This is a genomic window from Streptomyces sp. NPDC055632, from assembly GCF_053618675.1.
Genome location: NZ_JBSHHY010000042.1, coordinates 1 through 49,929 on the forward strand (window position 1 = coordinate 1; position 49,929 = coordinate 49,929).

General features: G+C 73.4%; 43 protein-coding genes, 1 tRNA gene and 2 pseudogenes. 34 read left to right on the top strand and 12 right to left on the bottom strand.

Annotated elements, in window-relative coordinates:
* From ACWGSR_RS32955 to ACWGSR_RS32970, 4 genes and pseudogenes are all read left to right on the top strand, one after another.
* Positions 1–933 (top strand): annotated as a pseudogene (locus ACWGSR_RS32955) (dTMP kinase); the annotation flags it as partial.
* A gap of 172 nt (positions 934–1,105) precedes the next feature.
* The gene (locus ACWGSR_RS32960; protein WP_453572230.1) at positions 1,106–2,305 is read left to right on the top strand and encodes a DNA polymerase III subunit delta'; all 1,200 of its coding nucleotides are present in this window, start codon (positions 1,106–1,108) and stop codon (positions 2,303–2,305) included.
* Between the two features lie 149 nt (positions 2,306–2,454).
* Complete coding sequence (locus tag ACWGSR_RS32965) at positions 2,455–4,002, top strand: alpha/beta hydrolase (protein ID WP_376233590.1); 1,548 nt, start codon at positions 2,455–2,457, stop codon at positions 4,000–4,002.
* 85 nt (positions 4,003–4,087) lie between these two features.
* A tRNA-Thr gene (locus ACWGSR_RS32970) sits at positions 4,088–4,161 on the top strand.
* Positions 4,162–4,313: 152 nt separating this feature from the next.
* Here the strand turns inward: ACWGSR_RS32970 and ACWGSR_RS32975 are convergent.
* The 3 genes from ACWGSR_RS32975 to ACWGSR_RS32985 are packed head-to-tail and all read right to left on the bottom strand — an operon-like array spanning position 4,314 to position 8,220.
* Positions 4,314–6,512 carry a hypothetical protein gene (locus tag ACWGSR_RS32975; RefSeq protein ID WP_453572233.1) on the bottom strand — a complete coding sequence of 733 codons (2,199 nt, stop codon included), beginning with the start codon at positions 6,510–6,512 and terminating at the stop codon, positions 4,314–4,316.
* The gene (locus ACWGSR_RS32980; RefSeq protein ID WP_453572236.1) at positions 6,512–7,357 is read right to left on the bottom strand and encodes a hypothetical protein; all 846 of its coding nucleotides are present in this window, start codon (positions 7,355–7,357) and stop codon (positions 6,512–6,514) included. The genes ACWGSR_RS32975 and ACWGSR_RS32980 overlap by 1 nt, the downstream gene beginning before the upstream one ends.
* A gap of 20 nt (positions 7,358–7,377) precedes the next feature.
* On the bottom strand, positions 7,378–8,220 hold the full coding sequence (locus ACWGSR_RS32985; protein ID WP_453572239.1) for a vWA domain-containing protein: 843 nt from the start codon (positions 8,218–8,220) through the stop codon (positions 7,378–7,380).
* A gap of 306 nt (positions 8,221–8,526) precedes the next feature.
* On the opposite strand from ACWGSR_RS32985, the gene ACWGSR_RS32990 reads away from it, so the two are divergent.
* The 16 genes from ACWGSR_RS32990 (at position 8,527) to ACWGSR_RS33065 (ending at position 24,669) form a co-directional block, all read left to right on the top strand.
* Entirely contained in the window at positions 8,527–9,093 is a 567-nt protein-coding gene (locus ACWGSR_RS32990; protein WP_453572242.1) for a Uma2 family endonuclease, read from the top strand.
* Positions 9,094–9,575: 482 nt separating this feature from the next.
* Positions 9,576–12,335 carry a BTAD domain-containing putative transcriptional regulator gene (locus tag ACWGSR_RS32995; RefSeq protein ID WP_453572245.1) on the top strand — a complete coding sequence of 920 codons (2,760 nt, stop codon included), beginning with the start codon at positions 9,576–9,578 and terminating at the stop codon, positions 12,333–12,335.
* A gap of 399 nt (positions 12,336–12,734) precedes the next feature.
* Complete coding sequence (locus ACWGSR_RS33000) at positions 12,735–13,763, top strand: LuxR C-terminal-related transcriptional regulator (protein WP_376233596.1); 1,029 nt, start codon at positions 12,735–12,737, stop codon at positions 13,761–13,763.
* A complete protein-coding gene (locus tag ACWGSR_RS33005) occupies positions 13,760–14,410 on the top strand; it encodes a pyridoxamine 5'-phosphate oxidase family protein (RefSeq protein ID WP_453572249.1) in 651 nt (216 codons plus the stop codon). Before ACWGSR_RS33000 ends, ACWGSR_RS33005 begins: the two co-directional genes overlap by 4 nt.
* A 158-nt stretch (positions 14,411–14,568) precedes the next feature.
* The gene (locus tag ACWGSR_RS33010; protein WP_376233601.1) at positions 14,569–15,441 is read left to right on the top strand and encodes a diiron oxygenase; all 873 of its coding nucleotides are present in this window, start codon (positions 14,569–14,571) and stop codon (positions 15,439–15,441) included.
* Entirely contained in the window at positions 15,438–16,322 is an 885-nt protein-coding gene (locus ACWGSR_RS33015; protein ID WP_453572253.1) for a hypothetical protein, read from the top strand. The genes ACWGSR_RS33010 and ACWGSR_RS33015 overlap by 4 nt, the downstream gene beginning before the upstream one ends.
* Complete coding sequence (locus ACWGSR_RS33020; RefSeq protein WP_453572256.1) at positions 16,319–16,801, top strand: holo-ACP synthase; 483 nt, start codon at positions 16,319–16,321, stop codon at positions 16,799–16,801. The genes ACWGSR_RS33015 and ACWGSR_RS33020 overlap by 4 nt, the downstream gene beginning before the upstream one ends.
* 16 nt (positions 16,802–16,817) lie before the next feature.
* Entirely contained in the window at positions 16,818–17,051 is a 234-nt protein-coding gene (locus tag ACWGSR_RS33025) for a phosphopantetheine-binding protein (RefSeq protein WP_030219305.1), read from the top strand.
* A gap of 21 nt (positions 17,052–17,072) precedes the next feature.
* Positions 17,073–17,897 (top strand): class I SAM-dependent methyltransferase, encoded by an 825-nt coding sequence (locus tag ACWGSR_RS33030; protein ID WP_376233611.1) that lies wholly within the window; start codon positions 17,073–17,075, stop codon positions 17,895–17,897.
* Positions 17,897–18,922: a 3-oxoacyl-[acyl-carrier-protein] synthase III C-terminal domain-containing protein gene (locus ACWGSR_RS33035; RefSeq protein ID WP_453572260.1), complete on the top strand. Its 1,026-nt coding sequence runs from the start codon at positions 17,897–17,899 to the stop codon at positions 18,920–18,922. The genes ACWGSR_RS33030 and ACWGSR_RS33035 overlap by 1 nt, the downstream gene beginning before the upstream one ends.
* Positions 18,919–19,185, top strand: a complete 267-nt coding sequence (locus tag ACWGSR_RS33040; RefSeq protein ID WP_366373648.1) for an acyl carrier protein — start codon at positions 18,919–18,921, stop codon at positions 19,183–19,185. Before ACWGSR_RS33035 ends, ACWGSR_RS33040 begins: the two co-directional genes overlap by 4 nt.
* Positions 19,182–20,036: a hypothetical protein gene (locus ACWGSR_RS33045; RefSeq protein ID WP_453572263.1), complete on the top strand. Its 855-nt coding sequence runs from the start codon at positions 19,182–19,184 to the stop codon at positions 20,034–20,036. The genes ACWGSR_RS33040 and ACWGSR_RS33045 overlap by 4 nt, the downstream gene beginning before the upstream one ends.
* Positions 20,037–20,170: 134 nt before the next feature.
* Complete coding sequence (locus tag ACWGSR_RS33050; protein ID WP_453572266.1) at positions 20,171–21,541, top strand: condensation domain-containing protein; 1,371 nt, start codon at positions 20,171–20,173, stop codon at positions 21,539–21,541.
* A complete protein-coding gene (locus ACWGSR_RS33055; protein ID WP_453572269.1) occupies positions 21,541–22,605 on the top strand; it encodes a polysaccharide deacetylase family protein in 1,065 nt (354 codons plus the stop codon). Before ACWGSR_RS33050 ends, ACWGSR_RS33055 begins: the two co-directional genes overlap by 1 nt.
* A 62-nt stretch (positions 22,606–22,667) precedes the next feature.
* Entirely contained in the window at positions 22,668–23,978 is a 1,311-nt protein-coding gene (locus ACWGSR_RS33060; RefSeq protein ID WP_376233622.1) for an MFS transporter, read from the top strand.
* 22 nt (positions 23,979–24,000) lie between these two features.
* On the top strand, positions 24,001–24,669 hold the full coding sequence (locus ACWGSR_RS33065) for a 4'-phosphopantetheinyl transferase family protein (protein WP_453572272.1): 669 nt from the start codon (positions 24,001–24,003) through the stop codon (positions 24,667–24,669).
* A 54-nt stretch (positions 24,670–24,723) separates the two neighbouring features.
* Here the strand turns inward: ACWGSR_RS33065 and ACWGSR_RS33070 are convergent, their stop codons facing one another.
* Positions 24,724–25,107, bottom strand: a complete 384-nt coding sequence (locus ACWGSR_RS33070; protein WP_376233627.1) for a DUF6479 family protein — start codon at positions 25,105–25,107, stop codon at positions 24,724–24,726.
* Positions 25,108–25,259: 152 nt separating this feature from the next.
* Here ACWGSR_RS33070 and ACWGSR_RS33075 point away from each other — a divergent pair, with 152 nt between their 5' ends.
* Entirely contained in the window at positions 25,260–25,769 is a 510-nt protein-coding gene (locus ACWGSR_RS33075) for a SigE family RNA polymerase sigma factor (RefSeq protein ID WP_376233629.1), read from the top strand.
* 83 nt (positions 25,770–25,852) lie between these two features.
* The gene (locus tag ACWGSR_RS33080) at positions 25,853–27,130 is read left to right on the top strand and encodes a hypothetical protein (RefSeq protein ID WP_453572276.1); all 1,278 of its coding nucleotides are present in this window, start codon (positions 25,853–25,855) and stop codon (positions 27,128–27,130) included.
* 71 nt (positions 27,131–27,201) lie between these two features.
* Here ACWGSR_RS33080 and ACWGSR_RS33085 read toward each other — a convergent pair whose 3' ends face one another.
* Positions 27,202–28,896: a bifunctional 3'-5' exonuclease/DNA polymerase gene (locus tag ACWGSR_RS33085; RefSeq protein ID WP_453572279.1), complete on the bottom strand. Its 1,695-nt coding sequence runs from the start codon at positions 28,894–28,896 to the stop codon at positions 27,202–27,204.
* 88 nt (positions 28,897–28,984) lie between these two features.
* Between ACWGSR_RS33085 and ACWGSR_RS33090 the strand changes: the two genes are divergently transcribed.
* A complete protein-coding gene (locus ACWGSR_RS33090; protein ID WP_453572282.1) occupies positions 28,985–29,563 on the top strand; it encodes a GNAT family N-acetyltransferase in 579 nt (192 codons plus the stop codon).
* 234 nt (positions 29,564–29,797) lie between these two features.
* Here ACWGSR_RS33090 and ACWGSR_RS33095 read toward each other — a convergent pair whose 3' ends face one another.
* Positions 29,798–31,927 carry an FtsX-like permease family protein gene (locus ACWGSR_RS33095; RefSeq protein WP_453572285.1) on the bottom strand — a complete coding sequence of 710 codons (2,130 nt, stop codon included), beginning with the start codon at positions 31,925–31,927 and terminating at the stop codon, positions 29,798–29,800.
* Between the two features lie 506 nt (positions 31,928–32,433).
* A pseudogene (locus tag ACWGSR_RS33100) lies at positions 32,434–33,171 on the bottom strand (ABC transporter ATP-binding protein); the annotation flags it as partial.
* Between the two features lie 231 nt (positions 33,172–33,402).
* Here ACWGSR_RS33100 and ACWGSR_RS33105 point away from each other — a divergent pair.
* The 3 genes from ACWGSR_RS33105 (at position 33,403) to ACWGSR_RS33115 (ending at position 37,349) form a co-directional block, all read left to right on the top strand.
* Positions 33,403–34,527, top strand: a complete 1,125-nt coding sequence (locus ACWGSR_RS33105) for a DUF2786 domain-containing protein (RefSeq protein WP_453572288.1) — start codon at positions 33,403–33,405, stop codon at positions 34,525–34,527.
* 377 nt (positions 34,528–34,904) lie between these two features.
* A complete protein-coding gene (locus ACWGSR_RS33110) occupies positions 34,905–36,971 on the top strand; it encodes an FUSC family protein (RefSeq protein WP_453572291.1) in 2,067 nt (688 codons plus the stop codon).
* Positions 36,972–37,136: 165 nt separating this feature from the next.
* Positions 37,137–37,349, top strand: a complete 213-nt coding sequence (locus tag ACWGSR_RS33115) for a DUF397 domain-containing protein (RefSeq protein ID WP_030219358.1) — start codon at positions 37,137–37,139, stop codon at positions 37,347–37,349.
* Positions 37,350–37,413: 64 nt separating this feature from the next.
* On the opposite strand, the gene ACWGSR_RS33120 is transcribed toward ACWGSR_RS33115, so the two are convergent.
* On the bottom strand, positions 37,414–37,911 hold the full coding sequence (locus ACWGSR_RS33120; RefSeq protein WP_376233646.1) for an ATP-binding protein: 498 nt from the start codon (positions 37,909–37,911) through the stop codon (positions 37,414–37,416).
* 351 nt (positions 37,912–38,262) lie between these two features.
* On the opposite strand from ACWGSR_RS33120, the gene ACWGSR_RS33125 reads away from it, so the two are divergent.
* From ACWGSR_RS33125 to ACWGSR_RS33150, 6 genes are all read left to right on the top strand, one after another.
* A complete protein-coding gene (locus ACWGSR_RS33125; protein WP_376233648.1) occupies positions 38,263–39,135 on the top strand; it encodes a helix-turn-helix domain-containing protein in 873 nt (290 codons plus the stop codon).
* An 86-nt stretch (positions 39,136–39,221) separates the two neighbouring features.
* Positions 39,222–40,679: an aldehyde dehydrogenase family protein gene (locus ACWGSR_RS33130; protein ID WP_376233650.1), complete on the top strand. Its 1,458-nt coding sequence runs from the start codon at positions 39,222–39,224 to the stop codon at positions 40,677–40,679.
* A 155-nt stretch (positions 40,680–40,834) separates the two neighbouring features.
* On the top strand, positions 40,835–41,383 hold the full coding sequence (locus tag ACWGSR_RS33135; protein WP_376233652.1) for a DinB family protein: 549 nt from the start codon (positions 40,835–40,837) through the stop codon (positions 41,381–41,383).
* A gap of 44 nt (positions 41,384–41,427) precedes the next feature.
* A complete protein-coding gene (locus ACWGSR_RS33140) occupies positions 41,428–42,042 on the top strand; it encodes a PadR family transcriptional regulator (RefSeq protein WP_376233655.1) in 615 nt (204 codons plus the stop codon).
* Between the two features lie 202 nt (positions 42,043–42,244).
* Positions 42,245–43,207, top strand: a complete 963-nt coding sequence (locus ACWGSR_RS33145; protein WP_453572297.1) for an ATP-binding cassette domain-containing protein — start codon at positions 42,245–42,247, stop codon at positions 43,205–43,207.
* Positions 43,204–43,968 carry an ABC transporter permease gene (locus tag ACWGSR_RS33150; protein ID WP_453572300.1) on the top strand — a complete coding sequence of 255 codons (765 nt, stop codon included), beginning with the start codon at positions 43,204–43,206 and terminating at the stop codon, positions 43,966–43,968. Before ACWGSR_RS33145 ends, ACWGSR_RS33150 begins: the two co-directional genes overlap by 4 nt.
* A 28-nt stretch (positions 43,969–43,996) precedes the next feature.
* On the opposite strand, the gene ACWGSR_RS33155 is transcribed toward ACWGSR_RS33150, so the two are convergent.
* Both ACWGSR_RS33155 and ACWGSR_RS33160 read right to left on the bottom strand, forming a co-directional pair.
* Positions 43,997–45,286, bottom strand: a complete 1,290-nt coding sequence (locus ACWGSR_RS33155) for an ion channel protein (protein WP_453572303.1) — start codon at positions 45,284–45,286, stop codon at positions 43,997–43,999.
* A 368-nt stretch (positions 45,287–45,654) separates the two neighbouring features.
* The gene (locus ACWGSR_RS33160; protein WP_376233665.1) at positions 45,655–46,023 is read right to left on the bottom strand and encodes a YbjQ family protein; all 369 of its coding nucleotides are present in this window, start codon (positions 46,021–46,023) and stop codon (positions 45,655–45,657) included.
* 151 nt (positions 46,024–46,174) lie between these two features.
* Here ACWGSR_RS33160 and ACWGSR_RS33165 point away from each other — a divergent pair, with 151 nt between their 5' ends.
* Positions 46,175–46,876 carry a DedA family protein gene (locus tag ACWGSR_RS33165; protein WP_376233667.1) on the top strand — a complete coding sequence of 234 codons (702 nt, stop codon included), beginning with the start codon at positions 46,175–46,177 and terminating at the stop codon, positions 46,874–46,876.
* Positions 46,877–46,938: 62 nt separating this feature from the next.
* Here the strand turns inward: ACWGSR_RS33165 and ACWGSR_RS33170 are convergent, their stop codons facing one another.
* Positions 46,939–48,636 carry a threonine/serine exporter family protein gene (locus ACWGSR_RS33170; RefSeq protein ID WP_376233670.1) on the bottom strand — a complete coding sequence of 566 codons (1,698 nt, stop codon included), beginning with the start codon at positions 48,634–48,636 and terminating at the stop codon, positions 46,939–46,941.
* A 167-nt stretch (positions 48,637–48,803) separates the two neighbouring features.
* Positions 48,804–49,295: an inorganic diphosphatase gene (locus tag ACWGSR_RS33175; protein WP_015034462.1), complete on the bottom strand. Its 492-nt coding sequence runs from the start codon at positions 49,293–49,295 to the stop codon at positions 48,804–48,806.
* A 102-nt stretch (positions 49,296–49,397) separates the two neighbouring features.
* On the opposite strand from ACWGSR_RS33175, the gene ACWGSR_RS33180 reads away from it, so the two are divergent.
* Positions 49,398–49,929 (top strand): D-alanyl-D-alanine carboxypeptidase (locus ACWGSR_RS33180; protein ID WP_453572307.1); only part of this gene is annotated, 532 nt, incomplete at its 3' end.

The window sequence follows — 49,929 nt, forward strand, 5'->3', positions numbered from 1 at the left end:
GCCGAGCGCGCCGCCGCCGAACGCGCCGCGGCGGAGCAGGCGGCGGCCCAGCGGGCGGCCGAGGCGAAGGAGGCCCGGGAGCGGGCCGCCCGTGAGCAGGCGGTCCGCGAGAAGGCCGCGGCGGAGCGGGCGGCGGCCGAGGCCGAGGCGGCCGCCGAGCGGGAGGCCCGCGCGAAGGCCGCGGAGGCGTCGGAGCGGGCGGAGCGGAAGAAGGCCGAGGCCGCCGCCCGTGCCGCCGCCGAGCGCGCCGCCCGCGCCGCCGAGGTGTCGGCGAACGAGGTCACCGTGCCGACGCCGGTCGTGAAGCCGGACGGGCCGCGCCCCTCGGAGCAGGACGCCCCGAGCGTCTCGCCCGACGAGGTCACCGTGGCCACGCCGATCGTCCGCCTCGACGCGGAGTCCCGGCCGGAGGCGGAGACGGCCGTGCTGCCGCAGGTCCGCGAGGACCGGGACGTCGACGAGACGGCCGTACTGCCTTCCGTACGGGATCCTCGGGAGTCCCGCGATCCCCGTGAGAGCCGTGAGTCCCGTGCGCCCCGTGAGAGTCGTGCTTCCCGTGAGTCCCGGGCTCCTCGTGAGAGCCGTGCTTCCGGTGAGTCCCGGGACCCCCGGGCGTCCTCCGGCTCCGCCGCCGCCGACCGGCTGCCGAAGGACTTCTTCCGCGACGAGCGCGCGGCGGGTGCGGGTGCCGGTTCCGGTTCCGGTGGTGCTGGTGGTGCCGGTGGTGCTGGTGGTGCCGGTGGTGCGCGTCAGGACGAGCCGCACGGGGCGAACGACCGCACCAGGGAGCTGCCCCAGCTCGACGAGAACGGCCGGCCGCGCCGCCGCTCCGACTGGGCCGAGGAGACCCCGCTCGACGACCTGCCGACGCTGGCGGACGAGCTGTTCGGCCCGCACGAGGACGAGGACGAGGAGCCCCGGCGCCGCCGCTGACGCCTCCGGGTCCTCCTTCCGGCCGGGGCCTTCGGGTTCCCGGCCGGACGCCGTTCCGCGCCTCCGTGTCCCCGCCCGGTGGACGGGGGCTGTTCACAGGACCGCCCTGCGGTGGACGGGGGCTGTCAGAGGACTGCCCCACAATGGAGGGCGTACCTGAGGAGGGGCAGACATGGCCGTATGGGACGACCTGGTCGGACAGAGCCAGGTCGAGGAGCAGCTCACGGCCGCCGCGCGCGACGCCGACGCGTTCGTGACCGCCCACGAGACCGGCGGGCCCGTCCCCGGGGCCTCGAAGATGACCCACGCCTGGCTCTTCACCGGCCCGCCGGGGGCCGGCCGGGTCGACGCCGCGCGGGCCTTCGCGGCCGCCCTCCAGTGCGTGAGCCCCGACCGCGCCCTCGGCGGGACACCGGGCTGCGGCTTCTGCACCGGCTGCCACACGACGATGATCGGCACCCATGCCGACCTCACGACGGTCTCCGCCGTCGGTACGCAGATCCTCGTCGGCGACATGCGCGACACCGTCCGCAAGTCCTTCACCGCACCGGCCAACGGCCGCTGGCAGGTCATCCTGGTCACCGACGCCGAGCGGCTCAACGAGCGCTCGGGCAACGCGGTCCTGAAGGCCGTGGAGGAGCCCGCCCCCCGCACCGTCTGGCTGCTCTGCGCCCCCTCCCTGGACGACGTGCTGCCCACGATCCGCTCCCGCTGCCGCCACCTGAACCTGCGGACCCCTCCGGTCGAGGCCGTGGCCGACGTGCTCGTGCGGCGCGACGGCATCGAGCCCGGGATCGCCCTGGCCGCCGCCCGGGCCGGTCAGGGGCACGTCGACCGGGCCCGCCGGCTCGCCACCGACGAGCGGGCCCGCGCGCGCCGCGCCGTCGTCCTCAAGCTGCCGGCGCGGGTCGCGGACATCGGCGGCTGCTTCAAGGCCGCCCAGGAGCTGGTCGACGCGGCCGCCGAGGACGCGAAGCAGGTCGCGGAGGAGATCGACACCAAGGAGACCGAGGAGCTGAAGGCGGCGCTCGGGGCCGTGCAGGGCGGGCGGATGCCGCGCGGCACGGCCGGGATGATGAAGGAGCTGGAGGAGAAGCAGAAGCGGCGCGGCCGCCGGACCCAGCTCGACAGCCTGGGCCTCGCCCTCACCGACCTGACCGGCTTCTACCGGGACGTCCTCGCCCTCCAGCTCCGCTCCCGCGCGCCCCTGACGAACGAGGACGTGCGGGACGCCCTGGAGACCGTCGCCCGTGCCACCACCCCGGAGCTGACCCTCCGCCGCATCGAGGCCGTCCTCGCCTGCCGCGAGGCCCTCGACCGGAACGTGGCGCCGCTCCTTGCGGTGGAGGCGATGACGATGGCGCTGCGGTAGCGGGCCGGTCCGAGGACCTCGCGGCAGGACCGGTCACGACGTCGCCGGAAGCGTCCCGTACACGACCCGTCACGACGTCGCCGGAAGCGTCCCGTACACGACCCGTCACGATTGGACACGTTCCGTACCGGTCCGGATACGCTCCGGGGATGGACTCCAGGCGCCTGCTCCGTACGTCCGCCACGGCCCTCGCCGCGGCCGGCCTCATCCTCTCCGGCTGCTCGGGCGGGAGCGACGCCGCCGCGCCCCGTACGACGGCCCAGGGCCAGTCGGCGCCCTCCGCCGAGCCCGAGGCGCTGAAGAAGTTCTACGCGCAGAAGCCGAAGTGGCGGGACTGCGGGGTGGAGGGCTTCCAGTGCGCGACCCTGAAGGTCCCGCTCGACTACGCGAAGCCGGAGGCCGGGGAGATCGAGCTGGCGGTCTCCCGGGTGCGGGCCACGGGCCCGGGGAAGCGGATCGGTTCGCTCCTGGTCAACCCCGGCGGACCCGGCGGCTCCGCCGTCGGCTACCTCCAGGGGTACGCGGGCATCGGCTACCCGGCTCCCGTCCGCGCCCGCTACGACATGGTGGCCGTCGATCCACGCGGGGTCGCCCGCAGCGAGCCGGTCGAGTGCCTGACGGGCCCGGGGATGGACGCGTACACCCAGGTCGACCAGACGCCCGACGACGCGGCCGAGACCGACGCGCTCGGCGCCGCCTTCAAGGAGTTCGCGGACGGCTGCGCGCAGCGCTCGGGGAAGGTCCTGCCGCACGTCTCCACCGTCGAGACGGCCCGCGACATGGACGTGCTGCGGGCGGTCCTCGGCGACGAGAGGCTGAACTACGTGGGGGCGTCGTACGGCACGTTCCTCGGCGCCACCTACGCCGAGCTGTTCCCCGGCCGGGTAGGGCGGCTCGTCCTCGACGGGGCGATGGACCCCTCGCTCCCCGCGCTCGACCTCAACCGCGACCAGACCGCCGGGTTCGAGACGGCCTTCCGCGCCTTCGCCGCCGACTGCGTCGCCAAGGCGGACTGCCCGCTGGGCACCGGCTCCGTTCCGGCGGCCGGCGAGGCGCTGAAGAAGTTCTTCCGCGCGGTGGACGCCGAGCCGCTGCCGACGGGGGAGAGCCGGAAGCTCGGCGAGTCCCTCGCCACCACGGGCGTGATCGCGGCGATGTACGACGAGGGCGCCTGGCCCCAGCTCCGCGAGGCCCTCACCCAGGCGAAGGGCGGCCAGGGGGCGGGCCTGCTGGCACTCGCGGACAGCTACTACGAGCGCGAGCCGGACGGGGAGTACGCCAACCTGATGGCCGCCAACGCCGCCGTGAACTGCCTCGACCTGCCGGCCGCCTACCGCGGCCCCGCCGACGCGGCGAAGGCCGTCCCGTCCTTCGAGAAGGCCTCCCCGGTCTTCGGGGCGGGCCTCGCCTGGGCGGCCCTCAACTGCACCTACTGGCCGTCCCCGGCCGCCGGCCGCCCCCACCGCATCACGGCCGAGGGCGCCGCCCCGATCCTGGTCGTCGGCACCACCCGCGATCCGGCCACCCCGTACAAGTGGGCCGAGTCCCTCGCCGGCCAGCTCTCCTCCGGCACCCTCCTGACCTACGAGGGCGACGGCCACACCGCCTACGGCCGGGGCAGCGACTGCGTCGACACGGCGATCAACACCTACCTCCTCGAAGGCACCCCTCCGGCGGACGGAAAGCGCTGCTCATAGGCCCTCTCCGGGGGTGGTCGGAGCACCCCGGGAAACTGTGTAGACTTGGCGACGCCGCCGCACCCACCATGGGACCGCACGGCTTGCCGCCTTAGCTCAGTTGGCCAGAGCAACGCACTCGTAATGCGTAGGTCTCGGGTTCGAATCCCGAAGGCGGCTCAGAGGAAGGCCAGGTCAGACACTGTCTGACCTGGCCTTTTTGTTTTCCCGTGACATTCCGAAGTATGCGATGGGCGATCCGTGCGCGAGTATGCGTGAGCGAAGGGCTGCCAGTCGTTGGGTACGGGATCCAGCTTGCGGCGTGTGGCCGGTCAATGGCCCGCCGCGAGGAAGCGAAGGTAGCGGCGCAGGCCGAAGGCGCGGCGGTGTTCCGTGCGCGCGGTGACAAGCTGGGCGACCATCAGGCCGTGCGTCGTGGCGGCGTCGGCGAGTTGGGCCTGGCGCTGGAGCAGTACTGCACGCTGACGTTGCGTGGCCGTCTGATGCTGTTGCCTCTCTTCGTTGATTCGCTGCTGGCGGACGGTGATGCGTTGCTGGAGCTGCTCGCGCTCCCGGCGGGAGGCACTCTCGGCCTGAGCGATCTCCGCTTCGTGGCGCTTCTTCTCGGCAGCGAACTGCTGGCGGATCATGGTTCGGTCCTTGGCGCTCACCCTGGTGGGAGCCGACTGGCGGGCCCGTTGCTCCAGTGACGCCCGCCAGCTTTCCAGTGCGCGCGCCCGTACCTCACCGACGCCCGGAACTTTGACCTGCTGGCCGCTAGGCCGGATGAGGTACGCGTCGCGGTTGCTGTACCGGCCGGTCTGTACATACCGGACCCTCGTGAAGTCGGCGGCCGTATGGATGCCGGCGGCGGTCAGAGCCGTGACCGTCCCGCTGCTGATGTTCGAGAGCTTTTTGACCTCCTGGATGGAAGCCCGGCGAAGCCTGTCCTGGACGTGTGCCGTGATCGCTGAGGTCAGCGCCGCATCCAGTTGCTTCTGTTCCTTGGATGCCAGTCCGCTCAGCGTGGCCCTCAGGTTGTTGGTTCTCTGGTTGAGGGTGATGGTGATCCGAGACTGAGCGTCACGTAGCTCGGCTTGGAGATCTTTGATCTGCTGGTTGATCTGTACGTCCCGGCTCGCGCCGGCCAGGTCCAGGGCTTCGATCTCCTGGCGCATCTTCTGCCCCTCCGCCACAGGGGCCGTCAAGGATTCCACCTGTTGCTGCAGTGCCCGCAGCCGGGCCCTGGATGCCTGGGCCTCGGGGTGCGAGCTCCCGGCGACCTGGAGGACGCCACCAGATGCGAGCAGAGTTCCCAGTTGTGCGACGGCCGTGTAGCCGCTCGGCAGCACGCTCAGCGCGGTCAGTGCAGCCGGCGCGGCGGACCCGGCCAGGGCGAAGATCCCGAAGAGAACGTCTGCGGGGCGCCGGCGAGCAAAGCCTGTAGCGGTGGCTGAGCCCGAGCTCCCACGGCTTCCCACAGAGGCGTTCTGAGGCGGTGGCATGTGGCCCGCGAGCCAGGCGGGGGTTCCACCTGCCGTAGCTGTGGCGGGGGCCGGACGTTGGACCGGGACCGAAGCAGGGACCGCTGCCACGGCTGCGGACAGCGAGGGGACCGCGTGGGCGGCCGCAGCGAGCAGACCGTGCGTCTGTGCGGCCAGCGCCTGAAGGGCTGGGTCTGGATGGGTCAGCAGCAGACTCCAGGCCATGGAGGACTGTGGTTCCTGAAAATCGTCCTCTTTCAGAATCAGGAACTCTCCTTCGTCTTCGTGCAACTGGTCCCAGATGCTGGGGTCAGTGGCGATCGCGACCAGGGCGAGGTAGATGACCCAGGACGAAAAACGGTCCATCGCGGGGCCGAAGTCCGAGCTTGTGCGTTTTGGGGACTGGTAGTTTCGGTGACCGCTCTCCGTTGCTCCCTGGCCCTTGAACGCGGGTACATACATTCCGTCGTAGTCGACGAGGCGGAGTGTGCCGTCAGCCGCGACCAGAAGATTGCCGTGCTGGAGATCTCCGTGAGCGATACCGAGCTGCTCCAGGTCGGCGGTCAGTGCCGCGAACCGCTCGGCGATACCGAGGATGGCCGCCGTGTTTCGGATGTTTCGGTCGATCCATGTGATCAGGTTGGTGCCCTCTACCCAAGCCATCTTCAGGGTTGGATACCACTGACCGGCGACGAGGACGCCACGTGGCAGATACTCGAGGCTGACGGGCCACGGTTGGGACAGCTTGGCGTGCTTGAGACCGGAGAGCTGCTTGCTGATGGCCTGGTAGCGCGCTTCCAGAGTGCTGCTGTCGCGAGTGAAGCACTTCAGTGCATACCGCTGCCCGCCGGGTGCGGTGATGGAGAAGACGCTTGCGAAGTTTCCGGAGATCGCCTTCGGCCCTAGCACAGGGCTTTGCTGAACAGACCCGCTCTTGAGGTCCGGGTCCTCGAAACAGAGCGTGGGGTTCTGGAGGGCTTCCACGTAGTTCGCGCCGGTCGGGAATCTACGTCCGGCGACAGGTTTGCCAGCGCGGGAGACCGCCATTACCCCTCCGTCTTCACCCGCATGCGAATGAGGGCTACATCGTCGTTGCGCATCCGGGACTTGTCGCGCTCGCTCCGGACCCACTCGGTGAAGAGCTCGTGGTCCAGGTCGGCAAGGTTTCCAAGCTGTTTTCCTGCTCCGCCCGAATCGATTTCAGGGTGCGACAGCAGCCATGCGGCCAGCGCATCGGTTGCCAGCAGCAGCTCGTCACCCGCGTGCAGCTCACCGGTTGCGGTCGACACCCGGTCAGCGATCAGTCCAGCGTCCCGGTTACGGCTGCCGAGCAGCTGAGGGGTGATCCCGAAGCCATGGCTGTCCGTGATGGGAAAAGAGGCGAGCAGCCGGTCATCGCGGAGATGGAAGAGACAACTGTCGCCGAGAGCGAAAGCTCTCCAGACCCAGCAGCGCACAGCTCCGGAGGTTTCCGGGACGGCCGGTGCTGCCCGCATGTGGACGGCTATCAGCGTGGCGAAGGCCCCTTTGTCCAAGCCTGGCTGTTCGTACCAGGTGATCGGCCGGCCGCGTGCCGCCCGCTCCGCCTGATAATCCGAGATGTAGCCGTCCCACTGGTCGACGGTGCGGGCCAAGAGGTCCTCGACGAAGGCCCCGAGCAGGCAGTCCTCCTGGCCCCCTGGTTCTTCATCGGCAGCCGCCATCGACGTGACGGCGCCATGTGCCAGCTGCCTGGCCCATGCTCCGGCGAGCAGACTCTCTGATGCCCCGTCGGACATGGCGGCGAAGAGCGAACTCGCGTCGGGTGACAGTGAGACATCAATGGCGTCCTCGCACTCATCCGGGGAGCTGCCCGTCTTGGGAACGAGGAAGCGCTGGACGTCGATAGGCATTGAGGAAGCGCCCATGCTGTTCAGCGAAGTTCCGTGGCACGCGTACCGATGTCGAGGAACTCGACGATGGAGGTGATGTCGGCGTTGTAGACGAAGCCGCGTGTGGCTTCGCTGACCCGGTGGCCTTGCGAAGCGGCGTAAGAACGCATGTGAGTGGGCAGCACGCTCGACATGTGGAAGAGCAGCCGGGAGTAGGTGTCGGGGAGGTCGCCTTCGCTGTCCGGGAACGTGACAGGCGTGCTGCTCGCTCCTGACACGTGCAGGTTGAAGAGGAGCGCCGACCCGTCGGCGGTGGCGTGCGAGGCGAGTCCGATGGCCGCGCTGGTGGGATCGCCGTCAGTGGACTCACCGTCGGTCAAGTTGAGGACGATGGGAGGGAAACCGCCCGGGTGCTCATCGACCCACCGGGCGACAAGGGAGTCGGCGTAGCCGAGGGCGCGAGTCATCGGGGTGCCGCCGTTGGTGACCGGGTCCATCCACACGGGGAACTGCACGGTCGTCTCCACGAGGCCACCAGCACCGTCCGGCACCTTCTTCGTACGGCTCTCCAGTCGGGCGGGGTTATTCGCAATCTCGCTCAGTGGCGCGAGGTCACGCCCGGCGAGCGCGCCGGTGAAGGCGGAGCCGACCTGAGTGTGGCCGTAGCCGATCACCGCGACGTGGAAGTAGTCGCGGACACCCTCTTCCTTTGCGCACTTGACCGACAACTCGGTCAGCAATCGGTTGATGGCATCCGATACGACCTGGGCCCGCTGCTGGACCATCTCGCCGCTGCCGATGGGATCACTCATGGATGCGGACTGGTCCACGAGGAAGATGAAGCAGCCAGGATTGGTGCGGCTGATTTCGGCGGTGTACGGCATCTCGGCGACCCGGCTCCTCTTCGCGACGGGGGCCCGACAGCACGGCATGGGACGCGTGCGGAAACCTGACCCCCCAGGGAGATCGATCGTAGCGCCACCGTGCCGCTCAGTAATCGGAATCGGAGGAGATCGGCCGCCGTCTCCCTTTCTCCCCCGGCGGAGCGACGGCCACCTTCTGCGCTGTCTCCTGTTGGATGGCCGAAGCGCATACCGGCTGTCCTGGCGTCCAACGTGCCGGGGGAGCTGAGACAGTACGCTGAGCTCAGCGGGATCGGACCCGCCCGCATGGTGTCCGGGAGGTGCGTCATGACTGCCGAGATGGCAGCCCCTGCGTGGATGCACGAGCAGATCACGGCGGAGCAGTACGACTCCTGGACCGAGGAGCAGTGTGCGGGGATCGAGATCGTGGACGGGATGGTTGTCGTGAGCCCCAGTGCGTCCAAGCGCCACAACCGGCTCGCTCGGATCCTGGCGAATTCCTTGGAGGAGGCTGCGGGGCCTGACTGGAACGCCGACACCGACTTCGATGTCCGTCTCCAGGATGTCCCGCTCACGAATCGGCGCCCGGATGTCGTTGTGTACCGCGCGGACACGATCGACATCACGCCTACCCGTCCTGAGCACGTGCTGCTGGTCGTGGAGGTCGTCTCACCGGGCTCGGAAACCACCGACCGGATCGTGAAGACGGACCAGTACGCCAAGTCCGGTATCGCCTTCTACTGGAGGGTTGAGCAGGCGGCGACCGGTGTCCCTCTCGTGTACACCTACGTCCTCGACCCTGCTACCGGGGCCTATCGGGACGGAGACGTGTTCACCGGTGTCATCAAGGTCGCGGCACCCTTTGCGGTGGAGGTCGACCTCAGCGCGATCTGACCTCCTTCTGAGGGTGACCCGGTTTACGTGAGCGCTGTGTGAGCGGACTGGGTGGCACCAGGGTGGACCTAGCGTCGCAGTGATCAAGTTCGGGCGGCTCTGACCTGGTAAAACGGGATTCTTCGGCATCGTCCGGCACCAGCCGGGATGATCTTGCAGGCCCTCGCAATGCGTAGGTCTCGGGTTCGAATCCCGAAGGCGGCTCAGAAAGAAGCCGGGTCAGATGATTTCTGACCCGGCTTTTTCTGTTTCCGCCCCTTGCCGTCGTCGTCCGTCGGCGGTCGAGGGGTTCTCTCGGCGCCGCGCTCCACGCGCGCACGCGCACGCGCACGCGCGCGTGGAAGAGGTGTGCCCTTGCCCGGGGCATTGGTCTAGTCCAAACTGATCATTGACGAAGCCTCTGCAGAGTCGGCCGCGCGCGGCCCGCACGGCCGCCGCCGGTCATGATCGACGGTTCGCGGTCATCGGGTGAGGGGGATGCCATGTCAGGGAGGGCGCCGGCCACGGGGGTCCCCCAGGAGGGGCCGGGAGGTGAGCGGGGGCCGTTCGGATTACGGCTCCGGACGTTCCGCAGGCGGGCCGGGCTGAGTCAGGAGACGGCCGCCGCGCGGGCCGGGATCAGCACCAGGGCGTTGCGCGACATCGAGCGCGGGCGGGTCCAGCGGCCCCAGTCGCGGACCCTCCAGCGGCTCGCCGAGGCGCTGGGGCTCAGCAGCGGCGAGCTGGGGGAGCTCCTTGCCGCCGACCGCGCCGGGCCGTCGCCGCGCGGTGCCGGCCGGCCCCGGCTGCTCATCCTCGGCCCGCTCTCCCTCCAGCGCGGCCGCACCCCCGTCCCCGTCACCAGCCCGATGCTGCGCCGCCTGCTCGGACTGCTCGCGCTCAAGCACCCCGAGCCCTCCACCCAGCAGGAGATCACCGACGTCCTCTGGCCGTCCGGGCCGCCCAGCTCCCATCAGAGTCTCGTGCACACGTACGTCAGTCAGGTGCGGCGGCTCCTGGAGCAGGGCGGGGTACGGAACGGGCCGCCGCCCACCGTCGTCCGGACGCCCACCGGCTACCTCCTCGAAGCGCCCCGCAACCAGATCGACCTCGGCCACTTCGACGAACTCCTCGACCAGGCCGAGCGGCTGCACCGCGCCCCCGACCCGGTCTCCGCGTACGAGTCCCTGACGCGGGCCCTGCGGTGGTGGCGCGGACCGGTGCTCGCGGACGCCGACCCCGTGCTGCGCCAGCACCCCGCCGCCGTCGTGGTCAACGAGCGGCGGGTCAAGGCGGCGCTCCTGCACGCCGACACGGCACTGCTGCTGCGCCGGTCCGAGGAGGCCGTCCCGGTGCTGTGGGACATGGTCAACACCGAGCCGCTGCACGAGGGACTGCACGCCCGGCTCATCCTCGCCCTCGCCAGCTCCGGCGAACAGGCCGCCGCCCTCAACGTCTTCAACCGGCTGCGCGACCGCCTCGACGAGGAACTCGGCATCGCGCCCAGCGCCGAGGTCCGCGACGCCCATCTGCGGGTCCTGCGCCAGCAGTTTCCTCCCGCACGGCGCCCCGACCGCCCCGCACCGCCCGAACGCGCCGCCTCCGCCGGGCCGTTCCCCGCCCAGCTCCCCGCCATGGCCGGCTCCTACGTCGGGCGGCGGCGGCAGATGCGGGAGCTGGACGCCCTCGTCTCGCCCGACCCGGCGGCCCGCGCGCACGTCGTGGCGGTGGTCGGCGCGCCCGGGGTCGGCAAGACCGCCCTCGCCAAGCACTGGGCGCACGCCCGGCGCGCCCACTTCGAGGACGGGCAGCTCTTCGTCGACCTGCGCGGCCACTCCCCGCTCCCGACGCTGCGCCCCGCCGACGTCCTGGCGCAGTTCCTCCGCGCCCTGGGCGCCCCGCCCGACCACCTGCCCGCCGACGAGGACGAGGCCGCCGCGCTGTACCGCACGCTGCTCGCCGACCGGCAGACGCTGATCGTCCTCGACAACGCCCGCGACGCCGAACAGGTCAGACCGCTCATCCCCGGCGCCCGCGGCTGCGCCGTGGTGATCACCAGCCGCAGCCGGCTCGCCGGCCTCGTCGCCAGCGACGGCGCCCGCCAGCTCGTCCTGGACGTCCTCGACCCGGACGAGGGCCGCCGGCTGCTCGCCGCCACCATCGGCGAGAGCCGGGTCGCGGCCGAGGAGGAGGCGGCCCGCCGGCTCGTGCGGGTCTGCGGCGGCCTGCCGCTCGCCCTCCGGATCGCCGGGGCCAACCTGCTCGCCCGCGACGCCCGCATCGCCGACTACTCCGCCGAGTCACCCGGCGACGACATGCTCAGCCGGCTGCGCGTGGAGGGGGACCGGCGCTCGACGGTGCGGGCCGCCTTCGACCTCTCGTACCGCGCGCTCCCGGCCGCGGCCCGGCGGATGTTCCGGCTGCTCGGCCTGATGCCCGGCCCCGACCTCACCGTGGACGGCGCCGCGGCCCTCGCGGACTCGACCTCGGCCGAGGCGGCCGGGCTCCTCGCGGTCCTGACCGACGCCCATCTGGTACGGGAACGGGCGGCCGGCCGGTTCGGACTCCACGACCTGCTGCGCTCCTACGCCCGCGAGCTGGCCGGCCGCGACGAGGCGCACGCCGCCCGGCAGCGGCTCTTCGACTGGTACCTCTACCACGCCGACGCGGCGGCCCGGCTGCTCCACCCGGCGGAGACGGACCCGGCCGCCGGGACGCCCCCCGCCCCCTCGGCCGCACTGGTCTTCTCGGACCACGGCGAGGCCGCGGAGTGGCTGGACGGGGAGCGGGAGAACCTGGCCGGAGCCGTCCTCCAGGCGTCCGGGTCCGGCTTCACCGCCGTCGCCTGGCGCCTCGCCGAGAGCCTGCACCCCTACCTCTCGACGGGCATGTACACCGGCGACTGCCTCAAGGTCGCGACCGCCAGCCTGTTCGCCGCCGTCGCCGACGGCGAGCCGCGCGCCCAGGCCGCCGCCCAGCTCCGGCGCGCCGAGTGCCACCGGGCCCTGGCGAACGACGCGCAGGCCCTGGAGCTGTTCGGCAGCGCGCTGGAGCTCGCGCGGCAGGCCGACTGGACCGAGGGACAGGTCCTCGCGCTGCGCCGCATCGGCGCCGCGCACCAGCAGAACGGCGCCGAGCACCTCGCCTGCGAGCACCTCTCCCGCGCCCGTGAACTCACCCGGTGCGGGAGAGGGGCGGAGCCTGACGTCGATGCGGGGGCGGGGGCGGGGGCGGAGGCCGGGCCCGAGGCCGGGGCTTCCTGAGCTGCCGAGCGGCCCGTGCCGCCTTCCCTTTTGTTGCGGGAAGTTGAAGGAGCGGAAGGGCAAGTGCTCCGGCAGTCGGCCCAGTTCTGCCGGTTGCCACGGGCATAACTGCGGCGGACGCCGGAACCACAGGTCGGCGCCGGTGCGCCGGCGTGGGCGTCGTCCTCCGGCGGCTTCCGGTCCTCTGGTCCGGCTGTAGGAGCCCGCCCAGACCGGAGCCATACGGTGGCCGCACCGCAAAGCCGTTGCCCGAAAGCCGTTGCCCGAGAGCCACTGCCCGAAAGCCGTTGTCCGCAGCGTTCCTCAAGCGTTTCCGGAGCCGCCCCACAGGCGGCTCCCGCACGTCTGCCACGCCGTTCCCCCTGCCGACCACATCCGTGCGAACAGAACGAGGTGACGATGGAAACCGCGACACAGATCCCACGACAGGAAGCCCGGCGGGCCGCCGAAGTGGACGAGTTCGTGGTCACGTTCTACGAACGCATCCTCGGGCGGGCCGACTTCAGCCCGTCCGGGATCGCCGACGAGCTGGGCGTCCCGCTCCGGCGGGCCGAGCAGGCGGTCCGGGTGCTGCGCGAACTGCGCCTGGTCAAGACCGCCGAGGGTGGTTCGGGCCGGCTGGTCGCGGTCAGCCCGGAGGCCGCCCAGATGGAACTGCTCGTCCCCCTGGAGCGGGAGATCCTCGACGGGCGCCGCCGCCTCGCCGGGTTCAAGGGGCAGCTCAGCTCCTTCGTGGCGGCCTTCGAGAAGCAGTCCAGGGCCCGCGCCGACACGGTGGTGATCACCGGCGACCGCGAGGAGATCGAGCTGCGCCTCCTCGAAGCCGCCCAGGCCTGCACCACCGAGGTCCTGGTGATGCAGCCCTGCGTGGCCCGCGAGACCCCCGAGCTGCGCCTCGCCCGCCCCCTCGTCCTCGACGTGCTGCGGCGCGGCGCGCAGGGCCGGATCCTCTACCCCCACACCGCCCGCGGCGACTCCGACACCCGCGCCCACCTCGGCGAGGTCCTGCCCGCCGGCGGGCAGGTGCGCACCACCAAGGAGGTGCGCGACCGCTTCCTGGTCTTCGACCGGAAGACCGCCTTCATCCCGGCCGGCGAGGGCGACGCCATCGCCGTCGTCTACGACGGCGCGGTCGCCGCCTTCCTCGCCGGGCTGCACGCCCGGGTCTGGGAGTCCGCGTTCGACTTCGACTCCGGGGCGTCCGGATACGCCGGGACGATGGGGGACCTCAAGGCGACCCTGCTCGACCTGCTCGCCTCCGGCGCCAAGGACGAGGCCATCGCGCGCCGGGTCGGCATGTCCGAGCGGACCCTGCGCCGCCACGTGGCCGCGATCATGCAGGAGCTGTCGGCCGGCAGCCGCTTCCAGGCCGGTGTCCTCGCCGCCCGGGCCGGCCTGGTCGACCTGTCCCTGGGGAGCGCCGCGTGAGCCGCTACGACCACATCGCGTACACCCCGTCCGTACGCGAGGCCCAGGAGCAGATGGGCAGCGCCACGGCCGCCGGCCGGCGCCTGCGGGAGCCGGACGGGGGGCCCGAGCCGCTCACCGGCGACGCGGCCGACTTCATCCGGGGCCTCGACGGCTTCCTGTTCTCCAGCGTGAGCGAGAGCGGCTGGCCGTACATCCAGTTCCGGGGCGGCCCGCCGGGCTTCGTCCACGTCCTGGACGCGCACACCCTCGCCTACCTGGACGTCCGGGGCAACCGGCAGTACATCACCACCGGCAACCTGCGCGGCGACGACCGGGTCGCGCTCTTCTTCATCGACCACGCCCGCCGGACCCGCCTCAAGCTGTTCGGCCGTGCCACCGCCGTACCGGCCGGGGAGGACCCCGCGCTCGCCGAGCGCCTGGACTCGACGCGCACCGAGGGAACGGTCGAGCAGCTCGTCACCATCCGGGTCGAGGCCTTCGCCTGGAACTGCCCCAACCACATCACCCCGCGCTTCAGCCAGGAGGAGCTCGCCGACGCCCTGGCGCCGGTCCGCGGGCGCATCGCGCACCTGGAGGAGGAGAACGCCGCCCTGCGCGCGGAACTCGCCGCGCGGCGGGGAGACGACGGCCCCCCTTCTTCCTGAAATCTCGGCGACCATTGCGCGGCTCCGTCGCCCGGTCCGTCCGCCGGTCCGTCCACTGACCGAATTCGGCAGCCTGTTCCGGGCATTGATGGCCCCCCTCCCCGGGGGCCAGTCTGGAATCAGCGAAGAGCCCTCGAAGCGAACGGAGACATCGCGCGATGGTCAGCGACGTGATCGACCGGAACGACCGGTTCCGAGGAATTCTGGACCGGCTCGCCACCAAGTCGATCGACGACTACTACAACCCGTACCGGCTGTTCGAGTGGCCGGACCGGCTTCCCGAGGACATGTGGTGGATGAGCCCCGAGCTCACCACCACGTACGGGACGGAATGGGCCGGGAAACTCACTCCGCAGCAGCTCCACACGCTTTCCAAGCACGAGAGCATCAATTTCTACAGCCTCAACGTGCACGGAATCCGGGAACTGCTCATCGAGGTGGTCAACCGGATCCACACCGCCGGTTTCGAAACGCCGTCGGAGTTCTTCCACCACTTCATCGGTGAGGAGAACGAGCACATGTGGTTCTTTGCCGAATTCTGCCTCCGCTACGGCGGGAAGATCTACCGCCAGCCGGCCGGCGGCGCGGAGACGGCCGTGCCCTCGGACAAGATCCAGAGCCTGCTGGTCTTCGCCCGCATCCTGATCTTCGAGGAGCTGGTCGACCACTTCAACTCGGCGATGGCCGAGGACGAGCGGCTGCACGAGACGATCCGCGGCATCAACCGGATCCACCACCAGGACGAGTCCCGGCACATCGCCTTCGGCCGCGAACTGGTCAACCTCCTCCACCAGGACCTCAAGCAGACCGCCACCGAGGAGGAGCTGGACCAGGTCTCCACCTATCTGCGCCGCTACATGAAGCACAGCTTCGAGTCGCTCTACCACCCCCAGGTCTACCGCGACGCCGGTCTGGAGCGCCCGCACGAGCTGCGCCGGGCCCTCCTGGAGTCCCCGGCCCGCGCCGAGGCCGAGCTGCGGACCTTCCGCAAGACCGCCAAGTACCTCGAGAAGACGGGAATCGTCCGATGAACCGCCTGACCGGGAGCGACGGCGCGCCCGCCCTCGCCATCCTCGGGCCCGGGGCCACCCGGCTCGTCAGGGAGCTGGACGGGGTCTTCGCCGGCTGGGGGCTCGCGGACGGCGCCGAGGAGATCAGCGCCCCGCCGCTCTTCCCGGTGACCGACCTGGAGAAGTTCGACGTCTACACCAACTTCCCCCACCTCGCCTGGGTGGCGGGCTCGCTCGACCTGACCGAGGACCAGTTCAAGCCGGTGGAGGGCAAGTTCGGGCCCGGCGCGGTGACCGAGGCGCGGTACGGGCTCCCGCACGCCACCTGCTACGGCGCCTACCTCTTCCACGAGGGCGGCCAGGTCGCCGACGACGCCCTGGTCACCCTGGTCAACCGCTGCTTCCGCAACGAGGACCACTACGGCGGGCTGCGCCGCCTCGCCAGCTTCCAGATGCGCGAGATCGTCGCGCTCGGCGGCTTCGAGCACACCCAGCGCGTACTGACCCGCTTCACCGGGCGGATCCAGGCCTTCGCCGCCGCGCTCGGGATCGAGCTGGGCAGGGAGGCGGCGGGCGACCCGTTCTTCCGGAACGACAACGGCCGCGCGCTGATGCAGAAGCTCAGCCCGGTCAAGTACGAGTTCCAGTACGGCGACCTGGCGATCGCCTCGGTCAACACCCACCGCAACTTCTTCGGCGAGCGGTGCGGGATCCGCCTGGAGTCCGGCGAGCACGCCTACACCTCCTGCGTGGCCTTCGGTCTGGAGCGCTGGCTCGCCGTCCTGACCGAGCACTTCGAGGAGGACCTCGACGCCGCGCTCGGCGCGGTGCGGAAGGCCGCTGCGGCCACGAGTGCCGCCGCGGGCGCGGGCGCGGGCGCCGCCGCCGTCGAAGTGCCGTGACCCGGCCCCTGATCGGCGTCGACCTCGTCCCGCTCTCCCGGGTCCGCGACCTCCTGGGAACCGGAACCGGAACCGGATTCGGGTCCGGCTCAGACCTCGGCCCCGGTCCCCTCCTCGGGCGGTTCCTCTCCGCCGAGGAGCTGGCCGCCTCCCGGACACCCGACGGCGCGCCCGACCCGTCGGGGATCGCCGGGCGCCTCGCCGCCAAGGAGGCCGTCTTCAAGCTGCTCGGCTCCGTCGGGAGGCCCGTCCCCTGGCAGGGCATCGAGGTCCTGCGCGGCCCCGGCGGCCGGCCCGGGGTCCGGCTCTCCGGCCGGGCGGCCGAGCTGGCCCGTACCGCCGGGGTCGGCCCGATCGACGTGAGCATCAGCCACGACGCCGGCTTCGCGATCGCCGTCGCGGCCACCACCACCTCCGTACAGGACCGGCCCGTACAAGACCGACCCGTACAAGACCGACCCGTTCCGCTGGATCAGTGACTCTGAAGGGAATGCCATGAGTTCCGCAGGTATCGACAAGGTCCGGGACTGGATCCTCGGCCGTCACCCCGAGCGCACCGAGCTCGCCTCCGACGTCGACCTCATCGAGAGCCGCCTCGTCGACTCGCTCGCCTTCGTCGAGCTCGTCTACACGATCGAGGACGCCGCGGGCGTGGAGATCGACTTCGACAACATCGACATCGAGGACTTCCAGACCCTCGCCACCATCGAGAAGGCGTTCTTCGCCTGATCCCGAGGAGGGGTCTTCACCATGGACGCAGTCTCTTACACCGCCCAGTGGATGGCCGCCGCCCGCGCGGAGGAGTCCGAGCGCGAGGACGCGCTGTTCGTCGACCCGTTCGCCCGCGAACTGGCCGCGCCCCGGGGCTTCGAACTGATCGAGCGCTACGCCGGCGGCGGTCTGCTGCCCTTCATCTCCATCCGCACCCGGTTCCTGGACGACGCGATCAAGGACGTCTTGGCCGAGAGCGGGATCCAGCAGGTCGTGCTGATCGCGGCCGGCATGGACACCCGGGCCTTCCGGCTCGACTGGCCGGACGGCATCGAGCTGTACGAGGTCGACCACGCCCTCCTGATCGCCGAGAAGCGCCGCCGGCTCGCCGCCCTCGGGGCCGAGCCGCAGGTCGACCGGCGCGAGGTCTCCGCCGACCTCACCCAGGAGTGGCTGCCCGCCCTGGAGGCCGCCGGCTTCGACCGCGACCGCCCGACCCTGTGGGTCGCCGAGGCGCTGACCTTCTTCCTCACCGAGGACCAGGCCGCCGGGCTGCTCCGGCTGCTCGCCTCCGCCTCGGCCCCCGGCAGCCACCTGGCCTTCGACATCCTCGGCCGCGCCCTGCTGCGCAGCCCGTTCTCGAAGCGCTTCCTGGACACCCTCGCCTCCGACGGCACGCCGTGGATCTTCGGCACCGACGAGCCCGAGGAGTTCCTGACCGCGAACGGCTGGAAGACCACCGACCTGCGCGAGCCGGGCCAGCCCGGCGCCGGCGAGGGACGCTGGCCGTACGACGTCCAGCCGAGGGACCGCCGCGGCGCCAACCGGCTGTGGCTGATCCGCGCCGAGGTCGTGAAGTCCTGATGAGCCTGCCGACCACCGGTCCCCGGCCGACCGAAGAGCGGCCGACCGAAGACCGACCGACCACGGACCGCCCGATCACCCTGGAGCGGATCGAGTCGTACCTGCCCGAGCGCAGCGTGCGGATCGAGGAGCTGGGCGAACGCCTCGGACTGCACCGGGCGCAGCTCGGCGTCTTCCGCAAGTTCTACGGCCTGGACCGGCTCCGGTACGACCCCGAGCTCCCGCTGCTCGACCTGCTGACGCCCGCCGCGCGCGGCGCCCTGGCCGCCCTGCCGGAGGGCGGCCGGGTGGACTACCTGGCCTACGCCCACGTCACCCAGGCGGTCGCCCCCGCCGACGTGGACATCGCGCGGCGGGTCGGCGACGACCTCGGACTCGCCGACACCGAGGCCTTCGGCCTCAGCCACCAGGCCTGCGTCAGCAGCCTCGGCGCCATCGAGGTGCTCGGCGAACTGCTCCGTGCGGAGGGCGGCGAGGGCGCGTACGCCCTCATGGTCACCGGCGAGCAGGCGTACTCGCCGGTCGTCCAGCACGTCCCCAACACCTCGATCATGGCCGACGCCGCCGCCTCCTGTCTGATCACCCTGGACGGCGAGGGCGACGTGGTCCGGTCCTTCGCCACCCGGACCCTGGGCGAGTACGCCCAGTGGCTGGAGCTGACCCCCGAGCAGAACACCGAGTTCGGTGAGCAGTACGGCAGCCGGATCGCCGAGGTCATCCACCGGGCGGTGGAGGAGGCCGGGCTGACGCTCGACGACGTCGACCTGGTCATCCCGCACAACGTCAACAAGCTGGCCTGGCGGCAGACGATCAAGGAGCTGGGGGTGGAGCCGGAGAAGGTCTTCCTGGACAACGTCCCCCGCTACAGCCACACCTTCGCCTCGGACGTCTTCGTCAACTACACCACCCTGCGCGACGAGGGCCGCCTGGTGGACGGCGCCCACTACCTCCTCGTCTCCGTCGGCCTGGGCGCCACCTTCGGCGCGATGGTGATCACCCACCGGGCGGGAGGCGGTCCCCGGTGAGCCGTCAGGAACTGATCCTCACCATCGAGAAGGCGCTCGGCGAGGTCCTGGAGCGGCCCGTCACCGGGCTCACGGAGGAGACCGCGCTCTTCGACGAGCTCCAGCTCACCTCCCTCGCCGTCCTGGGACTCCTCATGACCGTCGAGGAGGCGACCGGCATCTCGGTCGACCCGGAGGCGCTCGACATCGACCACCTGCGGACCGTGGGCTCCTTCGCCGACTACGTCGAGGCCGCGCTCCGCGAAGAGGAGGGGACGCCATGAGCGGTCTCGCCGTCCGGGCCGCCGCCGCGGTCCGCTCGCCCGAGCGCCGGGAGCCGGACGACCGGCGGGCCGCGCTCGACTACTTCCGCGACCTGCTCGTCCCCTTCGGGGAGAAGCCGGACGAGGAGCTGTTCGACGGCGGCCGGCACGTCCGGCACCGGGACCTCGCGGACCTGCTCGTCGCCGACGAGGGCGTCGGCGGCAGCAGGCCCGAGCTCCTGATCGTCACCCACGCCCTCCCGGACGTGGTGCCGTTCACCGCCGTCGCGCCCTACCTCACCGACCGCCTCGGCGGCCGGGCGGCCAACTTCTCCGTCGCCCAGCAGGGACTGGCCGCGCCCTTCACCGCGCTGCGGATCGCCTCGGCGTACGCGAGGGCGGGGCGGGCGGCGGAGGTCGTGATCGCGGTCCTCGAACAGACCACCCTGCCGACCCCCTTCCCGCTGGTCCGGGACACCCCGCTGGTCGACTCGGCCGCCGCGCTCGTCCTCGGCACCGGGGCGGGCGGCGGGGACGGAGACGGGGGCGGGGGCGGGGACGAGCGCGGGGACGAGGGCGGTCCCCGGTTCGTCCGGGCGCACTCGGTCGGTTCGCCGGCGGACGCCCTCGGCCGGGAGCCCGTCGAGGACGGCACGCTCCTCGTGCTCGGCCCCTGGGTCACCGGGGACGTGCCCGAGCACGGCGGCCCGGTGCACCGGGTGGCCCCGGGCAGCTACTGCACCAGCCTCTGGCTGGACCTCGCCGACCACTGGCGGGAGTGGGGGCGGGACCACCGGCGGATCGTGCTGTGCGACACGGACCCGCGCTCGGGCCGTACCCACGTGGCGCTCTTCGCCGGCGACGGGGGCTGACCCCCTCGGTCCGGAAGGGCGGGGGGGGGGGGCCGCCCCCCCCCCCCCCCCCGCCCCGCCCCCCGCCCCGTCCGCGACCCCCACCGGCTCGTACCGACACCCGACGACGCACCCGAAGGGAAGGCTGGAACACCATGACCACGGCTGAGGAGCGGACCATCAGGCTGGACTCCGCACGGGCCGGAAGAGGACCGGCGACCTGGGGCCAGCGGGCCATCTGGGGCGTCGTCACCCGGCTCGGCGACGACGCCCCCCGGTACAACCTGCCGGTCCACATCCCCGTCTCCCCGCCCCGCCCCGTCGACCGCGTGCTCGCGGACCTGAAGGAGCTGCTGCTGCTCCACGACAGCCTGCACACCCGGTTCCTGCCGGACGGCGAGGACGGGCTCGAACAGGTCGTGGACGGCAGCGGCGCACTCCCGGTGGAGATCCGCACGGGCCCGGCCGAACGCTCCGACGAGGACGGCGCCGCCCTCCTCGGCGAGCTGGCCGGGCGCCCCTTCGACCACACCCGCGAGTGGCCCCTCAGGGTCGGCCTGATCGAGTCCGGCGGCCTGGTCCACCGGCTCGTCCTCGCCGGGGCGCACACCGGCATGGACTACTGGGGCCTCGGCCGGCTGCTCCGCGACCTGGAGTCCGTCCAGGCCGGCGGGACCGCCGAGTCGCTGCGCGCGGCGCGCCCCGCCCTCCAGCCCCTGGAGGCTGCCGGGGTCCAGGCCTCGCCGCTCGGCCGCCGCCGGGACGAGGCGGCCCGCCGCTACTGGATCGAGCAGCTCACCGAGGGCCCCCGGCGGATCTTCCGGGAACCGGCGGCGCCGGAGCTCGCGGACGTACCGGACCGCAGGTTCCCCAACGCGCTGCTGCGCTCGCCCGCCCTCGCGGTCGCCGTCGGGCGGGTCGCGGCGGAGCTGGAGGTCAGCGACGCCGCCGTGCTCCTCGGGGCGGCCGCCCATCAGCTCGCCCGGATGTCCGGGAGCGCCGACGTGCTCTTCCAGGTCGTCGTGGGCAACCGGTTCCAGCCCTCCGCCGCCGCCTCGGTCAGCACGGTGGCGCAGGAGGCGCTGTTCCGCCTCACGGACGCGGACCGGGACTTCGAGGACGCGGTGCGGCGGACGCGGTCCGTCGCCTTCGGCGCGTTCCGGCACGCCGCGTACGACAAGTGGGCGCTCGACCGCGAGGTGGCGCTCCTGGTGGAGAAGGGGGAGGCGGCCGACCACTCGTACTGGTGGAACGACACCCGCGACCCCGGCGTCGGGCCCTTCGACGAGGTCGAGCGGCCGAAGGCGCCGCTGAGCGAGCTGATCGGCCGGACCGAACTGCGCTGGCCGACGGAGTTCCCGGCCCGCAGGAACGTCTCGATGGCGGTGGACGTGCTGACCGCCCCGGGCGCCCTCGACCTCGCCATGACCGCCGACCCGGCGGTCGTCGACCGCGCGGGCATGGAGGAGTTCCTGCGCGGGGTCGAGCGGCTGATCGTCGCCGAGGCGATCGCGCTGGGGGACTGATGGCACCGCTGACGAAGAGGTACGCGGGAATCGCCTGGACCGACGCGGGCTACCGGGTCGAGGTCCTGGACGGCACCGGCCGCCCGGTGGGGGAGCCGCGCGACTGGGGCGCCGCCCGGGTCGCCGAACTCATCGCCTGGCTGCGGGACTTCGACGGCGGCGAGCCCCCGGCCGTGGTCCTCGACAGCACCAACGGCCTGCTCGACGGCCCCATGACGGCCGCCGGCCTGGAGGTCCACCGTGCGGACCCCTGGCTGCTTCCGCCCCGGCCGCGCTTCGGCTCCGTCACGGCCCGGCAGCTCGCGGAACGGGCCCTGGCCGCGCCGGGCGAGCTCGCCCGGGTGACCGCCGAGGGCGGCACCCTGACCGGCCGCGCCGAGGAGTACTTCGAGGGCGTACGGCGCGGGGAGCCGGACCAGAAGGCCCTGACGGCGTCCGGGCGCTGCTTCGAGCACGGCCGCCGGGACGTCCCGAAGGTGGCGCTCACCTTCGACGACGGCCCCGACCCGGTCTTCACCCGGCAGGTCCTGGAGATCCTGGACCGCTACGGGGCCCGGGCCACCTTCTTCTGCGTCGGCCACCACGTCGCCGCGCTGCCCGACGAGGTGCGCCGGATCGTCGCGGGCGGCCACGGCCTCGGCAACCACTCCTGGTCGCACCCCTTCCTGTTCGACCTGACGCCGGAGCAGCTGCGCGAGCAGATCGACCGGACGACGGAGGAGCTGGACCGGGTGGCCGGCGCGGCCCCGGCCTGGTTCCGGCCGCCGTACGGGGCGCTGAGCCCCGAGGTGCTCGCCGTCCTGGCCGAGCACCCGGCCACCCTGACGATGTGGGACGTGGACGCCCGCGACTGGTCGCGGCCGGGCCCCGGGCAGATCGCCAAGACCGTCCTGGAGGGCGTCGGCCCCGGCTCGGTGGTGCTGATGCACGAGGGCGCCGGGGACCGCAGCCAGACCGTGGCGGCCCTTCCCGCGATCGTCGAGGGCCTGCTCGAACGCGGCCTGGAACCGGTCGCGCTGGACGAACTCGCCCCGCCGCCCCGCACCGGCCCCGAAGACCGCTGAACCCCCGCCTCCCGAACCCCCGCCTCCCGAACCCCGATCAACGACCGAAGGACTGAAGGGTCATGGAAGAACGCTTGGCAGAGCCCACCCCGGCGGTGGCGCCCCCGCTGACGAAGGACGGGTCCGACGGAGGACCGCCGCCGGGGGCGCGGGCGACGGGACCGTCCCCGGACGAGCCGGCGATCTGGTCCCGCAACTTCCGGTACTACTTCGTCGCCCGCAGCGCCGGCCTGCTGAGCTGGGCCATGCTGCCGGTCGCGGTCGCGGCCGGTCTGCTCAGCGGCGGGTACGGCCTGGACACCGCCGGGTACTCGATGGCCTTCCTGGTCGCCCCGTTCGCCGGTCTGGTGCTGTTCGGCGGGGTGCTCGCCGACCGGTTCACCGCCCGCCGGATGATGATCATCGCGGACCTGGCCAACCTCACCGCCCACGTCCTGCTCGCCCTCCTCTTCATCCACGGCATCGACCACCTCTGGCAGCTGTACGCGCTGCTCGTCGTCGCCGGCACCGCCAACGCCCTGTTCCAGCCGGGCGCCTCCTCCACCGTGCCCCTGGTCTCCCGCGACGTGCAGGGCGCCAACGGCGTGCTGCGCACCTCCGAGGCGATCACCGGCCTCGGCGGCCCGGCCCTGGCCGGCACCCTGGTCGGCTTCGGGTCCACCGGCTGGGTCATGGTGATCTCCGCCGTCGCCTACGGCACCAGCGCGATCTGCCTCTTCGCCCTCCGGCTCGGCGTGGTGCCCGCCCCGCCGGCCGGCGAGGGCCTGTGGCGCAACCTGGCCGTCGGCTGGCACGAGTTCCGCTCCCGGAGCTGGCTCTGGGGCGTCATCCTGATCTGGATGTTCTACGCGGTGCTCTCCTGGGGGCCGCAGCTCTCGGTGGCCGCCGGCGTCATCGTGCCCGAGCACGGCGCGAGCGCCTTCGGTCTGATCAACGCCGCGCTCGGCGCCGGGACCGTGGCCGGCGGGCTCCTCGCGATCCGCTACAAGCCCCAGCGGCCGCTCGCCGCCGGGGCCGTGGCGATGATGGCGTACCCGCTCTACCCGCTCGGCATCGTGCTCGGCTGGCCGGTCTGGCTGCTCATCGTGGCCCAGGTCCTGGTCGGGGCCGGCATCGGCGTCTGGGGCGTCATGTGGGCCACCAGCGTGCAGACCCAGGTGCCGGGCGAGGTCCTGAACCGCGTCCACGCCTACGAGGTCGCGGGCTCCGTCGGCATGTACCCGATCGGCAGCGCGCTGGCCGGTCCCGCCGTCGACGCGTTCGGCACCGACGAGGTCCTCGTGGTGGGCGTCGTGGTCTCCTTCCTCACCGCCACCGCCCTCCTGGCGGCCCGCCCGATCCGCACCCTGCGCCGTGTCCCGGACCGCGTCTGACCGGTCCGGGACGCCCGCGTCCATGTCCATGTCCATGTCCGTGCCCGGCCGGATCCGCACGCCCGTCGACGGCGTGCACCACCTGGTCGCCCGGAACGAGGAGGTCCTCGGCGCGCTGCCCGTCGCCGCCGCGGACCGGGCGACCGCCGAGGGGCTGCCGCCGTGGCGCGCGGCGGAGCACCTCGCCTCGCGGACGCTGTTGCGGTTCCTGCTGCGAGAGATCGGCGAGGACGCCGGGGACGCCGGGGACGGGCCGGTCGGCGCGCTGCCGGGCGGTCGCCCGTACCTGCCGGGCCGGCCCGGCCTGGGGGTGAGCCTCTCGCACTCCTCGGGCTGGGTCGCGGCGGCCGTCGGCAGGGGCCGGGACGTCGGCGTCGACGTGCAGGTCCCGGCCGCCGTCGGCGACCGGCTGCTGCGGCTCTGCTGCGCGCCGGGGGACGCCGACGCCCTGGCGGCCCTGCCCGAAGAGGCGCGCAGATCCGGGTTCGCCCGGATCTTCGCCGTTCAGGAGGCCTGTGTGAAGGCCGTGGGGGAGGGCTTCTCCGGCCGCCCCTGGGCCGTCCCGGTCCCCCTCGGCGCGCGGACGGGCACCTGGAACGGCGTCCGCTGGTCCGCCTCGCACGACGGCCGGGACGGGGCGCCGGTCGCCTGCGCCTGGACCGCGGGGCCCGTGCGGAGGGGACGGGCGTGACCGGCGGCGGGGCCGTGCCCCGCCGCCGGATTCCGCTCCCGCGCGTTCGGTCGGTCAGTCGCCGTGGCCGGTGCCGCCGCTGCCGAAGCCGCCGCTGGAGATGCCGCCCCACTTGCGCTTCTCCTCGTCCGGCGGCTGGGGCGAGGTCTCGGTGCCGGAGTGGTTGAGCTGGTACGGCATGAGCCGGTGTTCGCCGTCGTTCTGCGGCATCTCGGACCCTTGGCGGTACTCGGACGACTCGCCGGGCAGGGCGCCGTCGTCGGGCCGGTGCGGGTGCTCCTCGGTCTTCGGCGGTGCCGACTCGCGGTTCCGGACGCGGATGCCGAAGACGAACGCGCCGATGAGGACGGCGACGACGACGAGACCGCCGAGAACCTGTGCCAGGCCTGACTGCCAAACCCCAGCCGCCAGGTTCTCTGCTGCGCTGAGAGTGTTCATATCTACGGATTACCCGATTCCGCTTCTTTGGATGCGCCGGGGAGAGATCTCTTCGGATTTATCTGAAACATCTGTCCGCCTCCACCGCGTCAATGAGGTGTACGGCGACCGCACGACGCGGCCGACACGACACGACCGGGACGAGGAGGGGCATGAGAAAGGCCCGCGCGAACGAGTTCCTGGAGTTCGCCTCCGCGCGCACGGGGCCCCTGTTCCGCTCGGCGTGCCTGCTGACCAGCGGAGACGTCCACCTCGCCGAGGACCTCACCCAGGAGACCCTGGGCCGGATGTACGCCCTGTGGGGCCGCATGGCCCGGATCGGGAACCCCGCCGCGTACGCCCAGACCGTGCTCGTCCGCACCTTCCTCAGCCACCGGCGGCGCCGCTCGGCCACCGAGCGCCCGCTCGGCGAGCTGCCGGACCGCGTCTCCGACACCGACGGGGACCCGGCGCTCCGGATCGCGCTCCTCGACGCCCTCGCCGGACTCGCGCCCAAGGACCGGGCGGTCGTGGTGCTGCGCTACTGGGAGGACCGCAGCGTCGAGGAGACCGCCGAGGCCATGAACGTCAGCTCCGCCGCCGTCCGCACCCGGTCCGTACGGGCCCTCGCCAAGCTGCGGGAACGGCTCGGCGGCAGCCTCGCGGAGCTCGCCGTCCGCTGATCGGACCCCACCCCCGTACCCCCTCGCCCCGCACCCCCTCGTCCCGCACCCTTTCCGCCACGAACCCGAGACGGTGATCCCGCATGCCCCGAAACGACGGCCCCGGCCACGAGAACCCCCCGCACGACGGCTTCGAGGAGGAGCTCGGCGCCGTCCTGCGCCGCACCGGCGAAGGCTTCGCGGGCGACCGGCGCGAGCTCGTCGAGGGCGGCGTCCGGCGCGGCCGGCGCCGGCTGGTGCGCCGCCGGGCCGCGGTCACCGGCGGCGTCCTCGCGCTCGCCGCCGTCGGCGTCGGCGGGGTGTACGGGGGCTCGCTGCTCGGCTCCGCCGGGCCGGCCGCGACGACCTCCGTGGCGGTGCCGCCGAAGCCGACCGGCACCGGCCCCGAGACGCGCCCGCCGGGCGAGGCGCGGATCCCGGTCGAGGACCTCGCGGCCGTCCTCAAGGCCCACACCCCGGCCGGGCGGTGGGAGATCGAGGACGAGGGTGGCGAGGGGCAGTTCGTCCTCGGCGTGTACGACGACGGCGCCGGCAAGGCCGCCGTCTCCGTCTCCCTCTCCCGCTCCTCCGGCCCCGGCGAGGCGGGCGAGGCCCTGGTCACCTGCCCGGACGAGGCCCACGTGCCCGACGCCGAGTGCACCACCGAGACGCTCCCCGGCGTCGGCCGGCTCCTGCTCTTCCAGGGGTACGAGTACCCCGACAAGCGCGAGAAGACCAAGAGCTGGCGGGCGACCCTGCTCACCGAGGACGGCTTCCTCGTCGACGCGAACGAGTACAACGCCCCCGCCCAGAAGGGCGCCCGCGTCAGCCGCGAGACCCCGCCCTTCACCCCCGCCCAGCTCAAGGCCCTCGTCACGGCCGGCGCCTGGAAGCCGCTGCTCGCCAGGCTGCCCGCGCTCCCCCAGCGGCCCACGCCTCCGAGCGCGCCGGACGAGCCCTCCGCCGACGCCCTCCGGGCCACCCTGCGCTCCCTCCTCCCCGAGGGCCTCAAGGTGAAGGACGAGGGCGGGCAGGACGGCTACGGGTACGTCGTCGTCGACGACGGCGGGGGCAGGAGCTTCGTCGAGATCAACGTCCAGACCGGCATGCGGGACGTCGCCGGCCGCCTGACCTCGACCGGGGCCACCACCCTGCCCGACGGGCGCCTGGTCGGGGTCACCCGGGAGGCCGCCGAGAAGGGCGGCACCGGCGTCGTCTCGTGGACCGTCGACACCGTCACGCCCGAGGGCTTCCGGGTCGTGGTCACCGCCCTCAACTCCGACGGGTACCGCGCCCCCGCCACGCGCCCCGAGCCCGCGCTGACCGTGGAGCGGCTCAAGACGATCGCGCTGAGCCCGAAGTGGCGGAAGCTGGTCGACTAGGGCCTGTCCGGCGGGAGGAGGAGGGGGAGGGGTACGGGGAGCGTCATCGCCCCCGTACCCCTCCCCCCGCCTCACTTCGCGTCCGAGTACCGCTCCACCGTCGCCGTCGTGAACGGGAACCGCACCGGCGTGTCCCCGAACGTGATCCTCCCGGCCTCGTCCCCGGCCGCCCGGATCGCCGCCGTGACCGCCTCCGCCTCCTCCGCCGGGCAGTGCACGATCACCTCGTCGTGCTGGAAGAAGACCAGCTCCGCCCGCATCCCGGCGAGGGAGCGCCGCAGGGCCGCCAGCATCAGGAGCGCCCAGTCGGCGGCGCTGCCCTGGACGACGAAGTTGCGGGTGAAGCGGCCCCGCGCCCGGGTGTTCCCCGAGGCGTACCCGGGGGTGAACTCGCCCTCTTCCACGACCGGTTCGGCGTCGCCCTCCTGGGGCAGGCCCGCCTCGTCGGCGTCCCCCGCCCCGGCCGCCGGCGGGCTGGTCCTGCCGAGCCAGGTCCGGACGAGCCGGCCCTCCTCGCCCGCCTTCGCCGCGTCGTCGACGTACGCCACGGCGAGCGGGAAGCGGCGGCGCAGCGCCGCCAGGTTCTTCAGGCCGTCGCCGCTGGTCTGCCCGTAGACCGCGCCCAGGAGCGCGAGCTTGGCGTGCTCGCGGTCGCCGGAGAAGGCGCGGGCCGAGAGCCGGGTGTACAGGTCGTCGGGGTGGCCGGCGACCTCCATCAGGCCCGGGTCGCGGGAGATCGCGGCGAGGACGCGCGGCTCCATCTGGTCGGCGTCGGCCACGACGAGCCGCCAGCCCGCGTCGGCGACCACGGCCCGCCGGATCACCTTCGGGATCTGGAGGGCCCCGCCGCCGTTGGTCGTCCAGCGCCCGCTGACCGTGCCCCCGGGCAGGTACTCCGGCCGGAACCGGCCGTCCCGCACCCAGTCGGCCAGCCAGGACCAGCCGTGCGCCGTCCAGATCCGGTACAGCTTCTTGTACGCGATCAGCGGCTCCACCGCCGGGTGGTCGACCTCGCTCAGCTCCCAGCGGCGCGTGGACCGCAGCCGGATCCCGGCCGCCGCGAAGGCCTTCACCACGTCGGCGGGCAGATCGGGCCGGACGCGCCGGCCGAGGGCCGCGGACACCTCGCCCGCGAGCTCGGCCAGACGGCGCGGCTCGCCCCCGCCCGCGTACCGCTCGCCGAGCAGTTCGTTCAGCAGCTCCCGGTGCACGTCGGCCCGCCACGGCAGCCCGGCCCGGTGCATCTCGGCGGCCACCAGCATCCCCGCCGACTCGGCGGCCGTCAGCAGCCGCATCCTGCCCGGGTGCTCGACCCGGTCGTGGCGGCGGAGCTGCTCGGCGTAGACCGCGAGGAGCCCCTCGAAAGGCACGGCGGCCACGCGGCGCGGCTCGAACAGCGAGTCCTGCGAACCGGGTTCGGCGGTGCGGGGCGGCGGGTCGGGCGGCACGGGCGCGTTCCGCAGGCGCGCCCAGGCGGCCGCCGCCGAGCGGGGCTCGCCGAGCCGCCCCTCGTACCCGAGGAGCAACTGCTCGGCGCCCTCCACGTCGTAGCACCGCTCGATCCGCACCCCGGCGGCGAGCAGCCGGGGATACACCTCGGCCGTCGACCGCCACACCCACCGGGCCACCTCCGGCCGGTCCCGCACGGCCGCCACCAGGTCCGGCTCGCGCCGCACCGGCCCGGCGGGCGCGCCGTCCGGACCGAGGGGCGCGAGCAGCGCCCCGTCCCCCTCCTCCTCGGCGGCCAGCGCCCACCTCTCGCTCATACCGGCGAGTCTGGCAGCCGCCACTGACAGGGCCGGGCCTTCTACGCTGTGGCGCGGACACCGGATCCGGACGTGGAGGGGGAGGACGATGTACGCGATGTCCCTGGGGGACGACGGGGCGGAGCTGTGCCCGCTCGAACCGTGGCAGGCGGACGAGTTCCTGGCGCACATGGACCGGGGGAGGGAGTTCATCGGCGCGCGCAACGGGCTCCCGGACGTCGTCACCGACCTGGAGTCCAGCCGGGCCTTCCTCCGGGCGTACGCGGAGAAGACGGCGGCCGACACCGGCCGCATCCACGGCGTCCGGCTCGACGGGACCCTGGTCGGCGCCGTGATCCTCCGGACGCTCGACACCGCGAACGGCACGGCCGAGGCGGGCTGCTGGCTGGAACCGGCCGCGACGGGCCGGGGCCTGGTGACCCGGGCGGCGCGGGCGCTCGTCGACTGGGCGATCGAGGTGCGCGGGATCCACCGGGTGGAGTGGGTCGTCTCCTCGGACAACGCGCCGAGCATCGCCGTGGCCCGCCGCCTGGGCATGACCAGGGACGCGGTCCTGCGCGAGAGCCACGCGTACCGGGGCCGCCGCCACGACGAGGAGGTCTGGTCGGTCCTGGCGGGGGAGTGGCGGGCGGCGAAGGCGGCGGAGCCGCCGGGGGCGGCCGGCTGAGGGCGGGGTAGGGACCGGGATCGGAACCGGGACCGGGGCGGTGACCCGGCTCCGACCCCGGTCACCGCCCCGTCGTCCCACCATGGCCGGTCGACGGGCCGCGCGCCACGCGGGGAGCCCGTCGGGCGTTCCTCGGGCCCCGCGTCAGGTGCGCGTCGGGTGCTCCTCAGGCCCTGCGGGAAGCACGCGTCGGGTGCTCCTCAAGCCCTGCGGGAAGCACGCGTCGGGTGCTCCTCAAGCCCCGTGGGAAGCGCGCGTCAGGCGCCACGCCGGGAGGGCCGAGGCGATGACCGCGACCGCCGCGCACACGCCCGCCGCCGTGCCGACCGCCGCCCAGGGCGGGGCGAGGGCGACCGGGGCCGAGAGGGCGGCCAGGGCCGCGCCCAGGGCGCCGAGGACGACGGCCGTCACCACGAGGCCGAGGAGCGCGCCGATCGCGACGGCGAGCGCCGCCTCGCCCGTCACCACCCGCAGGACCTGGGTCCGGGTGGCCCCGGCGAGCCGCAGCGAGGCCAGTTCCGCGCCGCGCACCGAGGTGGCCATGAGCAGGGTGTCGGCGAGGCCGATCACCGTGTAGACGAGGGCGATGCCGAGGACGAGGACCAGGCCGAGCCGGGTCTGCGGGCTGCTCGCCGGGCGCTCGGCCGCCGCCCACGCGCCGGCGGTCGCGACGGTCCCGCCGCTCGCCTCCAGGGCCCGGGCCGTCGCCGCGCCGCCGCCGCGCGCCTCGATCCGGTCGAGGACGGCGCCCGGCGCGTTCGCCCGGGTGACGTACGGGCCGTTGTCGCCGGTCCCGAGCGCGAGGACGGCCGCGACCCGGAGCCGTACCGGACCGCTCCCGTCCGCCCGCCACACCTCCACCGCCTCGCCGACCCGGCGCCGCTCGAAGTCCTCGTTGACGACGATCGACCGGTCGTCCAGGTCCCGCACGTCCCCGGCGACCACCGGGAGCCGGGCCAGGTCCGCGAAGGCCGCCGGGTCGGCGACCGCCCGCGCGCCGTACTTCACGACGGCCTCCGCCCCGTCCCGTACGAAGACGGAGGTCGCCCCGGTGGCCGAGACGACGGCCCCGGCCGGGACCGACGTCACCGGGCGCAGGTCCTCCCCGCTCGCCACGTACGCGGCGGCCGTGTGCTCCCGGATCTCCGCGCCCTTCGCGCGCGTGACGCCCGCCGCCGAGCCGAAGAGGGACCCGGCGAGCGCCACGGTCACCAGGACGGGCGCGGCGACGGCGGCGGTGCGGCGGACGGAGGCCGCGGAGTTCTCCCGCACGAGCGTCCCCACCGCTCCCCGGAGCCGTGGCAGCCGGGCCGCCGGCCGGACGAGGAGCGGCGCGAGCAGGGCGGTGCCGCCGATCAGGAGCATCGGGAGGGTCGTGTACGTCTTCCGCTTCAGGAGCTCGGACGGCTCGGTCGCGCAGGTCCAGACGAGCAGCCCCAGACCGGTCAGGAGCAGCGCCGCCCCGGCCAGGGCCCGGCCGGGCGGCAGGACGTCGGCGTCGACGTCCGCCTCGCGCAGGGCGGCCGTCGGACCGGTCCGCCCGGCCCGGCGGGAGGCGGCGAAGGCCCCGGCCAGGGCGACGGCCAGGCCCGTCCAGAAGGCGGCGTGGTACGGCCAGGAGGCCCCGCCGATCGTGAACCACGCGGGCGCGAGGTCCCCGTCCACGAGCGTCCGGGCGAGCAGGGGCGCGCCCAGGGCGCCGAGGGCGCATCCGGCGGCGGAGGCGAGCACGCCGAGCACGGCGGCCTCGGCGAGGAGGAGGCGCTGGACCTGCCCGGGGGTGGCCCCGGCGGTCCTGAGGAGTCCGAACTCGCGGCGCCGCAGCGCGACGGCGAACGCGAACGTCGACGCGACGACGAAGACGGAGACGAAGGCGGTGACGCCGCCGGAGGTGCCGAGGAGGGCGTTCAGGGCGGTGAGCGCGCGGGCGTCCCGCTCAGGGTCGGGGTCGGCGCGCACCCGTTCGGCCCCGGTGAGGACCCGGGCCCGGGTGCCGACGAGGTCCCGGACCCGGTCGGCGGGGGCGTCGACGCCGACGGCGTCGGGACCGCCCGCCGTGGTGACGGCCCAGCGGGCGCGCAGCGCGCGGAGGAGCTCCGCCTCCACGGGCCGTGGACGGTCGAGCCGCTGCTCCACGGACGCGGTGGCGGGCCCGCGCCGCACGTCGAGGACCAGCCGGTCGTGGCCCATGACGACCACGGGCGAGGAGGCGAACCGCTCGGGAGGACGCTCGGGCGCGTGAAGGGTGGCGGAGAGCCCGAGCCCGGTGACGGCGAGCAGCCCGACCCCGAGGGCGAGGGCGACGAACCCGCCGAGGAGGGAGGCCCAGCGGTCCCGGAGCCCGGAGAGGACGAGCGTCAGCACGGGGTGCCTCCGGCGGGGGCGGTGGCGTACGGGTGGTGCGGGGATCGCGGGTCCTGCGGGGACTGCGGGTCCTGCGGGGACTGCGGGTCCTGCCGGGCTTGCGGGTCCTGCCGGGCTTGCGGGTTCTGCCAGGGACACGGATCTTGTGGGTCCTGCGGGCTTCCGGGGCTTTGCCGGTTCCGCGGGTCCCGCGAGGGCTTTCGGGCCTCCCGGGTCATCCGGGTCTCCTGGACCTCCCGGGTCTTCGGGGATTCCAAGGCCTTCCGGGATACCGGAGCCCGCCGGGTTTCCCGGACCTCTCGGGCCTGCCGGGTTTCCCGGGGCCGCCAGGTTTCTCGGGTCCACCGGGACTTCCGGGTCCCCCGGGCCTGTCGGCCTTCCGGGCCCTGCCGGGGTTCCTGGACCTCCCCGGCACCCCGGGCTTCCCCGGCACCCCGGGCCTCCCCGGTTTCCCCGGCCCCCGGGACCTGCTCGCCCCCCTGGCCTTGCCCCGCCGCCCCCCACCCCTCCAGCGCCGCCATCCTCCCGGCGACCGTCTCCACCTCCGGAGCGGTCAGTTCGCCCGCCACGCGGCCGTCGACCAGGAAGACCACGCGGTCCGCGCGGGCCGCTGCCACCGGGTCGTGGGTGACCATGACGATCGTCCGGCCGTCCCGGTCGACCAGCTCCCGCAGCAGGCCGAGGACCTCGCGGCTCGTGGTCGAGTCGAGCGCGCCGGTCGGCTCGTCGCCGAAGAGGACGGCCGGCCGGGTGATCAGCGCGCGGGCGAGCGCGACCCGCTGCTGCTGTCCGCCGGACAGCTCGCCGGGCCGGTGCCGTTCGCGCCCGGCGAGCCCGACCCGGGCCAGGGCCTCCCGGACCTCCGCGCGGGACGGGCGGCGACCGGCGAGCCGGAGCGGCAGGGCCGTGTTCTGCGCGGCGGTCAGGGAGGGCAGCAGGTTGAAGGACTGGAAGACGAAACCGATCCGGTCCCGCCGCAGCAGGGTGAGCCGCCGTTCGCTCAGCCCCTCCAGGGCGGTCCCGTCGATCTCCACGGTCCCGGAGGTCGGCCGGTCGAGCCCGGCTGCGCACCGCAGGAGCGTGGACTTGCCGGAGCCCGAGGGGCCCATGACGGCGGTGAAGGTCCCGGCCCGGAAGTCGAGGTCGACGCCGTCGAGGGCGCGGACGTCCCGGTGGTGGCGGGTGAGCCCCCGGAGCCGTACGGCGACGGCGGCGGCTGCGTTGCGGGTGTCGGTTGCGGTCATGGACCCAGCGAACCGTCTCCGCCGCCGCCGATCACGACCACTGGCGGGCGTCCCGGGGGTAGGGCCAGGCCCACCTCCGGGCCGGGCCCACCTCCGGGCCGGGCCCACCTCCGGGCCAGGCCCACCTCCGGGCCGGGTCGACACCGGGGGAACGGGGCCGGGGCCCGGGCTGAGACCATCGGAGGGAGACGGGGACGGGCGTGCGGACGAGGAACGGGACGCGAGGACGGCGTGGGCACCACCATCGACAAGGCCTTCGAGGCGCTGTACGCGAGCGACGACGGGTCGCTCGACACGGCGGCCTCGCTGCTCGCCGCCGACCGGGGCGCGGACACGGAACTGGCACGGCGGGGCGAGGAGTTCGTCCGGACGCTGTGGGGACGCGGCTGGCAGCCCGCCGACCTGGTCCGCACGGCCCGCCGGGACCTCGGGGACGAGCACGTACGGCTGCTCGCCGGGCTGATCAGGACGGAGACGGTGGGGTACGGGCGGCTGCCGCACCGCTGGGAGGCGCAGCTCGACGAGCTTCCCGACGGGCCCGGCCGCCCCGCGGACCGCTTCTCGTACGCGACGTGCGTCCTGGAGCTGTACCGGCTGCTCGTCCGGCTGCCGCGCCTGGACGCGGTCGGCCCGGCGCCGGGGGAGGCGCTGCCGCCGCCGGCGGCCGGGGAGCCCCGGATGCTGGGCCGGATCAGGGCGCTGCTCGCGAAGGCGGAGGCGACCGGCTACCCGGAGGAGGCGGAGGCGCTGACGGCCAAGGCGCAGGAGCTGATGGCCCGGCACAGCCTGGACGGGGCGACGCTCGCGGCGGGGGCGCCGTCCCCGGAGGCGCCCGGCGCGATCCGGATCGGGGTGGACGCGCCGTACGAGCAGGCGAAGGCGATCCTGCTCGACGCGGTGGCGACGGCGAACCACTGCCGGGCGGTGTGGAACGAGGCGTACGGCTTCTCGACCGTGGTCGGCTTCGAGTCGGACCTGGACCCGGTGGAGCTCCTCTACACCTCGCTGCTCGTGCAGGGGACGGCGGCGATGACGCGGGCGGAGGCGGAACAGCGGGCGGGCGGCCGCAAGCGCACGAAGTCCTTCCGGCAGTCCTTCCTCCTCGCGTACGCGAACCGGCTGGGCGCCCGGCTCTCGGCCACCTCCCGCCGGGTGGCCGCCGAGGCCCCGACCCTGCTCCCGGTCCTCGCCTCCCGCGAGGCGGCGGTCACCACCCGCACGGACGAACTCTTCCCCGAGACCCGCACCACCCGCGTCCGCGCGGCCTGGGACGAGGCGGGCTGGAACCACGGCGCGACGGCCGCGGACCGTGCGGCCCTCCACCCGGACCGGCGCCGGGTGGAGGGCGGCGCATAGCCCCGGGCCCCGGCGGCCCCCGGCCCGCGGCGGCTCCCCGCCCCTCCCGGCCCTCCTCCGGCGGGACGGCCCCCGGCCCTCCTCCGACGGACGGCCCCCGGCCCTCCGGCCTACGGCGGGAGCCCCCGCAAGGCGTTCACCCGCCCCGATGCGCCCGGGGCGCACCTCCCGGGGACACCGGCAGGGCCGGCGCCCGGCCTCCACCTCCCGGCGCCCCGGAGCCCTCCGCCCCGGCGGGCCCGGGAGCGCGGCCCGGCAGCACCCCCCGTCTGCCCCGGCAGCACCCCCCGTCCGCCCCCCCCGGCAGGGTTCCGGGAAGGGGCGGGGTGGGGGCCGAACAGCCGTTTCGTGACGAATCATGGGGATACGCTTCCCGCATGAGCTGGCTCCGGGCCTTGAAGGGGACCGCCCGCTCCGGGCTCACCGTCGAGCGGCAGCGGCTCGAGCCCTGGGGAGCGGCGCGGGGCGCGCTGGGGCTCGCGCTCGTCGTCGGGGTCTCGCTCGCCCTCTTCGGGCCCGCCGTCGCCGTCTCCTCCGCCTTCGGCGCCTTCCAGGCGGCCATCGCCACCTTCCAGCGCTCCTGGCGCCCCCGCCCCACCCTCGCCCTCGCCTCCGGCGCCAGCCTCGCCGTGTCGACCTTCATCGGCTACCTCACCGGCGCCCACGACGGGCTCTTCCTCGCCCTGCTGCTCCTGTGGACGTTCCTGTCGGGCCTCGCCTGGGCCGCCGGCCCCACCGCCGGCCTCATCGCCTCCTCGAACGTGGCGATGATGCTGGTCACGGTCACCCTTCCCACCTCCGTCGCCACCGCCGCCGGCCACGCCGCCACGATCTTCGCGGGCGGGGTCGTCCAGGCCGCCCTGGTCGCCCTCCTCCCGGTCCGCCGCTGGGGCGCCCAGCGCGACGCCCTCGCGGACGCCCTCACCGCCGAGGCGGACTACGCCCGCCGCCTGCGCCACGACCCGATCGCCCCCTTCGACCCCGTCCCGCTCATGACCGCCCGCAACGCCGCCGCCGTCACGCCCCGCCAGGCCCGCCGCCGCCCGGCCGAGCTGCACGGCTCCCGGGGCCTCGCGGAGCGCATCCGCCCCGTCCTGGCCTCGCTCGCGGACCCGGCCGTCGGCGTCCCCGGGGAGGGGCCGCAGCGGGACCGGGTGCGCGAGCTGCTCGACGCGGCCGCCGCCGTCCTCGACGCCGCCGCGCTCGCCATCCGCCGCGGCGACCCGGTCGTCCTGCCCGCCCCGGCCCTCGCCGCCCTCCGCACCCTCGACACCGGCTCCGTCCTCACCGGCCCGCCGCGCCGCGCCGCCGTCCGCCTCGCCGCCCTCCTCGGCGACGTCCTGGAGACCGCCGACCCGCACGCGGAGACCTCGGTCCGCACGGGCGTGGCCCGCTCCCGGCCCACCCTCGTCCGGCTCGCCCCCCTCGTCCTCGCCCAGGTCCGCGCCGAGCTGCGCCACGAGTCCCCGGTCCTGCGCCACGCGATCCGCGTCTCGGTGGTCACCGCCGCCGGCTACCTCCTCGGCGCGGTCCTCCCCTTCGGCCACGGCTACTGGGCCCCGATGGCCTCGGTCATGGTGATGCGCCCGGACTTCTCGCAGACGTACGCCCGCTCGGTGGCCCGCTTCGGCGGCACCCTGGTCGGCGTGGGCCTGGCGACGGCGGTCGTGCGCTCGGCGCACCCGGACGCGCACCTCTCCGCCGTGCTCGCGGTGCTGTGCGCCTTCGGGATGTACCTGCTGATGCGCACGGGGTACGCGGCGAGCCAGGTCTGCGTCTCCGCGTACGTGGTCTTCCTGCTCGGCATGGCCGGCGAGGGCGTCGACCAGACCGTACGGGAGAGGGTGCTGCTCACCCTGCTCGGCGGGCTCCTCGCGATGCTGGCGTACGCCGTCTACCCGGCCTGGGAGACGCCCCGGCTGCGCGGCCTGCTCGCGGACTGGCTGGAGGCGGTCGGACGGTACGCGTCCGTCGTCGCCGCCGGGTACGCCGATCCGGCGGGCCCGGCCGACCCCGACGTCCGCGAGGCGCTCCTGCGGACCCGCGCCGCCCGGGTCGCCTGGCAGGAGGCGCTGGCCCGCGCGGCGCACGAGCCGGTGCGCCACCGGGGCCTGTCGCACGCGGCGGTGGAGCAGGCCGAGCACGCGCTCGGGGAGTTCGGCCGGGTGGCGATGCTCATGGAGGCGCACCTGCCCGAGCGCGGCGCCGAACCCCTCCCGTACGCCGCCGTCCTCGCCGAGGCCCTGCGCCGGTCGACCGGGCGGGGCGCGAAGGCGCTGCGGGAGCGCGGGGAGCCGGACTGGGCCGAACTGCGGGAGACCGTCGGCGCCTGGACCGGCGAACCGCCGGACCACTTCCTGCTCCACAAGGGCGCCGTGCTGCTCCTGGAGAGCCTGGACGAGCTCGCGACGGCCCTCTCCGAGACCGCCCCTAGCCGGGGATAACCGCTGGTGGCACGCTCTGTCGCGTAGTCGGTACGCCACCGCCTGTGCACGTGCATCTGCTCATGCAGCCGTCATGTGAACACAGCTATGATCCGAGCAAGTTGACACCTGCACCAAGCAACTCGGGAGCTACCAGTGCATCCTGCGCATCACGCGTACAACGGCATGGCGGCCACGGAGCTGCGCGGTGTCGTGTGGCAGAAGAGCAGGCACAGCAACTCCCAGGGTTCCTGCGTGGAGTTCGCAAAACTTCCGGGGGGAAACGTTGCCGTCCGCAATTCCCGCCATCCCGACGGGCCCGCGCTCGTCTACACGCCCGCCGAGATAGAGGCGCTGCTGCTCGGCGTGAAGGACGGGGAGTTCGACCACCTGGTGTGAGCGCGCGCGGACGCGAGCGAGGGCCCCGGCGGCGACCGCCGGGGCCCTCGCGCGTGCGTTCCGTCTACTCCGGGCCGATCCGGAACAGCGCCCACACGACCTTGCCCTGGAGCGTCCCCGCCAGCGGGTGCCAGCCCCAGCTGTCGCTGAACGAGTCCACCAGGAACAGGCCGCGCCCCGACTCGGCGGAGAAGTCCTCCTCGCCGCCGCGCGCCTCCGGGCTCTCCACGCTGGGATCGCGCACGGCGCACACCAGGCGCGAGGCCCAGCGCATCAGGTGCAGCCGGACCGGCGGCTGCCGGCCGTCGTCGGGACACGCGTCCGCGGGCACCGCGTGGCGCAGCGCGTTGGTGACGAGTTCCGACACGACGAGGGCCACGTCGTCGAAGCGCTCCGACAGCTCCCAGCGGTCGAGCGTCGCGCTGGTGAACTTCCGGGCCCCGCGCACGGCTTCGAACCGCGCGGGAAGGGCGCAGGAGGCGGAGGTGGAGACGGCGCCGGGATCGATCGGCGGAAGGCCCTGCCGTAACGGCTCGAGCACGGTCGATCCATTCGTCCCCATGCGAGGCACTCCCGGGAATCGCGACTGTGGTGCGACAACACGACAACACGAACGAGTACGCGGCTGCGCGGCCCCCATGGTTCCGAATGCGACCCCCGGATGCAAGGGCAGATGCACGTGCACGCGCCGGACCTGTCCTTTCCTGTGCCTAATCTGTGCATAAGTCGTCCACGCGAGGACCGTTACCGGAAGGGAACTTCCCCGGATCTGCACGCGCCGTGCCCGTGGATGCCCGGAACCAGTCGCCTTTCCGTAATCGAATGTGTACGCGCTGAAGCGTTTGGTGGCAGAATCCGGGGCTCGACGGGGGATTCGACGGGGGGTCGACACCGTAAAGGGGAGGCTGGGGCCGTGACCGCAGGCGAATCGGGCGGAGCGAGCGGAAGCGTGGTGCGGCGCATCCTGCTGGGCTCCCAGCTGAGGCGGTTGCGCGAGTCGCGCGGAATCACCCGTGAGGCGGCCGGGTACTCGATCCGCGCGTCCGAATCCAAGATCAGCCGCATGGAGTTGGGACGGGTGAGCTTCAAGGCCAGGGACGTCGAGGATCTGCTCACGCTCTACGGGGTCGGCGACGAGGCCGAGCGCGGCGCCCTCCTCGGGCTCGCCCGCGAGGCCAACGTCGCGGGCTGGTGGCACAGCTTCGGCGACGTCCTGCCGGGCTGGTTCCAGACGTACATCGGGCTCGAAGGCGCCGCGTCCCACATCCGCGTCTACGAAGTGCAGTTCGTCCACGGCCTGTTGCAGACCGAGGAGTACGCCCAGGCGGTCGTCACCCGGGGCATGCCCGACGCCCCGCGCGCCGAGATCGACCGCCGGGTCGCCCTGCGGCTCGAACGGCAGAAGGTCCTGGTCTCCGAGCGCGCCCCGCAGCTCCACGCCGTCCTGGACGAGGCCGCCCTGCGCCGCCCGTACGGCGACCGGGACGTCATGCGCGGCCAGTTGAAGCACCTCATCGAGGTCTCCGAGCACCCCGGCGTCACGCTCCAGGTCATGCCCTTCAGCTTCGGCGGCCACGCCGGCGAGAGCGGCGCCTTCACCATGCTCAGCTTCCCCGAGTCCGACCTCTCCGACGTCGTCTACCTGGAGCAGCTGACCAGCGCGCTCTACCTCGACAAGCGCGAGGAGGTCGCCCAGTACCGCCGGGTGATGGAGAGGCTCCAGCAGGACGGACCGGATCCGGCCGAAAGCCGGGACATCCTCCGGGGCCTCCTCCAACTCTCCTGACACATCAGTACGATGACGCCACATCAGGCGTACGGATTTCGTACATCAGTCGCATCGCGCGGGTAGCGGGTAGAGGGGTCTCCACCATGTCGCACTTCACCGACCTGGCCCACCAGTACATCGACGGCGAGTGGAAGCCGGGCAGTGGCTCGTGGGACATCATCGACTTCAACCCGTACACCGGGGAGAAGCTCGCCTCGATCACCGTCGCCACCGTCGGCGAGGTCGACCGTGCCTACCGGGCCGCCGAGCGCGCCCAGACCGCGTGGGCCGAGACCAACCCGTACGCCCGCCGGCTCGTCTTCGAGCGCGCGCTGCGGATCGTCGAGGACCGCGAGGAGGAGATCGCCGAGACGATCGTCGCCGAGCTGGGCGGCACCCGCCTCAAGGCGGCCTTCGAGCTGCACCTCGCCAAGGAGTTCCTGCGCGAGGCGGTCCAGCTCGCGCTGCGCCCCGAGGGCCGCATCCTGCCCTCCCCGGTCGACGGCAAGGAGAACCGCGTCTACCGCGTCCCGGTCGGCGTCGTCGGCGTCATATCCCCCTTCAACTTCCCCTTCCTCCTCTCCCTGAAGTCGGTCGCGCCCGCCCTCGCGCTCGGCAACGCGGTCGTCCTCAAGCCGCACCAGAACACCCCGATCTGCGGCGGCACCCTCGTCGCCAAGGTCCTGGAGGAGGCCGGGCTCCCGGCCGGTCTGCTGAACGTCGTCGTCACCGACATCGCCGAGATCGGCGACGCGCTCCTGACCCACCCGGTCCCGAAGGTCATCTCCTTCACGGGCTCCGACAAGGTCGGCCGGCACGTCGCCACGGTCTGCGCCCAGAACTTCAAGCACGCCGTCCTCGAACTCGGCGGCAACAGCGCCCTGATCGTCCTCGACGACGCCGACGTCGACTACGCGGTCGACGCGGCCGTCTTCAGCCGCTTCGTGCACCAGGGCCAGGTCTGCATGGCCGCCAACCGCATCCTGGTGGACCGCACCCTGGAGGCGGAGTTCACCGAGAAGTTCGTGGCCAAGGTGAAGACCCTGCGCGTCGGCGACCCGGCCGACCCGGCCACCCACATCGGCCCGCTCATCAACTCCCAGCAGGCCGAGTCCGTCTCCTCCCTGGTCGACCAGACGGTCGCCGCCGGCGCCACCGCCCTGCTGCACGGCACGGTCGACGGCAACCTCGTCTCCCCGTCCGTCCTCACCGGCCTCGCCGCCGACTCCCCGGTCCTGAGCCAGGAGATCTTCGGCCCGGTCGCCCTGATCGTGCCCTTCGACGGCGAGGAGGAGGCCGTGCGGATCGCCAACGACACCCCGTACGGGCTCAGCGGCGCCGTCCACACCGGCGACGTCGAGCGGGGCGTGCGGCTCGCCAAGCGCGTCCACACCGGCATGATCCACATCAACGACGGCACCGTGCACGACGAGCCGATCGTCCCCTTCGGCGGCGAGAAGCAGTCGGGCGTCGGGCGGCTCAACGGCGACTCGATGGTGGACTCCTTCACCACCCAGAAGTGGATCTCGATCCAGCACGGCCGCAGCCGCTTCCCCTTCTGATCCGGTCCTGATCCGGTCCTGATCCGGCCGATCCGGACCGGATCCGATCCGGTCCGGATCCGGGGACGGTTGAGGACAGTAACTGTCCGCAAGCCTCCGTAGCGTGGTCTGTGTCGGAACAACCCGGCACGGACCACATCCGGAAGGCGGACGTCATGGTTGCTCTTGTTCCCGCAGGGACCCCCGGCGACGAGCGCGGCACGCTCCTCGACTTCGTGGAGGCCCAGCGCGCCGCGCTGCGCCGCGCCGTCCTCGGCCTGACCGAGGAGCAGGCGGCGAGCACCCCCAGCGCCAGCGGGCTGAGCCTGTCCGGGCTGCTCAAGCACGTCGCCGAGGTCGAGCTCGGCTGGCTCCGGTTCGCGCAGCAGCGGCCCAACGAGCGGGAGCGGACCCAGGAGACCTGGAGCGAGGGCTTCCGGCTCGTGGGCGGCGAGACGGTCCCGGAGGTCGTGGCGTTCTGGGCGGACGTCACCAAGCAGACCGAGGACTTCGTCCGCTCGGTGCCCAGCCTGGACGAGACCTTCCCGCTGCCGGAGGCGCCCTGGTTCCCGAAGGACGGGCGGGTCACGGTCCGCTGGATGGTGCTCCACCTCGTCCAGGAGATGGGACGGCACGCCGGCCACGCCGACATCATCCGCGAGAGCATCGACGGCAAGGGCTCCTACGAGCTGATCGCGGCCGAGGCGGAGGCGGCGGGGCGGTGATCGCCGCGCGTACCCTGGTCGGGATCGACCAGGAGGTACGTGGGATGTCGGCCATCCGTCTTCTCGTCCTGGGCGCGGTGCGGCAGCACGGCCGCGCCCACGGCTACCAGGTGCGCAACGACCTGGAGTACTGGGGCGCGCACGAGTGGTCGCACGCCAAACCCGGCTCGATCTACCACGCGCTGAAGCAGATGGCGAAGCAGGGACTGCTGCGCGCGCACGAGGTCGCGCCCAGCGCGGTCGGCGGCCCGCCCCGCGTCGAGTACGAGCTGACGGACGCCGGCACCGAGGAGTACTTCGCGCTGCTCCGCGAGGCGCTGACCACCTTCGACCAGAAGGTGGACGTGCTGTCGGCGGGCATCGGCTTCATGGTGGACCTGCCCCGCACGGAGGTCGTGGAGCTGCTGCGCCGGCGGGTGCGGGCGCTCGACGAGTGGCGGGCGGCGGTCACCGACTACTACACGCCGGAGGGCGGCCCGGGGCAGCTCGGGCACATCGGCGAGATCATGCACATGTGGGTCGGCTCGGCCGACGCGGGCAAGGAGTGGACGCTCGGCCTGATCGGGCGGATCGAGGGCGGGGCGTACGTGTTCGCGGGCGAGGGCGACCCGTTCGTGGGGGTGCTCGCGGAGGGCGGGAAGGACCCGTACGCGGGCTGACAGGGGTCCGGCGACCACCGAGGCCACCGCACCCACCGAGGTCCGGCGGCCCCCGGCCCCGGGGAACACCGCTCGGGTGGAGCGCCCCGGAAGAACTGACTAATCAAGTTTGACCAATCGCCCGCGAGGGCATACCGTGCTCCGTCGGTGGCGACTGGTCAAGTTTGACTATGCCTTTTTCGGAAGGCTCGGGAGGAAAAGGATGACCACGGAAGCGATCCGCGTGGAGGGCGCGCGGAAGCGGTACGGCGACAAGGACGCCCTGGACGGGCTCGACCTCACCGTCGGGCGCGGCACCGTCCACGGGCTCCTCGGGCCCAACGGCGCGGGCAAGACCACGACGGTGCGGATCCTGGCGACCCTGCTCCGGCACGACGCGGGCCTGGTCCGCGTCGCCGGGCACGACGTGCGCACCGAAGCCCGGGAGGTGCGCCGGCGGATCGGGCTCCTCGGCCAGCACGCGGCCCTGGACGAGGAGCTGGGCGGCCGGCAGAACCTGGAGATGTTCGGCAGGCTCCACCACCTGGGCGCCCGGCGTGCCGGGGCCCGCGCCGACGAGCTCCTGGAGCGCTTCGGCCTCGCCGACACCGGGCGCAAGCCCGTCCGCCAGTACAGCGGCGGCATGCGGCGCCGGCTCGACCTGGCGGCGTCGCTGATCACCGATCCGGAGGTGCTGTTCCTCGACGAGCCGACCACCGGACTCGACCCGCGCGGACGCGCCGAGGTCTGGGACTCGGTGCGCTCCCTGGTCGGCGGCGGCACGACGGTCCTGCTCACCACGCAGTACCTGGAGGAGGCCGACCAGCTCGCCGACCGGATCTCGGTCGTGGACCGGGGGCGGGTCGTCGCCGACGGCACCGCCGACGAACTGAAGGCCCGCGTCGGCGCGGACCGGATCGACGTGGTCGTACGGGACGCCCGCAGGCTCGACGAGGCGGCGGACCTCCTCCCGGCGGCCCGCGCCGAGGTGGCCGTGGACGCCGACCGGCGGCTGCTCAGCGCCCCCGTGGCCGACCGGATGGCCTCGCTCACCGAGACCGTGCGGGCCCTCGGGGCGGCCGGGATCGAGGCGGAGGACATCGCCCTGCGGCGCCCGACCCTCGACGAGGTCTTCCTGCACCTGACGGCGGACGGTCCGGCTCGCGCGAAGGAGGTGGCGGCATGAGCGCCGCGTACGTGGTGGGCGACTGCTGGACGATGACCCGCCGCGAGCTGGCCCACTGGGCCCGGCAGCCGGTGCAGGTCCTGGTCGGGCTCGTCTTCCCGGTGATGATGCTCCTGATGTTCGGCTACCTGGTCGGCGGCGGGCGGGCCGTGGACGGCGACTACGTCGACTACCTGGTGCCCGGCATGCTCGCCCTGACCATGGTCTTCGGCCTCGAAGGCACCATGACGGCGGTCACGCAGGACCTGAACAAGGGTGTGATCGACCGCTTCCGGGCGATGCCGATGACCGACGGCGCGGTCCTGGTCGGACGGGCGTCGGCGGACATGCTCCAGTCGGCGGTGGGACTGCTCCTGATGACGGGCGTGGGATACGCGATCGGCTGGCGGGCGAACGGCGGATTCGGGGCCTTCCTGGGGGCGATGGGGCTGCTGCTCCTGCTGCGCTTCGCGATGCTGTGGATCGGGATCTTCCTGGCCCTGGTCGCGGGCCGGGCGGAGCTGGTGCAGGCGGTCCAGATCCTCGTCTGGCCCTTCGGCTTCCTCTCCAACGCCTTCGCCTCGCCCGACTCGATGCCGGGCTGGCTCGGCGCGGTCGTGGAGTGGAACCCCATGTCGGCGACCGCGACGGCGGTCCGCGAGCTCTTCGGCAACCCGGGCGGCGAGCCGGGGCACCTGACGGCGGCGGTGATCTGGCCGCTGGTGCTCCTCGCGGTCTTCTTCCCGCTCGCGGTGAGGAAGTTCGGCCGGCTCGGGAAGTAGCGGGAGCGGCCGACCGGCGCGGGCGGTGCTACTTCAGCGACCGCCCGCCCTCGTCGAGTTCGAGCTGCGGGCGGCCGGTGACGATCAGCCAGGCGGGCAGCGAGGCCAGGCAGAGCAGGGCCAGCATGGCGGGGGAGGAGGCGAGGACGGCGCCGACGAAGAGGCTGATCCAGCCCTGCCGGGTGGTGGCGAGCAGGACCCCGAGGACGGCGGAGGAGACGGCGACGGCCGGGTGGACCTCGGGGACGAGGGCCTGGGCGAGCAGACCGAAGGCGGCGCCGATGAAGACGGCCGGGAAGATCCGGCCGCCCCGGAAGCCGCAGGAGGCGGCGGCGAGCAGGGCGACGAGCTTGACCACGGCCAGCTTCGCCAGCTCGCCCGAGGACCAGCCGCCGATGTTCGCCGTGAGCTCCTTGATCTCCTCCATGCCCTTGAAGAGGGTCAGGTGCCCGCCGAGGGCCCCCAGGAGGCCGAGGACGAGCCCGCCGAGCGGCAGCATCAGCAGGGGGTGCCGCAGCCGCCGGAAGGCGGCGTGGACGTACGGGAAGAGGGAGCAGGCGGCGAGGCCGAAGAGGGCCGCGACGGAGGCGATCACCAGAGCCGCGAGGAGGTCCCCCCAGCCGGGGTCGGTCAGCGGCGGCAGCCCCAGGGCGAAGGTGGGCTCGGCGAGGAGCTGGGTGGTCATGGCGCCGGCGCCGGCCGCGAGCAGCGGGGCGAACAGGCGGTCCCAGAGGGAGCCGGGACCCGGGTGCCCGGCCAGGGCCTCGGAGATGACGAGCGCGGCCGCGACCGGGGTGCCGAAGAGGGCGCCGATCGTGGCGGCCGAGGCGAGCGTCACCCAGGCGATGCCCGGCACGGCGGGCGCGGCCCTGCGGCCCAGCCAGTACGCGAGCGCGATGTTGGAGGCGATGATCGGGTTCTCGGGACCGAGGCTGACCCCGCCGGCGAGCGCGAGGGTGCCGGCGAGCAGCAGCCCCGGCACCGTCCCGGCGGGGAGCGGCGCCCCGCCGAGCCCGGTGGTCGCCGGATCGGGCCCGGCGTGCCCGGGCACCTTCCACACGACCAGGCCCACGGCGACGCCGGTCGCCGTCAGCATGGTGATCATCCAGAGGGAGGAGTACCCGCCGATCCCGAGGGCGTCGGGCAGGTCCTCCCAGAGCACGTGCTTGAGTTCCTCCGAGAGGGCGCTGATCCCCAGGAACAGCAGCCCGGACCCGGCCCCGACCACGAGCGCGGGCAGGATCTGCGGCAGCAGGACCCGCAGCGGGGCCTCGTCGGCGGAGGGGGACGGCGCGGCCGGGGCGTGATCGGTGGGCACGGGCCCACCCTAGGGGAGCAAAAGCCGCGAACCACCTAGGTCAGGCCGAACCGCCCGGAGCCCGCGCGAACGCCACGGCCGGGCCTTCACCGGCGCTCCGAGGCCCCTCGTGCGCACGCCACGGCCGGACTCCGCCGGTGCTCCGAGACCTCGTGCGCACGTCACGGCCGGACCCTGCCGGTGCTCCGAGGCCCCCCATATACACGCCACGGCCGAACCCCGCCTGTGCTCCGAGACCCCCGTACGAGCACCACCGCCGGGCCGTAGGCGCAGACCTCCGGCACGGCGACCGCCCGCACCGCTCACGCCGGAGGCCCGGGCCCGCACGCGGGAACCCGCGTCCGGGCCCCGGAATCCGCCCCCACCCGTCACACCAGGGGCGCGATCACCACCGCCGTGCCGTACGCGCAGACCTCCGTGCCGACGTCCGCCGCCTCCGTGACGTCGAAGCGGAACGCGAGCACCGCGTTCGCGCCGCGCGCCCGCGCCTGCTCCACCAGGCGTTCCATCGCCTGGTTGCGGGTCTCCACCAGGGTCTTCGTCAGGCCCTTCAGCTCCCCGCCGATCATCGACTTCAGCCCCGCGCCGATCTGGCTGCCCAGATGCCGGGAGCGCACGGTGAGCCCGAAGACCTCACCGATCACCTGCCGGACCTCGTGGCCCGGCACGTCGTTCGTCGTCACGACCAGCACTTCGGGATGCGGCCCCTGGCCGCCCCCGTAATCCTCGATGCCCATCGGCATACACCTCCTGATTCCTCACTTTCTGCCCCGTGAGGCCCTTCCGCATCCCGTGGAGACCCGGGTGGAACCGGGGGCGCCCGCTCCACGTTGATAGCTTGGGGCAGCCCGTCCCCAAGCCCCCACCGACCGCAGGAGCCCGGAACCCGTGAACACGCTTGCCCTCGGACCGAGCTGGCTTGACCCGGACTATCTGATCCAGACCTTCGGTCTGATCGGCGTCCTGGTGATCGTCTTCGCCGAGTCCGGCCTCCTCATCGGGTTCTTCCTGCCCGGTGACTCGCTTCTCTTCACCACCGGTCTGCTCGTCACCACCGGGAAGCTCGACACCCCGCTCTGGCTGGTCTGCACCCTGATCGTGGCCGCCGCGATCATCGGCGACCAGGTCGGCTACCTCTTCGGCCGCAAGGTCGGACCCGCCCTCTTCAAGCGCCCCGACTCCAAGCTGTTCAAGCAGGAGAACGTCGAGAAGGCGCACGAGTTCTTCGAGAAGCACGGCCCGAAGTCCCTGATCCTGGCCCGCTTCGTCCCGATCGTCCGGACGTTCACGCCGATCATCGCGGGCGTCAGCCGGATGAACTACCGCTCGTTCATCACGTTCAACATCATCGGCGGCGTGCTGTGGGGCGCCGGCGTGACCCTCCTCGGCGCCTCCCTCGGCAAGATCGACTTCGTGCACGAGCACATCGAGATGATCCTCATCGCGATCGTCCTGATCTCCGTGGTCCCGATCGTCATCGAGTACCTCCGGGCCCGCTCGCAGTCCAAGAAGGCCCGCGCCGCCGAGGGCGACCACGGCAGCGCCGACCCCCAGCAGCAGGGCTCCCGCGGCCGCCACGCCAAGCGGTAAGGGCCCCGGAGGAAAGCTCCGGAGGAGCAACTCCGGAGAAGCACTCCGGAGAAGCGACGACGCTAGAAGCCCCTGGTGCGCTTCGCGGCCCGCCGGGCCGCCGCCGCACCGGGGGCCCGCATGAACAGGCGGGCCAGCTCGCTCCCCAGGTTCACGCCGATCGCGATCGCCAGGGCCAGCGCCGCCGCCTTCGCGAGCGACGCGAACCCCTGGTCCAGATTGTGCTGGGCGATCGCGAGCACCCCGAAGTACGTCGCCGAACCGGGCAGCAGCGGCCCGATCGCCGCCGTCACGTACGGCAGCGACGACGTGTGGTGGTACCGGGCGACCAACTGCCCGAAGAGCCCCACGAGCCCCGCCGCCGCGGCCGTCGCCATCACCGCCGACCCCTCCGCGGTCACCGCGATCGACGCGTACACCACCCACGCCACCCCGCCGTTCAGCGTCGCGAACAGCACCGTCGCCCGCGACTGCTGCAACAGGATCGCGAAGGTCGCGGACAGCACCATCGACGCCAGGGTCTGCACCACCGGCCGCTCCACCGCCCGCAGCACCCCCTCCGGGTTCAGCTGCGCGTCGAACTGCACCGCCAGGTACAGCACCGACAGCACGCCCACCACGATCGCCACGAAGAAGTACGCGACCTCCAGGAGCCGCGCCGAGGCCGTGATGTAGAAACCGGTCAGACCGTCCTGCACGGCCGCCACGAGCGCCCGCCCCGGGATCAGCGCGAACAGGCCACCGGTGATCACCGCCGACGGGCGCAGGTCCGCGTGCAGCAGCGTCAGGAGCACCCCCATCGCCGCCGGGGGCATCGCCGCCACCAGGAACTGGTAGAACTCCGGCAGCCCCCGCCCCGCGCACAGCCACGCGAGCCGGTCCCCGAGCACCGCGCCCAGCGCCGCCACGAAGAACACCGTCGGACCGCCGCCGAGCAGCACCGACGCCGCCCCCGCGAGCACCCCTGCCGCCGTCGTCAGCGCCCAGCCCGGATACGGGTGCCGGTTCCGCCGGATCTCCGCGAGCCGCCGGTACGCCTCCTCCGGCGTCACCTCGTGCGCCTGCTCGTCGTGCGTCGGCGCGCTGATGTCCGCGATCAGCTGGTACACCGCCGCGAGCCGCGTGTAGTCCGTGCCCCGGCGGCGCACCGTCCGGTTCGCCGTCACCGGGTCGTCCACGAGCGACGGCTGGTACGTGACCGAGAGCAGCGTGAACGTCACCGTCGGCTCGCACCGGTCGAGCCCGTACGAACGGCAGATCGCGAACATCGCCGCCTCGACGTCCTCCGCGCCCTCCCCGCCCGCGAGCAGCAGCTCGCCGATGCGCAGGGTCAGGTCGAGGACGCGCGGCACCGACGGCCCCTGCTCGTCCTCCTTGCGCGGCGCCTCCGGCACCGGCCGCTCGCCCACCGGAAGCCGCAGCATGGTCCGCATCCGGTCCTGCCACGGCGCGTCCCGCGCCAGGCGCACCAGCGGCACCCCGTACGCCGGGGTGAAGGCGGGCGGCGAGTTCTTCGCCGAGTACGTGGCCGGGGGAGCGAACGCCGAACCCTCCGGCTCCGGCTCGGGCTCCGTCCGCAGCCCCGACGGCAGGGCGAACTCGGAGGTCGGGTGCTCCTCCTCCGGTGGCGCGGGCGGCTCCACCCCGGCCGGCGGGACGAACGCGCTCCGTGCCTCGTCCGACTGCGGTTTCCGGTCCTCCGGAGCCTCCTCGGCCCCTTCGTACCGTACGTCCATCGAGCCGCCCGGCTCCGCCACCACTCTGCCGCCTCGCTCTCCCTGGGGGAATCGTCGCTTCCAGTATGGGCGTGCGCACTCCGCGCGTGCGACGGGCGTGTGAAGGGGCCGCGACGGACACGCGAAGGGCGGCGCACCCCGAGGGGTGCGCCGCCCTTCACGCGATCAGGACCGGCGGAGCCGGAACCGGCTCAGTGGCCGCCCTGCTCCTTGGCGCGCGCGTACGACTTCTCGATCTCGGCCTCGGCCTCGGCGCGGCCGACCCAGTCGGCGCCCTCGACCGACTTGCCCGGCTCCAGGTCCTTGTAGACCTCGAAGAAGTGCTGGATCTCCAGGCGGTCGAACTCCGCCACGTGGTGGATGTCCCGCAGGTGCTCCATGCGCGGGTCGGTGGCCGGGACGCACAGCAGCTTGTCGTCGCCGCCCGCCTCGTCCGTCATCCGGAACATGCCGATGGCGCGGCACTTGATCAGGCAGCCCGGGAAGGTGGGCTCGTCGAGGATGACGAGCGCGTCCAGCGGGTCGCCGTCCTCGCCGAGGGTGTTCTCCACGTAGCCGTAGTCGGTCGGGTAGGCCGTCGACGTGAAGAGGCGACGGTCCAGACGGATGCGACCGGTCTCGTGGTCGACCTCGTACTTGTTCCGCGATCCCTTGGGGATCTCGATGAGAACGTCGAACTCCACGGGTGGCTCCTCCTGAATCAACACAAGTGAATGCTCGCGACGAAGCGCGGTGGTTAAGTGTCCCTCACGCACGTGTGTGATCGCGAAAGGGGCTGGTCAGCAATGCCCGAGCCGAGGACCTGGCAGCTCACGGCGGGCTCCGCCGCCCTCGGTCTGGCCCTGGCCGCCGCGGCGGTGACCGCGGCCGGCCCGTGGGACTCGGGTCAGCGTACGGCCGAGCGGGCCCGCGCCGCCGCCCCCGCGGCGGGTGGCACGCGTCACGCCCCGCCCCCGGCCCCCGCCGCGCCCCACCGCCCCGCACCCGCCCCCAGCGCCCCCGGCGTCCTCACCGCCCTGCGCCCCGCCGGACCTTCCACGGGCCCCTCCACCGGACCCGCCGCCGGAAAACCCGACCAGCGGCCCGCCGGACGCCCCGCCGACCTCGCCGCCGTCCTCGTCCCCCTCCTCGCCGACCCCGGCCTCGGCCCCCTCCGCACCGCCTCCGTCGTCGACACCGCCACCGGGAAGCAGCTCTACGGCGAGGGCGCCGCCACCCCCATGACCCCCGCCTCCACCGTCAAGATCGCCACCGCCGCGGCCGCCCTCTCCGCCCTCGGCCCCGACCACCGCATCGCCACCACCACGACCGCCGCCC

Bases quoted from the DNA above. Each gene is read 5' to 3' on its own strand.
- ACWGSR_RS32965 (WP_376233590.1), top strand. From the start codon at position 2,455: ATGGACTCCAGGCGCCTGCTCCGTACGTCCGCCACGGCCCTCGCCGCG.
- ACWGSR_RS33065 (WP_453572272.1), top strand. From the start codon at position 24,001: ATGTCCATGTCCATGTCCGTGCCCGGCCGGATCCGCACGCCCGTCGAC.
- ACWGSR_RS33110 (WP_453572291.1), top strand. From the start codon at position 34,905: ATGAGCTGGCTCCGGGCCTTGAAGGGGACCGCCCGCTCCGGGCTCACC.
- ACWGSR_RS33055 (WP_453572269.1), top strand. From the start codon at position 21,541: ATGGCACCGCTGACGAAGAGGTACGCGGGAATCGCCTGGACCGACGCG.
- ACWGSR_RS33120 (WP_376233646.1), bottom strand. From the start codon at position 37,911: ATGGGGACGAATGGATCGACCGTGCTCGAGCCGTTACGGCAGGGCCTT.
- ACWGSR_RS33075 (WP_376233629.1), top strand. From the start codon at position 25,260: ATGAGAAAGGCCCGCGCGAACGAGTTCCTGGAGTTCGCCTCCGCGCGC.
- ACWGSR_RS32995 (WP_453572245.1), top strand. From the start codon at position 9,576: ATGTCAGGGAGGGCGCCGGCCACGGGGGTCCCCCAGGAGGGGCCGGGA.
- ACWGSR_RS32975 (WP_453572233.1), bottom strand. From the start codon at position 6,512: ATGGCGGTCTCCCGCGCTGGCAAACCTGTCGCCGGACGTAGATTCCCG.
- ACWGSR_RS33010 (WP_376233601.1), top strand. From the start codon at position 14,569: ATGGTCAGCGACGTGATCGACCGGAACGACCGGTTCCGAGGAATTCTG.
- ACWGSR_RS33015 (WP_453572253.1), top strand. From the start codon at position 15,438: ATGAACCGCCTGACCGGGAGCGACGGCGCGCCCGCCCTCGCCATCCTC.
- ACWGSR_RS33060 (WP_376233622.1), top strand. From the start codon at position 22,668: ATGGAAGAACGCTTGGCAGAGCCCACCCCGGCGGTGGCGCCCCCGCTG.
- ACWGSR_RS33070 (WP_376233627.1), bottom strand. From the start codon at position 25,107: ATGAACACTCTCAGCGCAGCAGAGAACCTGGCGGCTGGGGTTTGGCAG.
- ACWGSR_RS33080 (WP_453572276.1), top strand. From the start codon at position 25,853: ATGCCCCGAAACGACGGCCCCGGCCACGAGAACCCCCCGCACGACGGC.
- ACWGSR_RS33135 (WP_376233652.1), top strand. From the start codon at position 40,835: ATGGTTGCTCTTGTTCCCGCAGGGACCCCCGGCGACGAGCGCGGCACG.
- ACWGSR_RS32985 (WP_453572239.1), bottom strand. From the start codon at position 8,220: ATGCCGTACACCGCCGAAATCAGCCGCACCAATCCTGGCTGCTTCATC.
- ACWGSR_RS33160 (WP_376233665.1), bottom strand. From the start codon at position 46,023: ATGGGCATCGAGGATTACGGGGGCGGCCAGGGGCCGCATCCCGAAGTG.
- ACWGSR_RS33085 (WP_453572279.1), bottom strand. From the start codon at position 28,896: ATGAGCGAGAGGTGGGCGCTGGCCGCCGAGGAGGAGGGGGACGGGGCG.
- ACWGSR_RS33130 (WP_376233650.1), top strand. From the start codon at position 39,222: ATGTCGCACTTCACCGACCTGGCCCACCAGTACATCGACGGCGAGTGG.
- ACWGSR_RS33035 (WP_453572260.1), top strand. From the start codon at position 17,897: ATGAGCCTGCCGACCACCGGTCCCCGGCCGACCGAAGAGCGGCCGACC.
- ACWGSR_RS32980 (WP_453572236.1), bottom strand. From the start codon at position 7,357: ATGCCTATCGACGTCCAGCGCTTCCTCGTTCCCAAGACGGGCAGCTCC.
- ACWGSR_RS33145 (WP_453572297.1), top strand. From the start codon at position 42,245: ATGACCACGGAAGCGATCCGCGTGGAGGGCGCGCGGAAGCGGTACGGC.
- ACWGSR_RS33045 (WP_453572263.1), top strand. From the start codon at position 19,182: ATGAGCGGTCTCGCCGTCCGGGCCGCCGCCGCGGTCCGCTCGCCCGAG.
- ACWGSR_RS33140 (WP_376233655.1), top strand. From the start codon at position 41,428: ATGTCGGCCATCCGTCTTCTCGTCCTGGGCGCGGTGCGGCAGCACGGC.
- ACWGSR_RS32990 (WP_453572242.1), top strand. From the start codon at position 8,527: ATGACTGCCGAGATGGCAGCCCCTGCGTGGATGCACGAGCAGATCACG.
- ACWGSR_RS33115 (WP_030219358.1), top strand. From the start codon at position 37,137: ATGGCGGCCACGGAGCTGCGCGGTGTCGTGTGGCAGAAGAGCAGGCAC.
- ACWGSR_RS33000 (WP_376233596.1), top strand. From the start codon at position 12,735: ATGGAAACCGCGACACAGATCCCACGACAGGAAGCCCGGCGGGCCGCC.
- ACWGSR_RS33025 (WP_030219305.1), top strand. From the start codon at position 16,818: ATGAGTTCCGCAGGTATCGACAAGGTCCGGGACTGGATCCTCGGCCGT.
- ACWGSR_RS33030 (WP_376233611.1), top strand. From the start codon at position 17,073: ATGGACGCAGTCTCTTACACCGCCCAGTGGATGGCCGCCGCCCGCGCG.
- ACWGSR_RS33090 (WP_453572282.1), top strand. From the start codon at position 28,985: ATGTACGCGATGTCCCTGGGGGACGACGGGGCGGAGCTGTGCCCGCTC.
- ACWGSR_RS32960 (WP_453572230.1), top strand. From the start codon at position 1,106: ATGGCCGTATGGGACGACCTGGTCGGACAGAGCCAGGTCGAGGAGCAG.
- ACWGSR_RS33050 (WP_453572266.1), top strand. From the start codon at position 20,171: ATGACCACGGCTGAGGAGCGGACCATCAGGCTGGACTCCGCACGGGCC.
- ACWGSR_RS33150 (WP_453572300.1), top strand. From the start codon at position 43,204: ATGAGCGCCGCGTACGTGGTGGGCGACTGCTGGACGATGACCCGCCGC.